The following is a 57,671-nucleotide window of genomic DNA, read 5'->3' on the forward strand; positions in this document are numbered from 1 at the left end:
GCGGTCGGCATCCAGTTGTAGTCGAGCACCCGCCCGGCCCCGCCGGCCTGGCCGCGCAGGTTCAGCGTGCCGCCCGGCTCCCCCGGAGCGGCGGCACCGCCCGGCGCCCGCTCCTCTTGCAATCCAAAGGCGATCGCGCCGGACACCGCGCTTCCCTTCCGCATGGGGTCCGCCAACCGTAGGGCAAGCGCGGACGCCCCCCGGGGCCGGCTCCGCCGCCAAGGCGCCCGGCTTGCGATCGTGATCCCCATGGCGGCCGCACCTCCCGGAATTGCCAGACGCCCGCGGCGCGGCTAAGCTCGGGCATGGCTGGCGGAACGGCCTCCAGCCCGAATGTCTGCTGTCTGGCCAATGCCCTATCTGTGGTTGAACGAAACAGGCTCTGCCCCCGAGATCTCGGGCGCGTCCTTCCTGGCGCGGGGCGAGCCGCCGCTGGCGCGGCTGGAACTCAAGGCGCATAGCTCGCTCTCCGCCCGCGGCTTCGTGCTGGTGATCGGCGCGATGTTCGCCTTCGCGCTGGTGCCGCTGCTGTCGGTGCTGGGCTCGCAGGTCTTCTGGGTGCTGCTGCCGTTCGTGATGGGGGCGCTGGGGCTCTTGTGGTGGGCGCTGAAGCATTCCTGGGCCGACAAGGATGTCCAGGAGGAGCTGTCGGTCTGGACCGACCGCATCCGGCTGCGCCACCGCCCGGCGCGCGGCCCCGAGAAAAGCTGGGAGGCCAATACCTACTGGGCGGCGGTCCACCTGCATCCCGCGCGCGGCGCGCACCGCAACTACATCACGCTGACCGGCGGCGAAGACGGGCGCGAGGTGGAGCTGGGCAGCTTCCTGACCGAGACCGAGCGCGCGCTGCTGCATCCCCAGCTGCGCCGCCTCCTCGACAGCGCCGCCGCCTCGAACCTGCCGCTCTGAGCCCGGCAAGGACATGGCGTCGCCGCGGCAGGTCCCGCTTTCCCGCCCGGCGAAAGCCCAGGCTACGGACTGCACAAATTGAGTTTCTTGAAAAACAGAGGCTTCCCGGCATGACATCGCGCCTTCTGCGACCCTCGCGGTTGCGGACCTGCCCCCCCTTGGAAGCGCCGCTCGCCATCAGCCTGCGAGCCAATTGGGAAACGGGACTTTCCGCCTGCGGATGGGCCCAGTACGACATGGTGCGGCTTTCCGACGAGGGCGGCACCCGCAGCGTGACCGATATCCGCGGCGGCGGCGCCTCCTGGATCGGAAGCCTCCCGGCATGCCACCATGTCCGGGACGGACTCACGTCATGGCTCGCCGCGATGCCCTCGGGATGGACCTGCTGCCCGGACAGCTACGCTACCATCCGGACCGGGCTGGACGTCACGATCCCGGCGGCCTCCTTCGATGCCGTCCCAAGGTCAGGACCCATTGAATTCCGTGGGTCCTCGTGATTGCGGACGTCCTCTCGAGGTGCATGATGAAAGGCCTGGTCCGGCTGAGCGAGGCCCAGATGGACCGGATGCGTCCGTTTGCCGGGCAAGCAGTCCCCGGATTGTTTGCTGGTCCTCGAAGCTCCGCAAGTCCCACGGACGGCCGGGAGCCGCTGGTCGGCGCGGGCTCAGCGGCATAACCTTCATCAATTGCAACGGCTTGCGCTGGCGCGGCGCGCCCGCTGAGCATGCTCCGCACAGGTGAAGGGCACCGTGGCGCCGCGATAGCCCCGGAAACCCTCTGCAACCGTTAGCTCCCCGGAGCCGGATTTGCCCGCATCATGGACGGGCTGGCCTGCGAAGGCAGGGACACGGGGACCGTCATGATCGATGCGACCTTCCCCAGGTCCCGCCGGACAGCGTCCGGCCTCAGGGTCAAAAGGGGGCGCGGACGGCTGATCGGGCTGGCCAGGGGCGGCATGGACTCGAAGCTGCATGCCGACACCGGTCCTTTGGGGCGTACGATCGGCCTTGTTGCACAAAGACGGTCCGGGATTCACATCGTGAATCCAATGTAGTCGCGGGCTGGCATGAGCAGACCGGCGAAACCGGCCCGCAAGACCGTCAACCGGCATGGCTGCGAGCCGCTGCGCGCCAGCGGTCCGGGCGCCACGGCGAGCGAGGCTCTGAAGCAGCGCGGATCGCTGACCGTCTGCTCCGATCCCTCGATGCAATGGGATGCGGCGCTGTCCGGGCGCCGCGGCCGCCAGCAAGCGTACAGCGACCCCGCGATCCAGGCCTGCCTCACCCTCAAGATCCTCCTCGGGCTCCCGCTCCGCCCTGGCGTGCCATTGGCCGCCATTTGTCCGAGTGAGTTGCCCATCGCGGCGCCCCCGGTCCGAGCCCGATGGGCGACCGCGCTCGGCTTCATGGCGAGCCGGCTGGAGCTGTCCGGGCTCTGCTGGGACGTTCCGGACTTCAGCATCCTGTCCCGTCGGCAGAGCAAGACGGGACCGTGGCGCCAGTGGCGCCGCGAAAGCGCGCAGCACGGCACAGGCGCAAGCATGGCGGCTCGAAGCGGCGCATTCGCGGTGCCGCTTGGACCCCGGCGGACGAGGAGATCTCCACCGTCACGGCCGGGTTGCCAGCGGATGCGCCGCCGGTTCGAGCACCGCTGGCGACGCCTGCGACACCCGCGCCTCCCACGACGCCGTCGCCGCACGTGGTGCGGCAGCGGGTCGTCGGGCAAAAGGTCCCCCGGACCTTTTGTTGAACCTCCTCGCTTCCGCCCCGCCGCAACGCGCGGCCATGGAAGCCGGACACGGCCGGAGCTAGGACGCGCAACGAGATCCTGCGCGCGTCAAGGCACCTCGGCCGGGCACTCTGGCGGAACTGGAGCGGGTACCACCGCCGGAGCCGAGTGGGAACGAAGATGAACTGCGTGAAGCTGCTCGGGCAGCGGCTGATGTCGCGCGACTTCGACCGCCAGGTGGCCGAGGTCCAGATCCGCGCTTTCGCGGCTACGCTTGAACCAATGGCGCTTGCCGCTCATTCATGAACCGCTTCACGGCCATCGGCATGCCGGTCACCGTGGCAATGGGAAAAGTCTGTCCGGGCAAAAGGGGAACTGCCGTCGGCAGCTGATTTGCGCAACAGCGCCCCATGGGCCCAGAGCCTAGCAGCCAGAGCCGGGCAAGCTTTCGCCATGCGGTCCACGGTGCCGGGCACGGCAACAGCGAACGGAGAGTACATGGACCGAGGGGACCACACCGGGTAGCGGTTCGAAGGCCGCGCCCGAGCCGCCCTCGCCAGCTACGGCTTTCCGCTTCCGCCCGAAGCCTTGCCCCCAGCGCCCGTTCCGCCGCCTGCAGCCCTGCCCGCCCCCGAAACGGAACCGGATTGCACCGAAATTGAACCGGACAGGGGCAGCCGCGCGTGCCAATACCCGTTTCAGCAACCCTGCCGCAATTTTCGGATGGAAAACATGAGCTTCATCAAGACATTTGCCTGCGCCGCGCTTGCGGCACTCGCCGCTTTCGGCCCCGCCGCCGCCGCCACCTTCACGGTGAGCTTCTCGGATTTCTGGATCACGGACCCGGCTGATCCCACATACGAATACAGCCTCCCGTCCTCGATGGAGTCCTTCGACGCCACCACCGAAGGCGCCTTTCCGCGCATCATCGGTTATGTCGACACGCCCTTCCCCGCCATCACGCTGACGCTGGACGACCTCGATTTCGAGCCCAGCGGCCGGTCCTACAGCTTGTCCGGCGGAACGCTGGAAAAGGCCGGCTTCCTGTTCTTCGGAGAGATGAACGAGGGCGGCAGCGTCTGGACCGAAGCCATTCTGAACCTGTCCTTCACGGCCGAGCAGATCGCCGCCATCAACGGCAGCGCCGCCGGAACCCGCATGGACCTGCCTGTCGAGGCCAACCTCTATGTCGAGGTCTGGGACCGCAGCACCTGGACCCGGGTCGAGCCGGATATCGCCTACAAGGGCCGCGCAAGCGCAAGCATCACCGTCCTGACCTCGGATGTCGCCGCGGTGCCGCTGCCCGCCGCGCTGCCGCTGCTGGGCGCAGGCCTGGCCGGGCTGGGGCTGATGCGCCTCGTCGACGCCCGGCGGGCAGGGGCGCCGGCAGTGCCGGGGGATGGGGCATGCCGCGCCCGGGCTGGCCTTGCGGATTGCTGACCCGGGCGGCGGGGTCGGCATGTTCCTGCTCGATGCTCTCGCAGCCGCAGCTCCGGGGATCGGTCAGGGGGCCTCCGGTCCCCCGGCGCATCGATGGTTCGCGCTGAACAAGTCTCATGGCATTGGTATCCTGCGGATTTCGTCCTGTTTCCTTTGCCATGGCCTGCACGGACCGGCATGATTCAGTCCGAACCCCCGCAATTTCGGCCCCCCGATGAAGCACCGGTCCCGCCCGCCAGAACAATTCGGGGGACCGTCGTGCCAGTGGCACGGCGCAAGCCCGCAGAATGACCTGCTGCGCCCGCGCCTGGTCGAGATGATCGATCTGCGCCACGAACTGGCGAAGCTCGCCGGCTGATCGACTGGGAGGTCTTCGAGCGCGCGTGATCCGGGTTCTTCCCGTCGAAGAGCGGCCGCGCCGCCGCGCCCGGTGGCGGGCTTGCTGTACCTGCAGCACGCCTATCACCCTTCGGACGAGGCCGTCGTGGCGCGCTGGGTGGAGAACCCGTACGACCAGCACTTCACCGGCGGGACGTTCGTCGGGAAAACAGTCCCCCGGACTGTTTTCTGATCCTCCTCACGCCAGCACCGCCCGCCGGTCGGCCCGTCCTCGCTGACACGCTGGCGCAAGCGGACCGGCGAGTGAGGCGGCTTGCGCCATTGGTCCGGGCACGCCGCCGAACGGCGTCGAGCGGATGCTGTCAATGGCAACTGAATTTTCCCCAGTTAGGGCAATTTGGAATTCCCCACTTGGCGGTTCCGGCGATCAGCCGGTTTCAGTGATCGGCAGCTCCATTCCGGATTTTCGGCGGCCGTCCTCGGCGCTTCGGCGGCGGTGGCGGGGTGATCGGGGCGTTGGCGCGGACATGTTCCGGTATCAGGTCGGCATGGGCGCGCAGCCGGTAGCTGGCGCCCTCGATCTGGACGACAACCGCGTGGTGCAGAAGCCTGTCGAGCAGCGCGGTGGCGACGACCGGATCGCCGAAGACCTCTCCCCACTCTGCAAATCCGCGGTTGGAGGTCATGATCATCGCGCCCTTCTCGTAGCGCGCATTCACGAGCTGGAAGAACAGGTTGGCCCCGCCCTGGGTGATCGGCAGGTAGCCGATCTCGTCGACGATCAGCAGCGAGGCCCGGGCATGGAACCGGATTTTTTCCGGCAGGCGGCCTGACCGCTCGGCCTGGGACAGAGCCTCGATCAGCTCGGCGAGCGTGGCGCGATAGACCGTGCGCCCGGCCTTCACCGCGGCCACGCCAAGCGCCGTCGCAAGGTGGCTCTTCCCGATGCCTGGCGGGCCAAGGAAATGGACCACCTCCGAACGGCGGATGAAGCCGAGTTGGGCAAGCGCTGCAATCCGCTCCCGGTCCAGCGACGGCTGGAACGAGAAGTCGAAGCTTTCCAGAGTCTTGATGGGCATCAGCTTGGCGGTGCGCAGGGCGACATCGACGCGGCGGCCTTCGCGTGTGACGTATTCTTCGCTCAGCAGGCTGTCGATCGCCTCGACGGCGGTGATCTCGCCCTTTTCCAGCTGCTGCAGGGTGTGGTCGAGCGCCTCCAGCGCGCGCGGCATCTTCAGCCCGACGAGGGCGCCGCGGATGCGGTCGAGCAGCGCGCTCATGGCTGGCTGCCCGCAGCCAGGCGGCGGCCGACGGCATCGTAGAAGTCCAGCGGGCGGCGCAGGCCCTGGACCGGCATCTGCTGGGGAGGGCGCGGCGGCGGGGCCTTGCGATGGGCGGGATCGACCCGGCGCAGCGCCTTGCCCTCGAGCACCGGGTGCCGGGCGATCAGCTGGCCGTCCTCGAAGATGCGGATCTCGGCAGTGTGGTGCTGGACCTCGAGCACGCGGCGCCGCGCGGTGTCGGGCACCGAGTAGAGATTGCCGCCGACCGAGACCATGCCCTCCTTGCTGACCCTTCGCTCAACGGTGAGGACGGCGTCATAGGCCAGGGCAGGCCGGACGACGCCGGGCTCGTCGGTGAATTCCGCCGTGAACTCGGCGAAATCCACCTGTGCCTGCTTGCCCGGGGGTGTCTCGAAGCGGCGTTCGAACTGCGTGCGACGGGACGGCCTGACCGATCTCAGAAAGGGCTTCAGGGTGGAGTAGCTGCCCTTGTAGCCCATCGCGCGGATCTCGCGCAGCAGGCGCCGTCCGGACAGGTCGGGAAACAGCCCGACCCGGTCCCGGAGATAGGCCTCGAAGGGCTCGAGCAGGTTCTGGACCGGCTCCCGGGTCTTGTGGACCGGGGCTTCGAGGCCCTGCTTCAGGTACTTGCGCACGGTCTTGCGGTCGCAGCCCAGCTTGAGCGCGATGGCGGTGACGCTCAGCCCCTGGCGTTTCAAATCGTGGATCAAGACGATCTCCCTCAAACACTTCACCTGACTGCCCCTGCATTCGCGCAGAAGCTCGGACCGGTGGCGCATCAGCGCTCATTTGTTGGGAGCATCAGGCCAGTGATCCGCGGCGCCGCCAATTTCCGGATCCATGAGGTCCGAAAATTGACGACCCCGCTCACGGTCGGGGATTTTTCAATTGCCCGTTTCGGGGAGATTACGACTGCCCCTTACACATGCTCGCGCAGAATGAGGAGGATCAGGAAAGGCCCCGGTGGGGCGTGTGCCCGACAAATGAGGCCGGGAAAGCCTCCGGGGCCATCGACCCGGCGGTAGCCATAGCCCTCGAACTCGTCTGTGATCGCCCGGATTTCTTCTATGATGGCTGCATCGCCGGGTTTGGGGCCGGGATCGGCGTAGAAGCTGGACCTCGCGACACCCATCAGTTCGCATTGTCAACGCCGAGTCAAAATTCCCCAGAAGTGCCGAAGTAAAATTCCCCACTTCGGCGGGTCCGGCGATCAGCCGGGGTCAGTGATCGGCAGCTCCGTTCTTCAGTTTCGGCGGACGCCCGCGGCGCTTCGGCGGCGGGGGCGGCATGATGGGCGCGTTGGCGCGGACGTGCTCGGGAATGAGATCGGCATGGGCGCGCAAACGGTAGCTGGCGCCCTCGATCTGGACGACGACCGCGTGGTGCAGCAGCCGGTCGAGCAGCGCCGTGGCGACGACCGGATCGCCGAACACGTCACCCCATTCGGCGAAGCCGCGGTTGGAGGTCAGGATCATTGCTCCCTTTTCGTAGCGGGCGTTTACCAGTTGAAAGAACAGGTTGGCACCGCCTCGGGTGATCGGCAGGTAGCCGATCTCGTCGACGATCAGCAGCGAGGCCCTCGAATAGAACCGGATCTTCTCCGGCAGGCGGCCTGACCGCTCGGCCTGGGACAGCGCCTCGATCAGCTCGGCAAGAGTGGCGCGGTAGACCGTGCGCCCGGCCTTCACCGCGGCCACGCCCAGGGCGGTGGCGAGATGCGATTTTCCCGTGCCCGGCGGGCCGAGAAAGTGGACCACCTCGGCGCGGCGGACGAAGTCGAGCTGGGCAAGCGCTGCAATCCGCTCCCGGTCGAGCGATGGCTGGAACGAGAAGTCGAAGCTTTCCAGCGTCTTGATCGGCATCAGCTTGGCGGTGCGCAGGGCGACCTCGATGCGGCGGCCCTCGCGCGTTGCGTATTCCTCGCCCAGCAGCGCGTCGATCGCCTCGACGGCGGTGATCTCGCCGCGCTCGAGCCTGGCCAGGATATGTTCCAGCGCTTCCAGGGCGCGCGGCATCCGAAGACCGATCAGGGCGCCGCGGATGCGCTCGAGCTGCCCGCTCATGGCTGTCCGCCCGCGGCCAGGCGGCGGCCGACGGCATCATAGAACTCGAGCGGGCGGCGCAGGCCCTGGACTGGCACCTGCTGGGGCGGACGCGGCGGCGGCGCCTTGCGATGGGCAGGATCGACCCGGCGCAGCCCCTTGCCCTCGAGCACCGGGTGGCGGGCGATCAGTTTGCCGTCCTCGAAGATCCGGACTTCGCTGGCGTGGTGCTGGACCTCCAGCATGCGCTTCTGCGCCGTATCCGGCACCGAGTAGAGATTGCCGCCGACCGAGACCATGCCTTCGCGACTGACCCGCCGCTCGATGGTCAGCACCGCGTCATAGGGGATCGCGGGGAGCGGCTTCAGGGCCGGCTTCTCCTCGGCGAAGGCCTGGTCGACGATCCGCCGGGTGGTGGCGTGGAGCCGCGGGTTCGCCACTTCGGCTCGCCAGGCATCGAACTGCGCGTTCAGGTCGTCGAGGTTGCGGAAGCTGCGGGCGAGGAAGAAATCCTGGCGGATGTAGCGGAACGGCCGCTCGATTTTCCCTTTCGTCTTCGCACGATACGGACGGCAGGCCCGGGGGATGGCGCCGTAGTGGTTCAGCAGCGCGACCAGCGACGCATTGTAGGTCACCACCCCCGCTTCATCCTCGCCGATCACCGCGGTCTTCATCCGGTCATAGAGGATTTCCTCCGGCGTCCCTCCGATCGCCTCGAAGGCGCCGATATGGCAGCGCAGGACGGATTGCTGGTTCTGGCTGGCCACGAAGCGTCCCCAGAACCACCTGCTGTGGCCGAGGACCATGCTGAACAGCCAGACTTTCCTCACGACGCCGGGCTCGTCGGTGAATTCCGCCGTGAACTCGGCGAAATCCCCCTGCGCCTGCCGCCCCGGCGGCGTCTCGAACCGCCGCTCGAACGGTTTCGGCACAGATGGACGGACGGTGCGCAGGAAATCGGTGACAGCGGTGTAGCCGCCTTCATAGCCCATGGCGCGGATCTCCCGCAGCAGCCGGGCGCCGCTGAGACCGGGGAAGGCCAGCACGCGATCACGCAGGTAGGTCTCATAGGGTTCGATGGCCCGTTCGCGCGGCGCGCGCGGGCCATAGACCGGTGCCACCAGGCCCTGATCGAGATGCCGCCACACGGTCTTGCGGTCGCAACCGACCTGCCGTGCGATGGCGCTGATGCTGAGCCCCTGTTTCTTCAGATCATGGATCAAGACGATTTCCCTCAGTCCTTTCACCTGCACGCCCCTGCCTTGTTGTTGGGAGCATCAGGCCAGTGATCCGCGGCGCCGCCAATTTCCGGATCCATGAGGTCCGCAAATTGCCGCCACCGCTTGCGGCCGGGGAATTTTCAAACGGCGCTTTTGGGGAGATTACGGGCGGCGGTTACAGCAGGCTCGCTGGATCGAGAGCTCGCGTGGCCGACAGTCCCGGATGTAGGCTCGTTTCTCGGCGAGCGTCCAGAGCGCTGAGCCCTTTTTAAAAACTCGATCTCGAGCGCCTGGTGCCCGGCAAGCCGTTCGAGCGCTGCGATCCGCGCTTCGTATTCGGCCATCAGCTCGGCTGCAGCTGCATCATCGTCCAGCGCTCCGGCCTCCGCCTTTTCGATCCAGATGCGGATCAGGTTGCGCGACAGATCATGGCGGCGGCCGAGCGCATGGAGCGTCTCGCCGCCATGGTACTTGGCGACTACCTGGCGCTTGAATTCGGTACTATGGCTTCGGTGGCGTCTTGGCATGGGCTTTCTTCCTCTGAAAGCCCGCAGGGGGTTAATTCAACCAATCCGTCTGGTCCACCCGCAGGGGCGCACTCCACCACGGGGTCAGAATTGGCGGTCCGACAACCGGGCCGGATTGGCCCGCTTCGCAAGATGATCATAGTAGGTGGAAGGGGCGATCGGCAGCACAGTGCAGATCGGCTCGACCCCATGCGCATCACGATGCGCCTCAATGAAATCCACCATCACTTCGACCGGCGGTCGAGCTCCGCCATCGCAAACTACGCCGACGCCTTCCGAAGTATCTCGTTGGCCTGACGCAGTTCGCGGTTCTCCCGCTCCAGCGCCTTCATTCTCTCGGCCATCTCGCTGGGAACGCCTGAACGCTTGCCGCTGTCGATCTCAGCCTTCTTTACCCAGTCGTTCAGCGTGTTCGCCGAGCAGCCGATCTTCGCTGCGATCGACGTAATCGCCTGCCAGCGAGATCCGTGCTGCCCCTCGTTGTCGAGAACCATCCGCACGGCGCGCTCACGCACTTCGGGGGAAAACTTGTTCGTGGTTTTGCTCATGATGCTCCATCCTACTCAAGAGTTGGAGCCTCCGGCAAACCCGGCGCGGTTCACCGGGCTGTTCATTGCCACGGAAAGCTGGCTGAATGCCAGCGCTCCGCCGCAGATGCGCGGAGGCGTCTTCGCCGTCTACATGGTGGCCACCTACGCCACGTTCGGCGCGGGCCAGTTCATGCTGGGCCTTGCCCCGGCGGATCATTTCGACCTCTACGCCATCGCCTCCGGCCTGCTTTGCCTGGCGCTGGTCCTCGTGTCGACCACCCGGTCTGCCACGCCGGTCCTGCCGGAGAGCCCGAAGCTGCGGCTGAGGGAGCTGCGCCATCTCGCGCCGGTATCGATCGGGGGATGCATCGTGGCGGGCGTCGTCAGCAGTGCCTTCTTCGCGCTGGTGCCGGCCATGGCCGCGAGTGCCGGATTTCCGACCGGTTCCATCAGCAAGATCGTCGCCGCCGCCATTTTCGGCGGGCTGGCCTTCCAGATCCCGGTCGGCTGGCTGTCGGACAGGCTGGACCGGCGCCTGGTTGCCGCAGGACTGTCCTTCGGCCTGGCGCTTTGCGCCGTCGCCTGCCTGTCCATCGATCCTGTGGGCAGCACGCTCTCCGTGGCCGAGTTCGCCAGGGTTTTCCTGCTGGGCGGATTCTTTTCCACGATCTACCCCGTCTGCGTCTCCCATGCCAATGACCGCGTTGACCGGGACCGGGTTGTCGCGGTCAGCGGCCAGCTCATCCTGATCTACGGCCTGGGGTCCTGCCTCGGGCCGATCGTCGGGGCGTGGGTTGTCGGCCGCGGCGGCATGGACGCGTTCTTCTGGTTCCTGGCGGCAAGTGCGGCCGTGTTCTGCATCGTTGCCATCATCCGCTGCCTTTCGAGGGAGCGGCCGCGGAACCGCAGGCCCGGACGGGTCCTCGCCGGTGCCAATGTGACGCCCGCCGGGCCGCAGGAGCCAACAACGTGACATCGGCTCTGCCCCGCCTTCTGCATTCAGGCAAGAGCCGGTGGTGCCGGACTGTTCCGAGCGCGCAACACCCGCCGGAGACACCGGCCCCGGTCCGGGATCCCGGACCGGAGACCTGCTATGCTGGCTTGGCCCGCCCGCATCATCCTGATGAGGCTATGGATGCAGGGTAGTGCGGGACAGCCGGACGGTGCAGGGCAGATGCGCCGGAAACCGGCCCGGGAGGGGACATGCTGCACCGGACAGGACAGACAGGGAGTTCTTCCGCCGCCATGGCCGGCGTTTCCCGGCGGGCAGCCTTGGCCGCCCTTCTTGCCGGGACGCTCGGAGCCTGCGCCGCGCCGAGGCACCTGATCGGGATCGAGCCGCCGACGTCCGGCCCGGTGCCTGCGGCCCGGACGCGCCGGATCTACATCGCGACGACGCGGGCGCCGTCTCCGGAACCGGGCGTCTTCTTTTCCGGCGCCCGGGGCAGGACGATCAGCTTCGCGACCGTCGATGTGGGCATCCCTCCGGATCATGTCACCGGCCATGTCGAACGGCCGCGGCATCTGCCGCCCAAAGCCAGCCGCGACTTCGTCCTCGCCAATCCCCGCCATCTCGGTCTGGACGCCTTCCGGGCCGAGGCGGAGGGAGGGATCGCCGGGCGCCATCCCTCGGACCGCAAGCTGCTGCTCTGGGTGCATGGCTACAACACGACGCTGACGGATGCGGTTCTGCGGCTGGCGCAGTTCGTCGAAGATACCGGCTATGACGGCGTGCCGATGCTGTTCTCCTGGGCGTCGGACGGCAAGCTGTCCAGCTATGTCTACGACATCAACAGCGCCCTGATCGCCCGCGACGCCATCACCGAGGTCGCATCAGCGCTTGGCCGCTCCAGGTTCGCGAGCATCGACATCGTTGCCCATTCGATGGGGAACTTCCTCGCGATGGAGGCGATCCGCGGGGCCGGGGAGCAGAACCTCTACGACTCGACCGGCAAGCTCGCCAACGTCATCCTCGCCGCGCCCGACATCGACTACGATCTCTTCGTGGCGCAGGTCAGCGCCATTCCGCCCCGGAGCCGCCGCTTCTTCGTGCTCATTTCCGATGACGACGAGGCGCTGCGGCTGTCGAGCTTCCTCTCCCGCCGCCCCCGCGTCGGCAACGCCCATGCCGACGACCTGACCCGGCTCGGCGTGAATGTCATTGATCTCAGCCAGGTCCGCGACGTGGGGTCGAACCATCACTCCAAGTTCGCGGATGCGCCCGAGGTCGTCCAGCTGCTCGGCACCCGCATCCTTGCCGGAGACGACTTCTCAGGACCGCGCGGAGGCATCGGAGCTGCGGTTATTATGGGCGCGGGCGGAGTTCTGGAGGTCATCGAGTGACGCCCGGCCAGGTTCAGGCACGGAGCGTCTCCAGGCGGATCCCCTTCCGGCTTCGGGACTGCCTTTGTTCCTGGCAAGCAGATGTCGACCAACCGACAGGGGAAACAAAAGCTGGACCGCTGCGCCGTAGGAACTCGTTCAGGATCGCCGTGAGTTCACGCAGCCCGCCCGACCAAGACAGCGGGACAAGCCACCGTTTTGGACGCCTGGATGGCGTTGTTGCAGAAGTCTGGGTTAGGACGTGATTCGGCAGCTCCCGCCCCATGCCCTGCGCGCTCCCGGGGCCGGCCCAGGCCCCGTCGGGATCACGCATCGTCGCGCTGGCCGGGCGCCCCTCCCGGCGCCTCCTGTCTCCGCCAATCCGGCCTCTGCACGCATCGAACAGGTCCGTCGGCCAACCATCCGCAAAGGAAAGACCGCGCCGAGACTGCAGTGCCGATGGGCCGCCCCAGGATCAGGCGGGGGTCCGCGGCGCCTAGGCCGCCAGAGCCAGGTCCTGATCCCGCAGGAAGACCTTGTAGTCGATGCGCGGCAGCAGATGCGGCGCGGCGGCGGCATCGCTCGGGCCGGGAATGGTGGTGAAGGCCAGCGGATGGCCGGCCGCCGCGCAGACCTGCGGCGGCCGCGTCCCGACATGGATTTCCGCACCGTAGGGATAGGCGAAGGGCAGCCCGGTCCAGCCGAATTCCGCCTCCAGCGCCCGGGCGGCATCGCCGATCTCGGCCGCCAGCGCATCCTCGGGCAGCATCGACAGGGTCCGGTGGCTCATCGTGTGCGAGCCGATCGTCCAGCCAAGGTCGCGCAGCGCCCGGATCTGGCCGGCCTCCATCGTCCGGTATTTCGCCGCCGAGGCCGCATGGCGCAGGATCTCGTCCCGCGGCACGCCGAGCGCGCCGAGCACCTCGGCATGGCACGCCGCCCGCTCCGCCTCGGGGCGCGTCTTGAGCAGCTTCTTCACCCGCTTCATCGCCGCGATCCGGCTGCGGATCTCCGTCAGGTCGAACGCGGCGTCCCAGAACGAGACCGACAGGCGGTCGCAGGCCGTCAGGCGGAAGGCGATCTCCAGCTCGAGGAAATGGAAGATGCGGTCCGGCGGATTGCCGATGAAGGGCGGGTTCACGAAAGCCACCGCATCGAGGCCGCGCTCGGCGAGCACCGGCGCCGCGTGGTCATGCACGCCGAGAAACCCGTCATCGAAGCTCAGCGCGACCGCCTCCGGGTCCGGCCTGCCCTCGAGCAGCATGGCCTGGTAGTCGCTGTAGCCGACCAGCCGGAACCGCGAGGCGACGCTGTCGAGGAAGCTCCCGAATTCCCTCACGGATATCCGCGAGCATTTCCCGTCGAATTCATCGGGTTGGCCGGCGATGACGTTGTGGAGGCAGACGAGGTGCATTGCTTGCTCTTTCGTGCTCGGAAACCTACTGCTACGCGGAAACCGCGTTCAGGATGGGGGTCATTCATACCGTCATGGGACACAAGCCCAAGATAGCGTTACTCGTCGAGGCTCCGGAGGTCGAGGGCGGAATCCAAGCCGCCGCGCACCGCCATGCAAGGCTGATGGCCGCGGATTTCGACATCATTCCGGTGGCCTTCCAGAAGTCGCGCCGCGAACGCGACTGGCCGGGCAGCACCGAGCGGATCACCACGCTCGGCCAGGATGCCTATCTGGTGACCGCCGCCGACCTGTCGAACGACAACCGCATCAGCGGCACCTCCGGGATCCAGAATGTCCGCCAGGACACCCGCTTCCGTTCCTGGGCCGACCACCTGATCGAGATCGTGCGCGACAACGGCATCGAAATGATCCATGCTTTCGGCGCCTTCCACCAGCGCGGGCTGATCGCGGCCTATGCGGCGGCGAAATGCGGGGTGCCGAACATCCTGTCGCTGCGCGGCGTCGACCTGGAGACCCGGCTGTTCGACACGATGCTGGCGCCGCTGTCGCAATCGATCGCGGCCGCCTCCTCGGTGGTCTGCGTCAGCGACGACTCGCGCCGCACCGTGGAGGGCGTCTTCGCGCCGCGCGGGCCGGTCCACGTGATCCGCAACCATTTCGATCCCTCGATCTTCCAGGACGCCGAGCCCGACATCCCGCTGCTGCGCGGCAGCAGCGTGCCGGTGATCGGCTGCTTCGGCAAGTTCCGGCGGATCATGGGGCTCGACGTGCTGCTCGACGCGTTCGAGATGATCTGCGAACGCCGCGACGCGGTGCTCATGCTCGGCGGCTCGATCCAGAAGCGCGAGGTCGAATACTACAACGCCCGGCTCGAAAGCTGCCGCGCGCTGCGCAACATCATCCGCCTCGGCAGCATTCCCCATGCCCAGATGCTGGGCTACCTGCGCCGCTGCTCGGTCGCGGCCTTCCCGTCGATCTCGGACGCCTCGCCCAACAAGATCCTCGAAGCGATGTATGCCGGGGTGCCGGTGGTCAGCACGACGGCAGGCGGGATCCCGGAACTGGTCGAGGACGGCGCCGAGGCTCTGCTGACCCGGCCGCGCTGCGCCGAGGCGCTGGCCGGCGCGATCGAGCGGCTGCTCGACGACCGCGACCTGGCGGCCCGGCTGACGGCGAATGCCTATCGCCGGGTGACGACCGAACACCGGATCGAGGACGAGCGGACCGCCTGGGCGGCGGTCTACCGCGAAGGGCTGTCGCTCAGGCCAGCTCTTCGATGACGATCTCGGCCGTCCGGCGCGCGCCGGACAGGTCGATCCCGGTCTCCGGCAGGGGCGCTGCCATCCGGTCGCGGATGGCGCGCTCCAGGAGATCGGGCTGCAGGTCGCCGTCATAGAGCAGCCCGACGAGGCCGCGCTCCGCGAGGAGGCTGGCCCGCATGTCCTGCTCGCGGTTGGCCATGTAGGGATGGACCAGCGCAGGCGTGCGGGTCGAGAGGATGTCCATCAGCGTGTTGTAGCCCGCGAGGCTGATCGACAGGCCCGCGCGCAGGAGCTCGCCGCGGAAATCGTCCGAGAAGCCGTGCACGCTCGCCCGCTCCAGATGGCCGGTCCGCGCCCGCAGCTCGCTGCGCAGCGCCCCGGAACTGTAGGGCCCGGTCAGGAAGCGGAACTCCCAGTCGGGAAAGCGCTCGGCAATCCCGGCCACGGCCAGGGCCAGATCGTCGCCGATCGCTCCGCCGCCGACGCTGACCAGCACCCGTTTCTCCCGCGGCGGCAGCACCTCGGGAAAGGCGGTGGAATCCGTCACGTAGCCGGTATGGATCACCCGCTCGCCGAGCAGCCCCGCCGATCCGAACGTGTCTCCGAGGGCGATCAGCGCCGGGTCGGAATGCACCAGCACCGCATCGAAATGCGCGTCGAGGATGCCGATGATCTTCGCCTCGCGCGCTTCCTGGTCGGGCTTCTGCACCATGATGTCGCGGTTCGAGCAATAGATCCGCGCCTGCGGATTGACCTGCCGCGCCGCCTCGATCAGCCCGATGATCTCGTGCTTGAGCTTGAAGCGGCCGAACGGGAACATCTCGACGATCACCGCCGCATAGTCCTGCGACTTCGCCCATTCCAGCGCCTCGTTGCGGGCGGCCAGGACCTCTTCGACCGGGCGGCCGGCGACCGGGTCGTAGAGCGAGGAGTCATGCTCGCGCATCAAGAGCGGCGGCAGCAGGACCCGCTCGAAGCCCGGCCGTTCCAGGCTGCGCCCGATATCCGGCCCGCCCTGGACGAAGACCACGTCGAACCGCTCGAGCAGCCCCTGGCAGATCGCGAGGCTCCGGCTGATATGCCCGACCCCCAGGAGATGCTGGCAGTAGAACAGGACTTTCCCGCGGCTCATGGCGCTCCACCCTCGGCTGCCCGCCGCCTCAATCCGGCGGGCTCAAATCTTCCACGGGGGCTAACTGCCTGTCGAACTCCGAAAAGTCCACTCCCCGCGCGGCTGCATATCTGCGGGACTCGCGGCCGCGCGCGGAGGACTCTTCGAGATTCGCCGCCACCTTGCGCAGCAGGCTGGAAGCCACGGTCACGTCGTTGTCGATGACGGTCAGCAGCTCCTCGGCGCCGATGCGCAGGAAGACCGAGTCTTCGAGCGCGTAGAGATCCGTGACCCGCTTGCCGCCGAGAATGACCACGAGATCGCCGACAAGGCGGCCGGGAAGGACCGTCGTGATCGGCGTGGCGGTCTGCGCTTCGCCGGGCCAGACCATCACGCCGCTGCCGCTGACGCACAGATAGGCCGCGTCCGCCGCCTCCCCGGCGAGGAAGATCTCCTTGCCCGCCGCCACCTTGTACCAGCGCGCGCTGAAGGCGAGCAGGTTGAGCTGCTTCTGGTCGAGATCGGCGAAGAGCGGCGCTTTCGCCAGCGCCTTCAGCTTCCGCTGCAGGCCGGCGCTCATCCGGTCTGCCTTCGCCTCCTGTCCGTCGATCCGGCCGTTCTCGATCTGGATGTAGAGGTCGTACTGCTCCGGCCGGTAGAACATGTTCTCGATGAATATCTTCGTGGACTCCGGCAGCAGGCCGCTGATCCGGTCGCGGGTCTCCTTGCGCGCATCGGGCGTGTAGCTGGCAAGCGCCTTGCCGAGGATCAGGATGTCGGGCTTTTTGATGCCCGCGCGGGTCAGCGCGATCCGTTCGCGGAAGATCGCGGACAGGTTCTCGCCGCCGCGGCTGACTTCGAGGTTCAGGAGGCTCAGCACCAGGTCGCGGATCAGGCCGCGCTCGGCGAGGACATCGAGGACGACCTTCTGGATATGGGCCTCGCGCACCCCGGCCATGTTGGAGATCCGCCCGAAGATCGCGTTGCCGAGCAGGCTCATGACCGGCAGGTAGCGGTCCGGCTCGATCGGCTCGAACAGGCCCTGGAGCTGCTCGACCATCTGCCTGGCATTGGCCTTGCGGATATTGAGGATCTTCTCCTTCAGGCTGTCGTCGAAGGCCGGCCCGATCTGCTCGGCCGAGAAGGCGAAGGGCACGGTCAGCATCAGCGCGAAATCCTCGGCCGGCAGCCCGGCATCCCCGACCTCCATCCGCCGGTCCGCGATCTCCACCAGGCGCAGGTAGAGATCCTCGTCGAGGTTCAGCAGGCGGAACAGCGGGTGCCCCGTCCCGTCCATGCCGAAGGCCGCCTTCAGGTCGCAGATCACGCTGGCGGACATGTCCGCGAGCTCGTCGATGATGCCCTGCTCGCGCAGGATCTTGAGGAAGTTCTTCTCCTGCGACAGCGAGACCTGGGTCAGCATCCGCCGCGGAAGCGCATAGAGCAGGTTGCTGGTCAGCGGCGAGACCGGGTTGAACCGGTCCGGGTCGAAGCGGCAGACGATGTCGTCGAGCCCGGCCTCCTTCAGGCGGCGGGCGATCTCCGGGCGCAGCTCGACGATGGCCCGGGCCAGCTCCGGCTGCTGCTCGAAGTCGATGCGCCGGGTCAGGGCCCGGCGGGCCATCAGGTCCTCGATGCCCATCGCCTTGCTGAGCTGGATCCACCAGTCATTGACTTCCTCCATCGACTGGAAGCCTGCATGGCGCGGGTTGATCCAGTTCAGGCCGGGCGGATCGATGCTGTTGCCGGCGCGCCCTGCCTCGATCTGCCATTGCCGCAGCTCCGCGGAAAGCTCCTCGTCGGCGACGGGACCGGTCTTGAACGGCATCATCAGGTTCTCGAGCAGCGTGCCCTGGAACACATGCGGATTCGACTGCGCATAGCCGATGCGGTGCGCAACCACGTCCTGGTGGAGATTGTTCAGCTCGAGGCCGTTGATCAGCACCTTGCCGCTTGCCGGGATCACCTCGCGCGTCAGCAGGTCGGCAAAGGCCAGCGCGGCGGTTTCGCTGTCGGCGCGGACCGCGACCTTGGAGCCGCCCGGAATGACGCAGCTGACATCCTGCAGGACCGGACGTCCCTCTTCGTCCAGGACCGTCACGTCGCGCAGCTCGATATCGCCGTTCAGGCGCGGAAGCTCCGCGGCGCGGCCTTCGAAGAGATCGTCCCGGACCAGCGTCTTGGGAATGAACTTCTCGGTCAGGACCTCCCAGCGGACCGCCATGTCCTGGGTCTGGTTGTAATAGGCCAGAAGCTCGTTCCAGGGCGAGGCGATGTCCTTGTAGGCCGCCAGGGCCGCGACCAGCGCACCGACGGTGATATCCCCCTTGATCGCCAGGTAGCCGCCGACCGAATAGAAGAAGAACGGCGTCAGCTGGTTCAGGAAGTTGTTGAGGAACTTCATGAAGTACTTCTTCTTGAAGATCTCGAGGCGGATGCCGAAGAGCAGGCCGAGCTGCCGGGAATACTGCGACAGCTGGTAGCGCATGCCGCCATTGGTCCGCAGGTCGCTGACCCCGCCGGCGGTCTCTCCGATCTCTGAGGCCAGGTGCCGGACCTCCTGGATGCGCTTCTTGTTGAGCTGGTTGATCTGGCGCTGCAGCTTCGGGATCAGCCAGGCCTGCACCGGGATCAGCGCGATCGCCGCCAGGCCGAACCACACGCTCTGGGCAAACAGGAAGGCCACGATGGTCAGCATCTGGCCGGCCTGGAACAGCGGCTGGGACAGCAGGTCGCCCATCAGGCCGCTCATCGGCTCGACCTCGGAGGTGATGATCGACACCAGCTCGCCCTGGCTGGTCCGGCGGAAATAGGGGCGCGGGAATCTCAGGATGCGGCTGAGCATCTGGAAGCGGAACCGCCGCAGCAGCCGCTCGGCGAGAATGCCCTTCATCGTGTTGAGCCGCATCTTGATCAGGCCGTTCGCCAGCACGACGGCAAGGAAGCCGAAGCACAGCAGCATCAGGAACTGGATCTGGCTCAGCGGCACGCCCAGCACGACGGTGTCTTCGCCGGTCCCGCCGATGGCATCGTTGATGATGCGTTTCGGCAGCTCAAGCGTCAGGAACAGGATCGGAAAGGTGACCGATGTCAGGAGAACCAGCCGGAGCTGGTCGTATTTCGAGTACCGCCAGATGTACCGGAAAAGGCTTGTATCCATGATGCGCCTACACTCCGTTCGAAATGCATCCGAAATTTTAGCCGTGCTCCATATTACGGAGGTAACGGGACTTGCCAGATGAATTCTGCATCGCCCTGAAAAAATATGCCCCCGGAATTGTGCGGCCGGACCGGTGTTCCAGCGGATTTCCGTCGAACAAGGGCACCGGCAGGTCCGCAGATCCTTCCGGAGCGCGCGGGCAAGCGGCGCTTCGACGGACACCGGCCGCGCTTGGGCGATGGGTGTTGCGCGAGCCGATCCCCGTACCGGGAGGACGAGCCAGGGAAGAGCACGCACCACCTTTTCCGGGCTCCACGCCGCGAAGGAGCGCCGGGCGGTGCCGAAGGTTCCGGAAGGGAACATGTGCCATTCCGGCGACACCGGCCGGGATGGCGCCTCCATCCGGCAGCCGGCGAAGACGCTGGCCAGACCGGCCGCGGCCCGGGCGCCCGATCGACAAGCTCGGACATCGCCGTGCCGTCCCCGCGCCGTCACATGTCCGCAGCGGTCCCGGAGATCGCGGCAAGACCTGCCGGCAGGACGCCGGGCGCTTGGCCGGAGTGCCGCGGCCGGGCAAGCTGACCGAGATCGGGATCCCGGATCCGGCACATGAGGCGATGCGCGACCTCAGGCGCCTGCGGAAATTCGCGGAGCGGGACCGAACCCGCAAGCGGCAGGCGATCCGCTCCGCCCTGCGGTGCCGCGGCGGATGCATCCCAGCGGCAAGGCCTGGGGGATGAAGAAAGCACCTCAAACGGCTGGCCGGGCTCGGCTTCGCCTTCCCGGCGCATGCCGCGGCGCTGCGGGAGCGGTCCGCGGCCGGGACGAAACGCCGGAACCGTTTGCAGCGCCCCTCGAGAAGGCAATCGAGGACGCCTGCGCGACTGGCCCCTGGCTCCGGCGGCAGGCTGGCGGCAGGCTGATCCGTGAGGGGCCTGGATTGCCGGGACCGTCGAGAGGCACAGTTCCGCAAATCCGCGCCAACTGATGGCCGGGCCCGCCGGGGCGTTCGACCGGCGACGGCACCCGCTGCGATGGCGCCCCCCGAACCGGCATTGCCGGGATCAGGCGCGCGTCGGCCGGAAGCGCCCGGACCGGCGCGGATGATGGGCTGGGCGATCCCTCCTGACGGCCCTTGTGCCACGGTCATCCACGCAGGATCAGGAGGTCTGGATGAAGCAGGACGTCTCCGTCATCGGCGTCGAACAGCCAAAGCACGTCTTCCGGCTGCGCGGAGCAACCGGAACCGGCAAAGTTGCCTTCCGCGAGGCCTGTCGCGCTTGGAGTTCGAGGAGTTCATGCAAACTCGGCCCGGGTACCTGGACGCAATGAGGCCTGCGGTGCGACGCATCATTGGGCCAGGTTGCAGCAGAAGTTCGGCCATGACGTCGGCAGCCACTTGGCCGCCCTATGCGAATCTTCCGTGAGGAGGCGCCCTTCGCCCTTCGCTCCGGAAGCGCCGTGGGACCCGCCTGTTCCGCGGAGGTCATTGCCATGGCGGCGACCGGAAACAGAACCTCAACAGCCCGAACTCGCCGCGATTGCCGCATCCCCGGAATTGGGCCGCTCACCCTGGCTGACGGCGGCCCGTGCAGCGCTTTCCGGCCCGGAAATGCCGCGGCACCAGATCCGGAACGGCGATGTGCCGGAGCTGATGATGCGCGCCGCGGAGCTGCAAGATGCTCTCCGGCACCGGACCGGCCAGACCGTCCCGGCGATCGCGATCCCGGTCGGGCCGACGGGACGGGGGCCGGAGATGCCGCGCATGGGCGGCATCGGGAAACGCGCGCCACGTGGCGGAGCCGGCCTTGATCGCGGTGCCCTGGCGGCAAGGGCGTCCCGGAATTGGTCCGGGGGATCAATTCGGCCCGGAACGGGCGGAGCCCCGGCCTGGGTCCCGGCCGTGTCCGAGCCAAGACCCGCGACCGGCTGCCGGGCACGGACATGTTGCGCAGGGCGATGGCCTTCGCCGGGCAGGGCTCCGCCCGTCCGGCCCCCAGGGGCTCCGCCCGGTCCCTCCTCAAGTTGTCCGCGGGGACAGTTTGCCTCCTGCGGAGGACCCAGCCGGTCGCGGGTCTTGGCTCGGACACGGCCGGCCTCCGGCCCGGGGCTCCGCCCGTTCCGGGCTGAATTGATCCCCCGGACCAATTCCGGGACGCCCTTCACCCCACACGGGCCCGCCGATGCCGGGGCCCGCGAACCAGCGGAACGGCAGGGTGCCGTCCAGCTGCTCCATCAGCTGCCGCTCGGAGCGGACCGGGCGGAGGATCTGCAGCAGGCTCGCCCGCCTTTCGGCAGATTGCTGCGCAATCGCCTATCGGTGACAGATCAGCCGCTCGGGGGCGATCGAGGGGCAGCCGGAATCGGCGTGGAGCCCCTCGGATTCGGCATCGAGTCTGGCGCGCGCGTTCGCCATCGGGCTCGGACCGGTGGCGCCGCCCTGGCTCGCTTCGCGACCCGCCGGACCGTGCGCAGCGGATGCTTCGCAGGAGCGCGCGCCTGCAGATCGACATGGCGGAACAGCGCTCCGCCCGTCCCGTCCCTGCCGCGCATGCCTGTCTCCGCCGTTGAACCGCGGCAGATGCATCATGTTCCGCCCCCCGCGCCGGGGCCCGGCCATTTTCGGCGCCCTGTTAAGGCCGGTTGCCAAGGTCTTCTGGCCGCAGCCTGATCGCCCGGGGCCCTGGCGGCAAAGCCCGTGAACGAAGCTGTCCGGGGGGGGGGCTGCTGCGGTCTTTTGGCTGCCGGGCGGGGCACGGTTCGCGGACCGGCTGAGGCGCGCGTCATCCCTTGGCCCGGGCACGGCTTCGGATCGGAAAGGACGATGGATGGCCGAGGGTGCCGGAGACCTCCGTTCCCGGGCCGGAGATCCTGTGCCGCTGGCAGGCGCGGGACCGGCGTGTGGTGCCGGAATGGTCCTGGCTTGGACGCTGCGCCGCCTCCGGGCGCCTCCGCTGCGGCCCGGTGGTGCCGATCGCGGCAGGCCTGGGCGAAGACGTCCTTGGGCAAGTTCCGGAGCGACGCCTGCAGGGGGCCTCCCGGCACTCCGCGCTGCCGAGGGGTGCCTCTGCGGCGCGCGGCATTGCACGGCGCGCGCGATCCGGTCTTGGGGAGCTCTGCCGGACTCCGGCCGTTCGGCGGTGCGCGCGCCACGCCCCTGGCCAACGGAGCTTTCACTTGCCCGGGAGAATCGCCGCCGACGATCCTGTGCCCGAATTCCGGTGGGCCGGCCTGGCGCCGATTCTGCCGCTGCGCCGGTTGCTGGCGGGGGCAATGCCGATGAAATGCGCTTGGAACGGGTCCGGCGGAAGGAGGCGGCGCTGCCTTCCGCGCGTCTTGCCATCCCGTCCGTCCGATGCGGTTGCGACGGGTCAGGTCGGGGCGGCCGGATGGTGCCGCCGCTGCCAGGCATCGAGCCGCGGATGCATCCGCGCCCGCCACAGGGGCGGCGCCATCGCCAGCACCGTCATCACCGGATAGCCATGCGGCAGGGCGGGCGCTTCGGCGCGATTGCGCAGCAGCGGATAGGGCCGCATCGGCGCGACATGGTGGTCGGAATGGCGCTGCAGGTTGATCAGCAGCCAGTTCGATGCCGTCTGCGCCGCGTTCCAGGAATGCTGCGGCCCGACCGGCTCGTAGCGCCCGCCGGGGCGGAGCGCGCGGGTCAGCCCGTAATGCTCGACATAGTTCACCAGCTCCAGCTGCCAGACCGCGACGAGCGCCTGCCAGAGGAAGAGCAGCAGGCCGCTCCAGCCGCCGAGCGCGAAGGCCGCCGCGAGGCAGCCGCCCTGAAGCGCGCCGTAGAGCCAGAACGGGTTGGAGAGATGCCGGGCGGAACGTCCGCGGCGCCGCTGGCGCCCGGCCTAGGCCCGGCGCTTGATGCCGTGAACCTCGTATCCCTTCTCGAGCAGGAATTCCGTCAGATAGGACCCGTCCTGGCCCGTGATACCGGTGATCAATGCACGCTTAGGCATAGCCGTACTCATTCTTTCTCTCACTCATGGCAGGTATTCCGGGAAATCCTGTTTCTAAACTTCCAAGAACAGCCCGTCGCACCCAACATTCACTCTTCACATCAGGTCTGAACCATTTCAGGCGGCGCTCATCCCGATTACACTTGTCACGCAAAGCGTGTGATAATTCTGGTCCTTTTCATATGCGTGGAGCTGCAACCCGATTCCGAAGACACTACCAAAGGAAAACAACAGCCGTCATACGTCGCGCTGTCGCAACGAGTGCATTTCTTAGTTTCCTCATGAAATGCCGCGCAATCAGTTCCATTTCGTTTGGAGTTATAGAAGGCTATCGTTTTCGAGAATTTCCATGATCAGTTCACGTAGTATTTACTTCCATAGGAAGCATAGGCACCATAGCGACTTCCATATCCGTATCCCCTCATCTTGACCGAATTGATTTGGTTCAAAACAAGGCCTGAGGGACGGCAATTGACCATTTCAAGCTGATGAATCGTGTCCAGAACTTGCTCGTGCTCAGTTGAATCCCACCCGACAACCACGAAGGTAGCATCGGCGTGCTGGGCAATTACGCGGGCATCTGGCACGACCAGAACCGGCGGCGTATCGATGACGATCGTATCGTAACGCTCCCGCAGGGCCTGGATGAGATCCCCGAATTTTTTTGACGAGAACAGATCCCCAGCATTGATCGCCGTTGCCTGTCCGGGAAGAACATCGACGCCAACATTTTCGTCATGCACAATGGCATCATCGATATTGGCCGATCCGTCCAAAACCGAGATGAGGCCTGGTGCTGAAGTTCCCCGTTCGCGGAGATACCTAGTGAAAACCAAGCGCCGGATATCTCCTTCAATGACCAGTACCTTTCGTCCCATACCCGCGAAGTTATTCGCCAGTGCTAAGGACAGGGTTGTCTTGCCTTCCCCAGGAACCGCCGAGGTCATCATGACTACGCGGGGCGGGCTATCGACATTCGACAGCAAAATGGATGTTCGGAAATTCCGCACAGCTTCGGCAGCCGCGGAATTCGGCTTTTCCTTAAGATAAGCAAGAACCCGGTTCCGCGCCTTAGTCGGGAAAAGCGGGACCTGCCCCAGCACGCTATAACCGCTCTGCAGCTCTAGGTCCTGTGCCGTACGGAAGGTCGTCTTCCGTGCTTCCCTAAGCACGACCAATCCACTGCCCAACAGGATCCCGAACAGTCCTGACATGGCCAGAATACGGGATTTCTTCGGAGAAGACGGCACGACGGGCACGACACCATAGGAGAGAACGCGGGCATCCGCTTTCTGGATGCCCTGCTGAACCGAGGTTTCCTTCAGGCGGCTGAGGAAATACTCGTAGAGCAGTCGGCTCGCCTCGGCTTCGCGGGTTAGTTGCTGAAGCCTGATCAGATCCTGGCTTTGCGCGTCATATTCCTCCAGCATCGTATCCCGCGAGTTTTCTAGGATCTGAATCTGGCTCCGGCTCCGGACAGCATCCGCTTGCGCGTTGCGCAAGACCGTGGCGGCACGGGAGTCGAAACGCTCCGCAATACTGGCATTGTCCGGAACCTGTTCCAATTGTCGGGCAAGTCTCGACAGCTCGGCATCCCCGGCAATGTCGGTGATGGCTTGTCGGTCGGTTGCATTCAGCAGGGCCGCAATCAACGCATCCTTCTGGGACACCGTTTCCGTAAGAGAAGCAATCCTGTCCCGAAGGTCCTTGATCTGGCGCTCCTTTAGAGCCAGGTCCTCTGGGCTGATCAGGGCCGTTCTGCTGCTGAAGTCGGAAAGCTGGGACTCCGCATCTTCCAGTTCTCCCTGCAGCACCGTAACGCGATCCGATAGCCAAGACGATGCCTGCTCCGTCGCTTCATATTTGGCATCGATTTGGTCAAGAATGTATTGATCCGCAACGGCGTCGGCTAGACGTGCAGATTTATTGGCACTCTCCGTCTCGGCAGTGATGCGTAAGACATATGTATCCGGAACGTTCTGGATCGTCACCTTGCTCAGAACCGCACTCACGGTACTTTCAAGAATTGCTCTTTCGCGTGCCTCGGTTCCTGCCCCCTCGGCAGTTTGCGACGGCATGGGCAGCATCGAGCGGATCGTCGATTTCACCTTTTCCGCAAAGCTCTGTTCGCGCAGGGACCCATTAAATTCAGGATCATCCAACAAACCGAGTTTGTCGACAACTCTCTTGGCCAGCTCCCGCGACTTTAGGACCTCAACTTCCGAATTCACCTCGGCATCGTCGCCGGACATGCCTGCAACCACGGATTCGAACGAAACGATCTGCTCTTGCTTGGGCTCTAGGATGATCACAGAAGCCGCGCGGTACAACGGGGTTGCCGTGACATAGGCGTAGTATCCACCCACGAAAACCATTATTATCGCGAACGCCGCAATGATCCACTTTCCACGCCAGACCGTGCGGATCAGTGATGATATGTCGATCAGATCATTCGTTTTCGAAGCTTCGGCCACACCGCTGACCCGCGTCTCGATCCGTTGCTGTTTCATCTGAGTGTTCACTTGTTACTCATGCCACCTCGGTTCTGGATTTCCGGGACCGAAACTCCGGCTTCCGCATTTCCAGACCAATACCCGTCCCCGGGCCTCTTATGAACGATATCTGAATTGAGCTATCGCAGCACGCGACCAAGCGTCCCATCGCTTGCGCAAAAGGCGAAGTTTCGCTTACCCAAAATTGACTGTCAGGCCACTACCGACCCTCTGCCGGACGCCCCAATGCCGCCGGACGAGTCAGGTCTTCGCTGACCAGTGTATGGAGCTCGTCCTGCAGGGCGTTGATTATCTGCTTCCCGTCCCACCGGCGCATGGCGCGGGCCCGGGCGGCCTTGCCGTAACGGTCACGCAGTTCCGGGTTGTCGAGCAGCAATGTGATCGACCGCGCCAGCGCGGCGGCATTCCCAGGGGCCACAGCGACGCCGCAATCCTCGATCTCTTCTGCCAGGACCGTGCCCGGATTGACCGTGGCGATCACCGGACGGCCCGAGGCCAGCATGTTGGTCAGCTTCGACGGCAGCACCAGAGTGGCCGCATCCGCGATCTGCGGCAGCAGGTGGATATCGGCGGCCCCCAGCAGATCACTGAGCTTGTCGAGCGGCTGCAGCGGGAAGAAGCGGACATTGTCCAGCCCGGTGGCGCGCCGCTTGATCTCGTCCAGGTAGGGGCCTTCGCCGCAGATCACCATGGTGAAATCGTCCCGCGCGGCAAGAAGTTTGGCCGCCTCAGGAAGGATCTCGATCCCTTGCTTGTTGGCGATGCTGCCGGAATAGAGAGCCATGTAAGGCGTGGTGATCCCCAGCTCGTCGCGCATCGGCGAGCGCCCCTCGACGGGTGTAATATGGGACAGGTTGGCCCAGTTGCGCAGCTCGTAGATGCGCTGCTCGGCGACCTTCTTGTCGCGCAGCTTCTGCAGCATGGCCGAAGAGATCGAGCTAACACGGCCGAAGGCCCGCAGCGCGCGGCTTTCGAACTTCTTGGCAAGCCAGCCGAGGGTCGAATTTTCCTTCAGGACGCCCGTCGCGAAGGCGGCCTCGACCTCGAAATCCTGAATGTGTAGCCAAGTCCGCGCGCCGGTCAAGCGCGCCACGATCCAGCCCACCGGCGCAGAAAGCAGCGAGGGCGCGACCACGAAGACTACGTCAGGACGGCTGCGCAGGCCGCGCCAGAGTGCCACAGGCAGCGCCGTCACGGAAAAGCTGAGATAATGCAGGATGCGGCGCAAACCGCTCGGGGTCTCGGGGACGTAATGCGGACAGCGGATAACCTTCGGCCCTCCTTCGCCGCCCTCGGCGGCATAGCCGTATTTCGAGAATCCCGGGAACACTTTCCAGCTAGGAAAATAGGGCTGGCCGCTGATGACCGTCACCTCATGGCCGTCACGCTGCAGCGCCTCGGCCATGCCCGAAGTATAGACGGCGATGCCTACCATCTCCGGAGCGTAGTTCAGTCCGACAATCATGATTTTCATTGGCTGCTACCCTGCCGTTACCCACACCCGAAACACCGCGGAGAGGCGGTGCCGCACATGTCACGCCGGAACCTCCGCTGCAAACAGAAGGCCCCATCCGGACGCGACGTTCAACCGGCGAACGCCGCGACATGTTGCCGATCCGGCAACGTTTCCACCGAGTTTCCCCGTTTTTAGCGGGCCAATACCTCGCCGGTGAAAGAATGCTACGCCATAGGCACTCTCATTTTCCGGAAAGAATATGGACCGCAACAACGCAAGCAGGACAGCGAGGATGCTTCGCACATAATTCAGGCAATCCATCCGAATGATGGGGGAAATCCGCCTGACTACGGAATGTCGTGCGGCCTGTTCCGCCGTGAATCATCTGCTGAAAACTCCCTGCTTCCGGAGGAACTCGTAGGGCGTTACGCCCGCAGCACCGGCAGCACGCTCGATCTCATAGAGCGCCGCATCGACATAGGTCCGGTACCAGTACCCCTGCAGGAAATGGAAAAAGAAACCGGCCTTTCCGTCCAGGAAGCCACGGCCGAGAATGTAGCGGTAGAAGAAGTAGAGGGTGCTGCGCAGGGCGCTCGGCATCCGGCCGTAGACCTTCTCCTTCAGCCAGCGCTTGCGCCGCGCCTGCCCCGAAAGAGAGGCCGTATCCTCAAGCTCCTGCCGCGCCCGGGCAGCCACGATCTCGTAGGCTTCGCGGCGGGCATAGTCGACATGCTTGGACGTCCACCAGGAAAGCGGGTTGAGGTTCTCGTCGACGAGATCCCCCTCGAGCGTGCGCTCGACCGGACGCTCGACGACGATGTGCTCGTCCATCCAGCGCTGCTCCATCCGTGCCTGCCCGGTGCGATACATCCGCAGGATCAGTCCCGGATAGAAGAATCCATGGGTGATGGGTCGACCGAGGAAGCAGATCTTGCGGCGCAGGTAGACGGCATTGACCTCCCCGGGATCGACAACAAGCGCGCGGACCGACGCCTGCAGCTTCGGCTCCAGATACTCGTCGGCATCGATGCGCAGCGTCCAGGCGGTGCCGATGCCGCCATTGTCGATCGCCCACTGGTATTGCTGGGCCTGGTTGACGAAAGGGTTCTGCAGGACCCGCGCCCCCAGCCCCTCGGCGATCTCCACCGTGCGGTCCTTGGAGAAGCTGTCGACGACCAGAACTTCCCGCGACACCGGCTGGACCGAGCGGATCGCCCGCTCGATATGCTGTTCCTCGTTATAGGTGAGGATGACGGTCGTCAGGTCAGGACGCATTGGCTGTCTCGGTCCCTTCGACCTGCCTTGTGCCGATCACCTTGCCCGGGGTTCCCGCGACGATGACCCAGGGCGCGACATCGCGCATGGCAACCGCTCGTGCCCTGACCACCGCCCCCTCGCCAACCGTCACCCCAGGACCGATGAAAGCCTCGGCACAGATCCAGGCATGCGGAGCGATCGCAATCGGCCTGGAAAAGAGCGGTCGTTCCAGCGTGTGGATCGAATGTGATGCCGTGCAGACAAAGGCCCGCTGGCTGACCGTGGAATAGTCACCCATGGTGATCTGTCCCTGCGTGTAGCAGTCGACCCCGTCCGCCAGGCAGGCATAGACCCCCATCTTCAGGTTCCAAGGCGCCCAGACGAAGCAGTCCGGCGCCACGCGGCAGCCCTTGCCGATCTCGGCTCCGAAAAGCCGCAAAAGCCGCAGCCGCCAGCCATTCATCGCAAAGCGCGGCGTCGGTCGGAAAAACAGTGCATATACGATCTGCCAGACGAGCCGCTTGAGCTTCAGCGACTGCGGCATCTCATCGATATAGAGACGTTCGGCCATGGATGCTTCAGAACCCTTCGACGATCTCGTTCTCGAGCGGTGCACGCCCGTCGATCAGCTCCTCGAGCTGGCGGATAAAGCGGATCATCTCGTCCGTGCCTTGGCCGCGGTTAACCAGGCAGTTCAGGGTCTTGTCCGAGAAAGGCTGCTTTTCGTAGTTGAAGTCGAAGCGCTCCAGAACGAGATCGTTCAGCCATTTGCGGTTCAATGGGCTTTCGCGGTGGAAGACTTTGTATTCGTAGCGGAACAGGTAGAACAATGCCGAGAACAGCTTGAACTTTTTGTCTCTGGCCGCCAACGCCCGGTAGGGCGAGCCCGAGAATATGCTGCCCAAATTCGGATACATGAAATCCTGATACTTGTGGCGCTTCGCGTGGAAGGTCTCCATCTCGTGGAAAATCTTCTGTGCGTCCCCGGGTTCGGCCCGGAAGGTGCACTGGGCCACGATGCCCGGGAATTCCCCCCGACGCAGCGCGGATGCGCGGTGCGTCAGGCCAAGCTCAGCTGCATCGACTTCTTCGACGCGGCCATCCGGGCGCACCGCAACAGCCGAGACCAGCCGGTCTTTCAGCTCGGTGCCATAGGCGCCCGCGTTCATGAAGATGCCGCCGCCGATCGTGCCCGGAATGCCCTCCAGCCCTTCGAACCCCGAGGCAGAGCTCCAAAGAGCCACGCGCGACAATTCCGGCATCATCACGCCGCATTCCGCAGTGATCGTAGCAGCCTGCGGATCATGGGCGATGCGGTCCAGCCCCATCGTCGATACGAGGACGGCATATTGCGCCTCGTCCCGGAACAACAGGTTGCTGGTGTTGCCGATAACCTTGAAGGCCTGCCCCGCACCGGCAAGAAGTTCCACTGTCTTGGCGAGTTCGCCGATCGATTTCGGCGAAACGATCAGGCCAGCCGTACCGCCGGTGCGCAGATAGCTGCGCTCGGCCAGGCGGACATTGTGTTCCAATGCGATTCCAGCTGCGCCAAGCGCAGCGGCCACATCCGTTTCGACCGGTTGCGACTCGATGTGCGTCTCAAGCATGGTGAGCCTCCTGCAAGACGGGATGATCTTCCTTAAGAGCCTGCAGTTCGCAGCGCAGGTACTCGCGCCCCGACGCCTGCAGCGCGGCAAGTCTGGGTTCAGCCGTCTCCCAGTCGACAGGCTCCCGGAGGCGGCGCCGGACCGTCGGCCGCAGGGGCGGAAGCGCGCAGCGCCCGTGCACCGGCGCCGCGGGCGCGTGCGGGAGCCGTGCCTGCCGCGTTGCACCCGTTGCACCCGCTCCCTGGTTTCGCCGTCATCGCTCGGGGCTTTACAGGCTGTTAACCATGTGCCAGCTAGCTCATCATTGTGCGGGCGTGGTGGAACGGTAGACACCGGGAACTTAAAATTCCCTGCCGCAAGGCGTGCGGGTTCGAGTCCCGCCGCCCGCACCAGCCGATCATGACGCGGCCCGCCTTCGTCGGAGCTGGCTGTCCGGGATGCCGCCGAAGTCCATGGGCTCCACCTCAGGGCAATGTTTCCTGTCGGCCGCTTCCGGCGAAACGGCGGCTCCGGTCCTGTGGCGGGTCAATTCCGGCCTTGGCCAGCCGGAAGCAGGCCGGTCTGCGCCCGCGTACATTGCCGACCTCAAGGCGCGGTCTCCGGCGCAGGTGTCTCTGCGATCGGAGCGGCAGGTCCCGGGATGCAGCCGGGCTGCGAGGCGCATCGTGTCGGCCGGACGGCCTTTCCTGCAATCGGATGGAGCGCTCTGCAGAGGCGGCAGGGTCATCGGGCAGGGAACGGCCGCCATTCCTTGGCGAGCGGCGCTCTCCGGGGCGCCGGGCGCAGCCTGGCATGGCTCCGGGTCCGGGCACACTGGCCTCGACTGGCGGATGTCCCCGCGAGGCCCGGACACGATCCGTCTTGTCATGCCGTCCGGGCGGGAAGGGCGCGCTTCGCGCTCATGCTGCACGGCCGATCCCATGGGCGCCGAGGCTCTGCGCGGTTTTCTTGATGGATGCAGGATCGCGGTGGCCTGCTGAGTGCCGCTTGGCTGCTGCCCTCGGCGGAAACGCTGCCGCTTCGCCTCCGGCACCGCGGTGCGCCGGTCTTCCGTCCGTCCGGGCAAGGGCGGCGCCCCGGGCTTGGCTGTTCGGGGCAGCGGGATGATGGCTGGGCCCGGGGCTGTCTCTGCGGGGGCGGTCCGGTTCGGTCTGCTTGGCGCGGCAGCAGCCGCATGGTGCGACGCGCAGGCGCGAATGGCGGAAGGTTCATCTGGCGCTGGACAGGGCCACGGGCGACATCCGCGCGGCCGAATTTGCCTCGGGCCGGCAGGGCGGCAGCCCGATCCTGCCGGAACGGCTGTCGCAGGTCCAGGCCGCAGAAAAGATCGACACCGTCACCGCCGATGGAGCCCATGACACCCTTCGCTGCCATGCGGCGATCCTCGCGCATGGAGCGGACCCGGTCATTCCGGTCCGCCGAAATGGGCGCGCCTGGAAGCCGGACTGCTCCGCCGCGATCTCACGAAACGAAATCCTGCGGGCGACGCGCTGTCCCGGGTGATCGATCTGGAAGAAATGGGCCGGCTGCCATGCGCGGCGTCGCGTCGAGGCCCGGGGGCGCCGCCTCAATCTCATCGGCGAACGGATCGTGTCACGGGACCCCGGCCGCCGGACCGCCGAAGCCCGGATCCGCATCATGCGCAGCTGCGCTCGGACCGGTGGCGCCTGCCGCTCATTCATGAACCGCTGCCCGGCCCTCGGACGAGCCGAGATCGAAGCCGCCGCCTGAAACCTGCGGGAAAAGGGACACTCGTTCTGTCGTCTGATTAACGCAACAAATCCCGCAGCGCAGGAACCGCGCGGGGGAGCGGAACGCCTGTCGCCAACCGGACCTCCCGGTCCTGCCCGGATCGTGATGACGCATGGGCCAGCCCGTCCCCGATGCCGATGGAAAGGTCCGATCCGGGGCAGCCAGGGCGGTATCTTCCCGCTGGCCTGGGAGACCATGTTCGCCGCGGCGCGGAAAGGCTCGCTTTCGGAAAAAGAGAAAAAAAAGGAAAATCATTGCTTGCGTCATAACGCGTTTTGACTATCCGTTGAGAGGAGCGGAGAGGGAGGCAGCCTTGGAGGAGACGCCCGGGACCGGAACGGTCGATCTTTTCGTGATCGGCGGCGGCATCAATGGCTGCGGGATCGCGCGCGACGCGGCCGGGCGCGGCCTGAGCGTGACGCTGGCCGAGATGGACGATCTCGCCTCGGCGACCTCCTCGGCCTCGACCAAGCTCTTCCATGGCGGGCTGCGCTATCTCGAGTTCTTCGAATTCCGCCTGGTCCGCGAGGCGCTGATCGAGCGCGAGGTTCTCTTGCGGGCCATGCCGCACATTTCCTGGCCGATGCGCTTCGTTCTGCCCTGGCATCCGGCGATGCGCTTCGACAGCCAGACGCCGACCTCGAAGCTGCTCTCGGCGGTGATGCCCTGGATGAAGGGGCGCCGTCCGTCCTGGCTGATCCGGCTCGGGCTGTTTCTCTACGACCATCTCGGCGGACGCAAGCTGCTGCCCGGGACGGCGACGCTGTCGCTCCTGGGCACGCCCGAGGGCGCGCCGCTGCAGGAGCGGTTCGAGCATGCCTATGAATATTCGGATTGCTGGATCGAGGATGCCCGGCTGGTCGCGCTGAACGCCCGCGACGCGGCGGCGCGCGGCGCGGCGGTGCTGACCCGGACCAAGGTGATCTCGGCCAGCCGGAGCGACGGGCTCTGGGAGGTGGAGACCGAGGACAGGGAGACCGGCGGGCGCCGGTCCCACAGCGCGCGGATGCTGGTCAATGCCGCCGGGCCCTGGGTCGGAGAGATCATCAAGGGCACGATCCGGCTGAACTCGTCCGACGGCGTCCGGCTGGTCCGCGGCAGCCATGTCGTCGTGCCGCGGCTGGCGGAACACGGCAAATGCTATTTCCTGCAGGGCGAGGACGGGCGGATCATCTTCGCCATTCCCTACGAGACCGATTTCACCCTGATCGGGACCACCGACAAGGACCATGCCGATCCCTCGCAGCGGCCGGTCTGCACCCCGGAGGAACAGGCCTACCTGCTGGACTTCGCCAACCGCTACTTCAAGCGCCAGCTGACCGATGCGGATGTCGTCTGGACCTATTCCGGCGTGCGGCCGCTCCATGACGACGGCGCGACAAGCGCGACGGCGACGACGCGGGACTACACGCTGAAGGTCGATGCCGGGGGCGGCGCGCCGGTGCTCAACGTCTTTGGCGGCAAGATCACCACCTATCGGCGGCTGGCGGAAAGCGCGCTGGAAAAGATCGGCGCGCATCTGCCGCTGGCCAAGGGCGCCTGGACCGCAGGGGTGCCGCTGCCGGGCGGCGATTTCCCCGTCGATGGCGTGCCGGATCTGGTGGCCGCGCTGAAGGCGGCGCATGGCTTCCTCGACGACCGCTGGGCGCTGCGGCTGGTGCGCGCCTATGGCACCGAGGCGGCGACAATCCTCGGGGACGCAACGTCATCGGAGGATCTGGGCCTGGATTTCGGCGCGAGCTTGACGGAAGCCGAAGTCCGGTGGCTGATGGAAAAGGAATACGCGCGCACCGCGGAGGATATCGCGTGGCGCCGGTCCAAGCTCGGGCTGCGTCTGACGGAAGAGCAGATGCAGGCGCTCGGGGCCTGGATGCAGGAGGAGCGCGCCGCCTGAGGGGGACGGCGCGGACATGGGAGGAGGACGGATGACGCTCGAACTTCGGGGCGTGTCCAGGATCGTGGAGGGACAGCTGCATGTCCATCCCACGGATCTGGTGCTTGAAAAAGGCACGATGAACGTGCTGCTGGGTCCGACCCTGTCGGGAAAGACCTCGCTGATGCGGCTGATGGCCGGGCTCGACGTGCCGAGCGTTGGACAGGTCATCTGGCAGGGCAAGGACGTCACCGGGATGCGGGTGCAGGACCGCGGCGTCGCCATGGTCTACCAGCAGTTCATCAACTACCCGTCGATGACCGTCTACGACAACATCGCTTCGCCGATGCGGCTTCTGGGGCTGTCGAAGCCCGAGATCGACCGCCGCGTGCGCGAGACTGCCGAGCTGATGAAGCTCGACGGGATGCTGGAGCGCCGCCCGCTGGAACTCTCGGGCGGGCAGCAGCAGCGCTGCGCGCTGGCGCGCGCGCTGGTCAAGGATGCCGGGCTGGTGCTGCTCGACGAGCCTCTGGCCAATCTCGACTACAAGCTGCGCGAGGAACTCAGGGTGGAGATACCGAAGATCTTCGAGGCGGCGGGCAGCATCTTCGTCTACGCCACCACCGAACCCGAGGAAGCGCTGCTGCTCGGCGGCAACGTTGCGACGCTCTGGGAGGGCCGCGTCACCCAGTTCGGGCCGACGCCGCGGGTCTACCGCTGCCCGGCCGATGCCACGACCGCGCGGGTCTTCTCCGATCCGCCGATGAATTTCCTGGCGGTGGCGAAGACGGGCGCCAGTCTCGCCTTTGGCGAGGGGCAGCAGCTGCCCGCCCCGGAGGCGCTGGCCGAGCTGCCCGACGGCCGCTACATGGCCGGGTTCCGCGCCAACCATCTGGAAATCCGGCAGCACCGGCCCGAGGCGCTGCGCTTCACCGCCGGGCTTGCGGTGACCGAGCTGACCGGGTCGGAGACCTTCGTGCATCTCGACCATCACGGCGACCGCTGGGTCGGGCTGATCCACGGCGTCCACGACCTGGAGATGGCTCGAGCCTCGATGTCTGGCTCGACCCGCGCCATGTCTACATCTTCGGCGAGGACGGGGCGCTGGTGGCGCCGGCCGCCTACGCGGCGGCCGCCTGAGGAGGACCGGACCATGGCACGCATCACGCTCGACAATCTCGCCCACAGCTACCAGTCAAACCCGCAAACCGAGGACGACTATGCCCTGAAGGAGCTGAACCATGTCTGGGAGGACGGCGCCGCCTATGCGCTGCTGGGCTCCTCGGGCTGCGGGAAATCCACGCTCCTGAACATCATCTCGGGGCTGCTGCAGCCGTCGCAGGGGCGGATCCTGTTCGACGACCGCGACGTGACCCATGCCGCCACGGCCGAGCGCAACATCGCGCAGGTCTTCCAGTTCCCGGTGGTCTACGACACGATGACGGTGCACGACAACCTGGCCTTCCCGCTGAGGAACCGCGGCCGCGACGAGGCCTATGTCGCCGAGCGCGTGGGCGAGATCGCCCGGATGATCGGCATGGAGCACATGCTGAAGCGCAAGGCGCGCGGCCTGACCGCCGATGCCAAGCAGAAGATCAGCCTCGGCCGCGGCATGGTCAGGAAGGACGTCAACGCACTGCTGTTCGACGAGCCGCTGACCGTGATCGACCCGCACATGAAATGGGAGCTCAGGACCCAGCTGAAGAAGCTGCACCACGAATTCGGCCACACGATGATCTATGTCACCCATGACCAGACCGAGGCGCTGACCTTCGCCGACAAGGTGGTGGTGATGTATGACGGCCGGGTGGTGCAGATCGGCACGCCCGAGGAGCTGTTCGAGCGGCCCGAGCATACCTTCGTCGGCTATTTCATCGGCTCGCCCGGCATGAACCTGCTGCCTGCCGAGGTCGAGGGCAATGTCGCCCATGTCCATGGCGCGGCGGTGCCGCTCGGCCGGGGCTATGGCCCGCTCTCCGGCAAGGTGGAGCTTGGCATCCGCCCGGAATTCGCCCGGCTCAGCCGCGACGAGGGCCTGCCGGTGCAGATCCGCCGGGTGGAGGATGTCGGCCGCCACAAGATCATCCGCACCGAGCTGTTCGGGCAGGAATTCAACGTGATCGCGGGCGAGGACGAGACGGTCGGCGCCGACATGGCGCGGGTCGCCTTCGATCCCGCGCATGTCAATGTCTATGCCGATGGTTGGCGGGTCGCCGGCGCGGCCTGAGCCGCGGCAAACGAGGTCCGGGGCGGGGAGGCTCCGGGGGAGGAAGAGATGAACAAGACGCTGAACAACAAGGCGTGGTTCCTTGTGCTGCCGGTGCTGGTGCTGGTCGCCTTCTCGGCGGTGATCCCGCTGATGACGGTGGTCAACTATTCGGTGCAGGACACGTTCGGGAACAACCAGTTCTTCTGGGCCGGTCTCGAATGGTTCGAGGAGATGCTGCACGAGGACCGGATGTGGAACGCGCTCAGGCGGCAGCTGATCTTCTCGGCGGTCATCCTGGCCATCGAGGTGCCTCTGGGCGTCTTCGTCGCGCTGAACATGCCGAAATCGGGCGCCTGGTCCAGCTTCTGCCTCGTGACCATGTCGCTGCCGCTCCTGATCCCGTGGAACGTGGTCGGCACGATCTGGCAGATCTTCGGGCGGGTCGATATCGGCCTGCTGGGCCACACGCTCGCCGCCATGGGCATCGACTACAACTACACGCAGGACACCATCGCCGCCTGGGTGACGATCATCGTCATGGATGTCTGGCACTGGACCTCGCTGGTGGCGCTCTTGGCCTTCGCCGGGCTGAAATCCATCCCCGATGCGTATTACCAGGCGGCACGGATCGACCAGGCCAGCCGCTGGAAGGTGTTCCGCTACATCGAGCTGCCGAAGATGGCCGGCGTGCTGATGATCGCTATCCTGCTGCGCTTCATGGACAGCTTCATGATCTATACCGAGCCCTTCGTGGTCACCGGCGGCGGGCCGGGCAACGCGACGACGCTGCTGTCCATCGACCTCGTGAAGATGGCGCTGGGGCAGTTCGATCTGGGTCCGGCGGCGGCCTTCTCGCTGATGTACTTCCTGGTGATCCTGGCGATCAGCTGGGTCTTCTACACGGTGATGACAAATCTCGACAAGAAGGGGATGTGAGATGCCCGACGCGACCGCCGCCCCCGCCCGCAAGGCGCCGCGCATCCGGGTGAACCGCAGCGCCCTCGTGATGGCGGCCTATCTGATCTTCCTGATGCTGCCGCTCTACTGGCTGCTGAACATGAGCCTGAAGACCAATGCCGAGATCCTCGGCGACTTCACGCTGTTCCCGCGCAACCTGACCTTCCAGAACTACGTGACGATCTTCACCGACCCGGCCTGGTACATGGGCTACGTGAATTCGCTGATCTACGTGGTGATGAACACGGTGATCTCGCTCGCCGTGGCGCTGCCGGCGGCCTATGCGTTCTCGCGCTATCACTTCATGGGCGACAAGCACCTGTTCTTCTGGCTGCTGACCAACCGGATGGCCCCGCCGGCGGTCTTCGCGCTGCCGTTCTTCCAGCTCTATTCCTCGGTCGGGCTCTTCGACACGCATATCGCCGTGGCGCTGGCGCATTGCCTGTTCAACGTGCCGCTGGCGGTCTGGATCCTCGAGGGCTTCATGCGCGGCGTGCCGAAGGAGATCGACGAGACGGCTTATATCGACGGCTACGGCTTCGGCGCGTTCTTCGTGAAGATCTTCATGCCCCTGATCGCGAGCGGAATCGGCGTCGCCGCGTTCTTCTGCTTCATGTTCTCCTGGGTGGAGCTGCTGCTGAGCCGCACCCTGACCACGGTCGATGCGAAGCCCATCGCAGCGATCATGACGAGGACGCAAGGCGCCTCGGGCATCGACTGGGGGCTGCTGGCCGCGGCAGGCATCCTGACGATCATTCCGGGCGCGCTGGTGATCTGGTTCGTCCGCAACTACATCGCCAAGGGCTTCGCCCTGGGGAGGGTGTGATGACCGCGACCGACCGCAGCCTCATCGCCGCCGCCCTGGCCGCGCGCCGGGCGGGCGAATTCCGCCTGCCCGAGCTTCTTGCCGACTGGGACGGGAGGCCCATCGGCGAGAAGGTCCGGCTCGGCAACGATTTCCTGCGCGAGGTGCGCAAGGGCGCCTTTGCCGGCATCCGCGACACCGGCCGCAAGACGGCGGGCGGGCATATCTACCGGAAGGAGGGCTGACATGGCCTGGATGGCATGGACCTGGCCGACGGCGATCTTCTTCCTGGTGATCGCGGGCCTGCTGGCGGTGTTCACGGTGCTGGCGATCAAGTTCCCCGAGACCCCGCGGGTCGGCATCCTGCGCACCGAGACGACGCGCGGCGACCGGCTCTTCATCACGCTCCTGGGCTCGGCCTTCATCAACCTCGCCTGGCTGGGGCTGATCGGCCCGGAGACCCAGCCCTGGGCGCTGGCGGTCTGCCTCGTCTACGCGGCGGCGGTGTTCCGCTGGGTCTGAACCGGGCGCAGACCCGGACGGCAGAAACAACCAAGAACAACGAAACTGGAAAGTACCAAAGGGAGGAAACCATGAACTTGAGGAACACGACAGCCCTCGCGCTGGCCCTCGGCCTGGCGGCCCCGGCCGCCTTCGCCGACATGGATGCGGCCAGGGCGTTTCTCGACGCCGAGATCGGCGATCTCAGCACGCTGAGCCGCGCCGACCAGGAGGCCGAGATGCAGTGGTTCATCGACGCTGCCAAGCCCTTCGCGGGCATGGACATCAAGGTAGTCTCGGAAACCATCACCACGCATGAATACGAGGCCCAGGTGCTGGCCAAGGCGTTCAGCGAGATCACCGGCATCAACCTGACCCATGACCTGATCGGCGAAGGCGATGTCGTCGAGAAGCTGCAGACCCAGATGCAGTCGGGCGAGAACATCTATGACGCCTATATCAACGACTCCGACCTGATCGGCACCCACTGGCGCTACCAGCAGGCGCGCAACCTGACCGACTGGATGGCGAACGAGGGCGCGGACGTGACCTCGCCGACGCTGGACCTCGCGGATTTCATCGGCACCCAGTTCACCACGGCGCCGGACGGCAAGCTCTACCAGCTCCCGGACCAGCAATTCGCCAACCTCTACTGGTTCCGCTACGACTGGTTCAACGACGAGAAGAACCGGGCCGATTTCAAGGAGAAATACGGCTACGATCTCGGCGTTCCGGTGAACTGGTCCGCCTACGAGGACATCGCCGAGTTCTTCACCGGCCGCGACATGTCGCATATGGGCGTGACCGGCGAAGTCTACGGCAACATGGATTACGGCAAGAAGGACCCGAGCCTCGGCTGGCGCTATACCGATGCCTGGCTGTCGATGGCGGGCGTCGGATCGAAGGGCGAGCCGAACGGCCTGCCGGTCGACGAATGGGGCATCCGGGTGAACGAGAACTCCCAGCCGGTCGGCTCCTGCGTCGCGCGCGGCGGCGCCACCAACGGCCCGGCGGCGGTCTATGCCGTGACCAAGGCGATCGACTGGCTGCAGAACTACGCTCCGCCCGCGGCGGCCGGCATGACCTTCTCCGAGGCTGGCCCGGTCCCGGCGCAGGGCAATGTCGCCCAGCAGATGTTCTGGTACACCGCCTTCACCGCCGACATGGTGGGCGACGGCGCCGATGCGGTGCTGGACGATGACGGCATGCCGAAATGGCGGATGGCCCCCTCGCCGCACGGCGTCTACTGGGAGGACGGCACCAAGATCGGCTATCAGGACGTGGGCTCCTGGACGCTGATGAAATCGACCCCCGAGGAGCGCGCCAAGGCGGCCTGGCTCTATGCCCAGTTCGTCACCTCGAAGACCGTGGACGTCAAGAAGGCGCATACCGGTCTGACCTTCATCCGCGAGTCCACCATCCAGCACGAGAGCTTCACCGAGCGCGCGCCGAAGCTGGGCGGCCTCGTCGAGTTCTACCGCTCGCCCGCCCGCGTGGCCTGGTCGCCCACCGGCACCAACGTGCCTGACTATCCGAAGCTGGCGCAGCTCTGGTGGCAGAACATCGGCGATGCCATGTCCGGCGCGAAGACGCCGCAGGAGGCGCTCGACGCGCTCTGCGCGGATCAGGAGCGGGTGATGGAGCGTCTCGAGCGCGCCGGCATCCAGGGCGATATCGGTCCGATGCTCAACGAGGAGCAGGATCCGGAAGTCTGGCTGGCCGAGGCCGGTTCTCCGAAGGCGAAGCTCGCCGACGAGGAGGAAGAGCCCAAGACCATCGCCTATGACGACCTGATCAAGTCCTGGCAGTAGGCGCGATGCGCGGCCCGGCGGCGCCGGGCCGGGTGGCCTTCGCGGCCGGGCCCTCCGCGGCGCATCCTCGGCGCGGTCGCGCACCACCGCATCGGCCAGCCGCAGCACGTCGTCGAGCGGTCCCGGCAGTTCGCCCGGCACGGCGGTCAGGTAGTCGCGGATCAGGCTTTCGCGCAGCCCGGCCGCCTTGGCGCGGGCGATCTCGTTCTCGATGCAATCCGCCGAGCCCGCCGCCATCGCACCGCGGATCCGCGCCAAATGGTAGGCCTCCGGCGGCACGTCCTGGTTCGGATCGACGAAATCGAGGAATTTCTTGTAGCGCAGCAGCAGCCGCGTCTTGGTCCCGGCAATCCGCCGGACATGGGGAAAGCCCACGCCGAGCCTCGCCTCGGCGCGGGCAATCACCGCACGGGTCAGGGCGCCGAACACGGCGCCCCTCCGCAAGCGATCACAGCGCGGTCCAGCCGCCATCCACCGAGATGGTGGTGCCGGTGATCTGCTCCGCCGCCGGCGAGCACAGGAAAAGCACCGTGCCGCCGAGCTGTTCGACGGTGGCGAATTCCTTGGAGGGCTGGCGTTCCAGCAGGACCTTCTCGATCACCTCCTCCTTGGACATGTTGTATTCCTTCATCGTGTCCGGGATCTGCGCCTCGACCAGCGGGGTCAGCACGTAGCCCGGGCAGATCGCGTTGGCGGTGATCGGCTCGCGCGCGGTTTCCAGCGCCACCACCTTGGTCATCCCGACCACGCCGTGCTTGGCGGCAACATAGGCGGATTTGTAGGGCGAGGCGGTCAGGCCGTGCGCCGAGGCGATGTTGACCACCCGGCCCCAGCCCGCCTTGCGCATCATCGGCAGCGCGGCCGCCGTGGTGTGGAAGGCCGAGTTCAGGTTGATCGCGATGATCGCGTTCCACTTGTCGACCGGGAACTGGTCGATCGGCGCGACGTTCTGGATGCCAGCATTGTTCACCAGGATGTCGCAGGCACCGGCCTTTTCGATCAGCGCGCGGCACTCGTCGCCATTGGACATGTCGGCCTTGATGTAGCGCGCCGTCACGCCGTGCTCGCTGCCGAGCTTCTCGGCCAGCGCATGATCCTCGTCGCGGTCGGTGAAGGAGTTCAGGACCACGTTGATCCCCGCCTTCGCCAGTTCCGTTGCAACCCCCAGCCCGATTCCGGAATTCGATCCGGTGACGACAGCTGTCTTGCCCGCCAGAGTCATGTCGGTACTCCCCTTGTGATGCCCCAGAACCTAAATGCTGCAGCCGCGAAGGCCAGACAAATCATGCGGCGCCGCGCGGTTTTCCCGAAAATGCCGCGCCCTGCGCTTGCGCCCCGGCCGGAGCCGGGCGGCGGGAGTGATTCTCGCGCAGGGGCAAGCGCGGCGGATCGGATAAATCACCGCACCCCGCGAGGGAATGTCGCTTTGGGCCTTGATTTCTTGGGGTCTGCGGACAAAAAAAGACGCCGGCACAAGGCCGACGTCAAGTCATTGAGGCAGGTTTCATACAGGCAAGAAACCTATCGAGCAGTGCCTTATATATAGTCCCAACAGGGCGCCTATCCAACCCCAAAGTTTCAGAATCCGTGCATATCTGCTACTCAGGGCCCAAACAAAACCAGAGCAGGAACAAGATTTTGACATATCGCGCAGGATGGACCGGCTGGCTGCTGGCCGCACTTCTGTCGGCAGGGCTCGCGCAGGCCGAGCCGCAGCATGGCATCGCCATGTACGGAGAGCCGGCGCTGCCGCCGGATTACGCCTCCCTGCCCTATGCCAATCCCGGGGCGCCGAAGGGCGGGCAGATCGTCTTCGCCGAACAGGGCGGCTTCGACAGCCTCAACCCGCATATCCTTAAGGGCCGCGCCCCTTGGGGCGTCTATTCCCATGTCTTCGAGTCGATGCTGGGCCGGTCCTATGACGAGCCGTTCACGCTCTACGGCCTCTTGGCCGAAACCGTGGAGACCGGGCCGGACCGCGAGTGGGTGGAATTCACCATCCGCCCGGAGGCGAAGTTTTCCGACGGCACCCCGGTGACGGTCGAGGACGCGATCTGGTCCTACGAGACGCTCGGCACCCAGGGCCATCCGCGGTTCCTCGGCAGCTGGCAGAAGGTCGACAAGATCGAACAGACCGGCGAGCGGTCGTTCCGCATCACCTTCAACACGCCCGACCGCGAGATGCCGCTGATCATGGGGCTGCGCCCGATCTTCAAGAAGGCGCAGTGGGAGGGCAAGGATTTCGCCGACAGCTCGCTGGTCCCGCCGATCGGCTCCTCGCCCTACCCGATCGCCGAATTCGAGCCCGGCCGCTTCATCAATTTCCGCCGCAATCCCGGCTACTGGGGCAAGGACCTGGCCTTCAATGCCGGGCGCAACAACCTCGACCTGATCCGCTACGAGTATTTCGCCGATGCCAGCGTGATCTTCGAAGCGTTCAAGGCAGGCGAGATCAGCGTCTACCGCGAGGGCAATGCCGCGCGCTGGGAGGACAGCTTCGATTTCCCGCTGGTGCGCGAGGGCGCGGTGTCCAAGGCCGAGATCCCGCATGAGCGGCCCTCGGGCATCACCGGCCTGGTGATGAACACCCGCCGCGGCATCTTCGCCGACTGGCGGGTGCGCGAGGCGATGCTGCTGGCCTTCAACTACGAATTCATCGCCCAGACCCAGAATGGCGGCCGCGACCCGCGGATCTGCTCGTATTTCTGCAACTCGGTGCTGGCCATGCAGCCCGGCCCGGCGGAAGGCCGGGTCAAGGAGCTCCTGGAGCCCTTCGCCGACCAGCTCCTGCCCGGCGCGCTCGACGGCTATGCCCTGCCCGAGGGCGACGGCACCGCCCGCAACCGCGCCAACCTGCGCAAGGCGGCGGCACTGCTCGACGAGGCCGGCTGGACCCCGCGCGACGGCCGGCTCCACAATGCCGACGGACAGCCCTTCGATTTCGAGATCCTGATCCGGCAGGGCTCGACCGAGTCGCAGGCGATCGTCAACATCTTCGCGCAGGCGCTGGACCGGCTGGGCATCCGCGTGCGCACCACCACGATCGACAGCGCCCAGTACAACGAGCGCACCAACAGCTACGATTTCGACATGACCTTCTACACGCGGGCCCTGTCGCTGTCCCCCGGCAACGAGCAGATGCTCTACTGGAGCGCCGAGGCCGCCGACACGCCCGGCTCGCGCAACTGGATGGGCATGAAGAGCCCCGCCGCCGAGGCGATGATCCGCACCATGCTGGAAACCGCCGATGCCGAGGAATTCCAGTCCGCCGTGCGCGCTCTCGACCGCGTGCTGACAACCGGGCGCTACGTGATCCCGCTGTGGTATTCGCAGGTCTCGCGCCTGGCCCACGATGCCACGCTGCATTACCCCGAAAAGCTGCCGCTCTACGGCGACTGGCCGGGCTGGCAGCCGGATGTCTGGTGGTCCGAATGACCTGACCCGGCCATCTTCCGCATCGCGTCCAGTCCGGCCCCGTGCCGCCTCCGGAAGCGGGCCGGGGGCCGGATGCACCGCCCGCAGCGGAGCCGGATGCCAGGGACCGCTCCCGGCACATGCGCACATGACGGCCAAGCTGTGCGCAGGCGACCGCGGCCACGGCGGCGGACAGTCCGCGGTCCCTCCTCGCGATGGGCTGCGCCAATCGTCCCCGCCCGAACGGCAGCCGCCCTGAACTGCTCTGCCGACAGGCGCCGTCAAGGATCTGCCGTGCCTCCGCTGCGCGTCACGAACCGACGCAACGGCATGGCGGCCCCCAGAAGGCGCTCCGCCTCACGCGCCGACGACCGCAGCGGCACGCGCTGCCATGCGAAGACCTGACCAAGAAAACCGCGCCAAGGCGCCTTGAAAGCTGCCTTCGACCATGTCCTTTCCGGTCATCCTGGCGCCGGACCGCGGCCGGCACGGCCTGCCATCGCGGCCGCGGGCGGGCCCGGCTTGCCTGCGGCGCCCTGCCGGGGTAGCCCCTGAACATGGAGTCGCTGATCGATCTGTCCCCGCCGCCGCCCTGTCCGCAGGCGTTCAACTTGGCCGGCCATGTGCTGGGCCGCGCCAAGGACGATCCCGACAAGATCGCGCTGGCGGTGCTGAAGCTCTCGGGCTCGGAACGCTGGAGCTACGGACGGCTCGAGGCCACCGTGCTGGGGCTGGCCGGAGCGCTGCGGGCGCAGGGCCTGTCCGAAGGCGACCGGGTGCTCATGCGGCTGGGCAACACCGTCGAATTCCCGCTGGCCTATCTGGCCGCGATCGCCGCCGGGCTGGTGCCGGTGCCGACCTCCCCGCAGCTGACCGGCCCCGAAATCACCCGGCTGGCCGCCGATCTGGAGCCCGCGCTGATCTTCGCGGGCGAGGGCATCGCCCTGCCCGATCCCTGCCCCTGCCCGGTCGTCACCGAGGCCGAGCTGCATGACATGGCCGGCCATGCCCCGGCCGAGCCGGTGACCGGCGATCCGGACCGGCCGGCCTATATCGTCTATACCTCCGGCACCTCCGGCAGCCCGCGCGGCGTGGTCCATGCCCATCGCGCGATCTGGGCGCGGCAGATGATGATGCAGGGCTGGTACGGGCTGACCGCGGCCGACCGGCTGCTCCATGCCGGGGCCTTCAACTGGACCTATACGCTCGGCACCGGGCTGATGGACCCTTGGACGATGGGCGCGACCGCGCTGATCCCGGCGGCGGGCATCGCGCCTGCGCAGCTGCCGCTGCTGCTGAAGCGCCATGACGCCACCATCTTCGCCGCCGCGCCGGGCGTGTTCCGCCAGATGCTGCGGTCCCAGCCCCGTCCGCCGGTCAGCACGTCACCGCCGTAGCCACCGGCAATCCGGTCGGCCCCGGTTCCGCCATCGACGGTGTCCGCGCCGATGCCGCCGCGGATCGCGTCCCGGCCGCCGCCGCCGAAGAGCATGTCGGCCCCCTTGCCGCCCTCGATGAGGTCATCGCCGTCCTGGCCGAGGATGGTGTCCTCGCCATCGGTTCCGGCCAGGATGTCGTCGCCGTCCGTGCCGGTCCGGACCTCCGGCGCGCTGCCTGCCGGGGTGCCGCCATGGAGCCGGACGACCTCGACATTGTCATAGGCCGTGTCCGGCGCGCCCCAGTTGTAGAGCCCGAAGGTCCCCGAGCCGATCGTGTGGATTTCCACCGGCGCGAAGACGCGGAACCCGTCCAGCCAGACCGAGATCTGGCCGCCGGCGATATCGAGGCGCAGGCTGTTGCTGCCCGAGACGTCGTAGTCGGGCGAGCCCTGCCATTCCATGTTCTCGATGCCGCCGACCACCGAGACCAGCTGCGAGGTGCCGCCCGTCCGGTCGAGCTCCAGCTTGTAGTAGTTCCCGGCATCCTGGTAGTGGAACAGGATGCCGACCGCGCCGCCCGAGGGCGCCGTGAAATCGAGGGCGACCGAGTAGTCTTCCCAGGCATAGGCCTCCGCCACGTCGTAGAGCGCATAGGTGCCCTTGCGCAGCGCATGGAAGCCGTCGCCCAGCGGCGACCAGTCCAGCGCCCACCAGCTCGACGGCGCGGTGTCGCCCGACCCCATCAGCTGGTAGCTGTAGCGGTTCGCCGACTGCACCAGCGCGCCGTCGATCACCTGCCAGCCGGCCGCCTGGCCGAGCTCGCCCTCGTCGACGAAGGCGAAGGCGCCCGCGCCATCCGAGAAATCCTCGGCCAGCAGGATGTCCTGCTGCGCGACCACCTCGATCACAGTCGTGTCGCTGTCGCTCTCGCCGCCTTCGGTGACGTCGAGCCGCATCAGGTGGCGGCCGATCCCGAGCGCGACCGTCGTGTCGCCCGAGCCGAAGCTCTCGCCGTTCTCCGACCAGGTGCCGGTTTCGGGCGCGTCCAGCGTCACCGTCACGGTCCCGTCCCCGTCGGTGTCGAGCACGCGCATCGACGGCCCGGCATCGGCGATCAGCGACCCCGCCTGTACCGAGACATAGTCGATATCGGCGCGGAAGGTGCCGTTGTGGAACACGCCGACCGAGCCTGCCAGCGCCTCGCCCTCGTCGATCACCGCGCCGCCGAACAGAACCTGTCCTCCGGCCGCGGCCATCAGAACGCCATTGTCGATGGACAGCTCGGCGACGAACTTCATGTCCCAGGCCGGAACGCTGTCCTGCTGCGCCAGCACGGAGGTTTCGCCGGCGGCGGTTTTCAGCAGCCGGATCCGGCTGTTGGCCACGTCGAATTCCAGCGCGTAGGCCGAGCCGTCGGCCTGCACGCCCGCCAGCAGCCCCATCGCCTGGTCGTTCTCGTTCTCGATCTCGGCCGAGACCGTGTAATTGTCCCAGGCTGCCATCCCGGCCCCCGTGTAGACGATGGCGCCCGCATTGCCCGAGGTGTTCGCCTGCAGGTGCCCGGCCTCGGTGCCGGTCCCGGAATTGGCCGCGCCGGCCGCCGCCCAGAGACCCGACTGCACCGTCCAGCCATCCAGGGTGCCGTCATCGAACCCGTCGAACAGCAGCGTGCCGCCGTCGATCCCGGCGACCAGCACCGTGTCGGTGCTGACGGTGCCCTCCGCATCCGCAAGGGTCAGCGTGTAGTGGCGGGCGCCGCCCTGCCCCGCGATCTCGGCCACGAGGCCCTCGGCCACCCTGTTGCCGTCCCGGTCGGTCCAGACCGCGCTGGCGACCTGCCCGAGATAGTCGACCGAGCCCGACCCGTCGAGCGTCACCGTGCCGCCCGCGCCGAGATCCACCGTCTGGTTGCCGCCCGCCGCCGCGTGGAACTGGATCTCGGGCGTCCCGATGCCGATGCCGTCCAGGGTCTCCTGGCCCTCGCGATAGGCACCCGTCAGGTCGAGATCGCTGCCCTGTCCGGCCGACAGGTCCTGGGTCATGGTTCCGGAGCCCAGGGCCGGCGTGAAATCGCCCTGCGCGAAATCGAACTGGACGCCGTTGACGCCCTCGGGCAGCGCCGCGAAGGGACCGGTTCCGCCGACGGTTCCGAGTGCCGCGACCTCTCCGGCGGTCAGGGAGGTCTCGACGAAGGCGAAGGCGGCCAGAGCCGAGCCCGAAGGGGTCTCGTTGCCGTTGTCGCCGAAGACGATGAAGCCGCCCTCCTGCACGATGTAGCTGTCGCCCGACAGGATCTGCGTGCCCATCTGGACGCCGTCGACGTATTTGTCGAGCCGGTAGGACGAGCCGTAGGCATCCGTCGCGGTGAAGACCGCCGTGACCCGCGCCCATTGGCCGGTCGCGAACGGCCCGTCATCCTGGCCTGCCGTGCCGATCAGGCCGCCGCCGCCGCCGCCCTGCAGCCAGAGATCGCTATCCGAGAGGTTGGTCCGGTCGACCTGGAGGATCGAGACCAGCCCCAGCTCCTCGGGCAGGTACATGTCCCAGACCATCGTGTAGTTGAGATATTTCGCGCCGCCGCCCGCGGGCGCGAAGCCCGGATCGACCAGCAGGCCGTTCGACGCGTCGAATTGCGGCGTGGCGATGATGCCGCCCGCCGCATCGCCGCCGGGCAGCGCCGGGAAGCCGAGGCTTTCCGCCGTGCCGGAGGCGACCTCCTGGATCTCGGCCTCGCTGCCGCCCTCGGAAGACCCGGCGCCTTCGCGGGACGGCTCGGCATCGCCGCGGGAACCGGACATGTAGCGGCCGAGCTGCTCGTAATAGGTCTCGGTATGGACCGCGCCGTTGTCGGGGTCGATCACGACGAGGCGCATCGCGCCGTTGCCGCCATTGCCGCCGATCGCGGTGTCGCCGTCGGTCTGGGTCTCGGTCGAGACGCCGTTCTGGTAGTTGACCAGCTGCTGGACCACCGCGTTGCCGCTCTCGCCGTAATGCACGATGGTCTCGGCGCCGTCGCCGAAGACATGGCCGGAGAAGACGAAGCTGACATTGGCGTGCTTCGAGACCAGCTCGCTCCACATGTCGCGTCCGTCATTGACCGACTCGGGGCTGTCGGACATGCCGTAGTTCTTGCCGGTTCCCTCGGCATAGATCGCCCCCGAGCGCGGCCCGGCGATGTCCGCCATGTTGGTGTAGTGGTGCGTCATCACGACGGCGCGGCGGTCGGCATGTTCGGCCAGCACTTCGCCGCCCCAGCGCAGCACGTCGTCACGCGCGCCGAATTCCAGCGACAGGACGACCCAGCCGGTGCCGTCGGGCGCGGTGAAGAGCTTGTAGTTGTTGGCCGTCGAGCTGCCGCCGTCATAGATGCCGCCCGCGTCCTGCGCGAAATAGCGGTCTTCGCCGAAATACGCATCCTGGTTGGTGGTGTGGTCGTTCGCGCTGCCGCCCGCGGCCTGGTCATGGTTGCCGGTGACCAGGGTGTAGGGAATGCCCGCCGCCTCGAGGATCCCGTAGGCTTCCGAGACATTTTCCCATTGCGCCAGCGTGTTCGAGCCGGTGACGTCGCCGACATGCAGCACGGCGGCGATGCCGAGCCCGCCGGCATTGTCGGCCACCCAGCGGTTCATCGCCGCGATGACGTTGTCCTGCTCCTGCCCGGAATAGTTCTGGGTGTCGGGATAGACGACCAGCGCATAGGCGTTCTCGCCCGCGACCCGCATCCGGAAGCTGTCCGAGGCGGCATTGCCATGGGCATCGGTCGCGGTGACGGTGACGTCGTCATAGCCGAGCGCGGTGCCGGTGACGGTCAGGACGCCGTCCGCGAGGCTCCAGCCGAGGCTGCCCTCGCCCGCCGTTTCGACCGCATAGCTCAGCCCCTCGCCCGCGAAGACCTCCGACAGGTCGATCTCGACGGCCTCGCCTTCGGCAAGCAGCCGGTGGGTGATCTCGGAGAGGACCTCGACCGCGGCATAGCTGCGGTCGGTCAGCGTCGCGCCGCCCGCCGTCGCGGCCACCCGGCCGTCCTGGCTGCCCCCGGCAAAGTCGAAGATCGCCGCCTCTGCCCCGCCGAAGGCCTCCGCCGGGATCGCCTCGGCGGTAGCGCCCCGGTGCGTCGCCGCCCCGTCGGTGAAGGCGTATTTATGGTGCCACGCCGGGAGTCGCAAGTGCTTTTTTCGGAAAACGTCGCATTTTCTTCACGAGCCCGGATTACGCTCGGAAATTCAGCTCCTTGCGCATTCCGCCTGTCCCAGCCTGGCGCCGGGCACCAGTCGCCGAGCTAGCGGCGCGCCGCCTTCTGCCGGTCCCGTGGAATCGTCCGCATGCCGATCAGCAAGGCTGCGAGCGCCAGATAGACCATCGGCTCCAGCTGCCACCCCTTGCGCAGCATCACGAAATGCACCGCGCCGAGCAGCACGGCAGGATAGACGAGCCGGTGCAGCCGCCGCCAGGCGGCGCCCCCCATCCGGCGGATCGCTCCGTTCCAAGAGGTCAGCGCAAGCGGCACCAGCAACAGCAGCCCCGCCATTCCGATGGTCACATAGGGCCGCTTGACGATATCCGCCCAGGCCGCCGCAAGCCCCTGCACATCCAGAACGGCCCAGGTCAGGACATGGCAGCACAGATAGAAGAACGCCGTCAGCCCGATCGCCCGGCGGAACCGCATCAGGTTGATGCCGGCAAAGCGGCGCAGAGGCGTCACCGCCAGGCCCGCCAGCAGCAGCCAGAGCGCCCAGAGGCCCAGCCTGTGCTCAACCGCCTCCACCGGCTCGATGCCGATCCGCCCGGTCGCGCCCTGCCAGAACAGCCAGGCAACCGGCAGGACAGAGAGCGGATAGAGCGGCCAGGCCGGGACCTGCGCCAGCGCCCGGTTCAGCCGGGCGCGCAGCGGCGCCCGCTCAGAAGTTCCGGGACAGGTCCATGCCATCATAGAGCCCCGCAACGTATTCCCCGTAGCCATTGAACATCCGCGTCGGAATCTTCGCCGCGAAGAAGCCGCCGCCGACCCGCCGCTCGCTGGCCTGGCTCCAGCGCGGATGGTCCACCTCCGGATTCACGTTCGAATAGAACCCGTATTCGCGCGGATTGACGATGTTCCAAGTCGCAGGCGGCTGCTCCTCGGTCAGGGTGATCCGCACGATCGACTTGATCGACTTGAAGCCGTATTTCCAGGGCACCACCAGCCGGATCGGCGCGCCGTTCGGCTTCGGCATCTCCTCGCCGTAAAGCCCGGTCGCGAGGATGGCCAGCGGGTTCATCGCCTCGTCGAGCCTGAGCCCCTCGACATAGGGCCAGGGGATCACAGGACGGCGGGTGCCGGGCATCTCCTCGGGCCGGTAGAGCGTCTCGAAGGCAACGTATTTCGCGGACGGCTTCACCCCGACCCGGGTCAGCAGCCCGGACAGTTCGAACCCGATCCACGGCACCACCATCGACCAGGCCTCGACGCAGCGCAGCCGGTAGATGCGCTCCTCCAGGCTCTGGCCTTTCACCAGATCGGCCAGGTCATAGCTGCCCGGCCTCTCGACCAGCCCGTCGATCTTCACCGACCAGGGATCCACGGTCATCTGCCCGGCATGGCGTGCCGGGTCCTCCTTGCCGGTGCCGAATTCGTAGAAATTGCAGTAGCCGGAGATCTGCTCCAGCGTGTTCGGCGCCTCATCCGTCGAATAGCGGCTCGGCGCCGCGTCAAGCGCCGCTGCCGGCAGGCCTGCGCCCAGCCCGGCAAGCGCCGCGGCGCCGCCGATCAATTGGCGGCGGTTCATGAAATCCGCGCGGGGCGTGACATCGGCCCAGCCCAGATCGGGTCGAAAGCGCATCTCGGTCTCCTCCGCAATCCGTCCTGCCACAACCTAGGCGACAGCCGCCGCCTTTCCAAAACATAAGCTGTCACGATCCCGTCGCCGCACCGAAACATTCGGCGGCAACCTGGCGGGGAGAGGGGGTCCGGGGGAGAGGTCCCCCTCTCCCCAGGCCTTGCTCAGGCGGCGCTGATCTGGGCGTCGGGCTCGGGGAAAAGCACGTCCATCCGCTGCGACCGGCCGTTCGGCTGCACGATCCGGACATGGCCCCGGGTCAGCTTGCGCGGATCGGACACGCCGCAGGAATGGGCGATGATCTCGACCTCATGGGTGATCACCCGCGCATAGGTCGCCACCCGCTCGATCTTGTTCTCCACCACCAGCCCGCGCTGCAGGTCCTTCTTGTGCGTGGTGATCCCGGTCGGGCAGGTGTTCTTGTTGCATTTCAGCGCCTGGATGCAGCCGAGCGCGAACATGAAGCCGCGCGCCGAAACCACGAAATCCGCCCCCGCGCAGAGCGCCCAGGCGACATCCGCGGGCGTGATCAGCTTGGCCCCCGCGATCAGCCGGATCCGGTTCTTCAGCCCGTATTCCGCGCGGATATCGGCGATCCGCGGCAGGGCCTCGCGGATCGGCATCCCCACCAGGTCCATCAGCGGCGCCGGCGCCGCGCCGGTGCCGCCCTCGCCGCCGTCGATGGTGATGAAATCCGGCGCGCTGTCCTGGCCGCGGCGCAGCACCGCATCGAAGAACGGCCGGATCCCGTCCGCCGTGCCGATGCACATCTTCACGCCGGTCGGCTTGCCGGTGACCTCGCGCACCCGCACGATCAGGTCCAGCATCTCGTCCCAGTTATGCACCTCGGCATGGCGGTTCGGCGAATAGCTGTCCTCGCCCATCGCGATGCCGCGGATCTCGGCGATCTCCGGGGTGATCTTGTCGCCGGGAAGGATGCCGCCCTTGCCGGGCTTGGCGCCCTGGCTCAGCTTGATCTCGAACATCTTGACCTGCTCATGCGCCGCGATCCGGCGCAGCTTGGCGTCGTCGAGCCCGCCCTTGGCATCGCGCACCCCGTATTTCGCCGTGCCGATCTGGTAGACGATGTCGCAACCGGCCTCGAGATGGTAGGGGCTCAAGCCCCCCTCGCCCGTGTTCATCCAGATCCCGGCCTTCTTGGCGCCCCCGGCCAGGGCGCGCACCGCCGGCTTCGAGATCGCGCCGTAGCTCATCCCCGAGATGTTGAAGATCGAGCGCGCGATATAGGGCTGGGCGGCGCCCGGCCCGATCACCAGCGGCGCGGCTGCCGAAGCTTCCTCGTCCAGCGGCGGGAAAGCCGAGTTGACGAAGATCGCCGTGCCCGATGCCTCGATGTTCCGGGTCGAACCGAAGGCGATCATGTTGGAGATCCGGTCATCGGAGGCGTGATAGACCCAGTCGCGCTGCGCCCGGTTGAACGGGAATTCCTCGCGGTCCATCGCGAAGAAGTACTGGCGGAAGAATTCGCCGAGCTTGGTGAAGAGCGTGCGGAACCGGCCGAGCACCGGATAGTTGCGGCGCACCGCATCGGGGCTCCTGTAGCGGTCTATGAAAAAGAAGGCCACGCCGAGCGCCACCACCGTGATCGCCGTCACGGCGAGAAGCAGCTGCAGGATGAAAAGCACTTCTTCGATCAGTTCCATGTCTGGCTTGTCCTTCCCTCGAAATTCCGGGCCATCTGAACAGAAAGCCTCCCGCGCTGGCAATCGTTCCGGCCAGCCCCGGACGGTTCTGCGCCGCCAAGGCGACGGGATGATGACATTTCGGACGCCCCGGCCCCGTGCCGCGCCGCCGCCCCGGCCTCACGATGGATCACGTCCTTTTGCTTGCCGCCGCAGAAGGCGCGGGCTTAGCGCGCGGAGTGCCGCCTTCAAGACCCGGCGGCGGCGGTTTTCGGGTGATCCGGCCCGGCGGCCGGCGCCGTAGCCCCTGCGACATCGGGCGACGATGTCGCGCACACCGAAAAGGAGACGACACATGATCCGCAGCACGATCCTTGCCGCCACCGCCACGGCCGCCTTTGCCCTGCCCGCCTTCGCCGATGCGCACATGGGCGCGAAAACCATCCCCGAAACCGCGGCGGCTGCCGGCGAGTTCGGCACGCTCCTTGCCGCCGTCGAGGCCGCGGGCCTCGCGGAAACGCTGTCCGGCGAGGGCCCCTTCACCGTCTTCGCCCCGACCGACGCCGCCTTTGCCGCCCTGCCCGAGGGCACGGTCGAAGAGCTGCTCCTGCCGGAGAACAAGGACAAGCTCGCGCAGATCCTCACCTATCACGTGCTTCCCGCCGCGGTGATGTCCTCGGAGATCAGCGGCGAGATGATGCCCGAGACCGTCGAGGGCTCGACCCTTGCCGTGATGGGCGGCGATGACGGCGTCACCGTCGACGGCGCCTCGGTGACCCAGGCCGATATCGAGGCCTCGAACGGGGTGATCCACGTGATCGACGCCGTGCTGATGCCCGAAGGCTGAGCCGCCCCCCCTCCCCGGCCCCGCGCCGGGGCTTGCGCATGGCGGCCGCGCCAGCCACGCTCCCGGAAAACCACGGAGCCGCCATGCGCATCTATCTCGCCGGACCAGACGTCTTCCACCCCGCCGCCGAGGCCCTGGGGGCGGAGAAAAAGGCGGTCTGCGCCTCTTTCGGCCTCGCCGGCGTCTTCCCGCTCGACGAACTGGTTCCGGGCGACGGGCTTTCCCCGCGCCGCCACGGTCTGGCCATCGCCGCCAAGGACATGCGGCTGATCCGCAGCTGCGGCGCCGCGCTGGTCAATCTCTCGCCCTATCTCGGCACCTCGATGGATGCCGGCACGGCGGTGGAACTCGGCCTGATCGCCGGACTCGGCATCCCGGCCTTCGGCTATTCCTGCGATCCGCGCCCCTTCGAGGCCCGCGCCGCGGACAATCTGCCCGGACCGGACTGGCGCGCCGAGCGCTTCGGCCTCTGCGACAACCTGATGGTCGAGGGCGCCATCGAAGCCACCGGCGGCCGGGTCCTGCTGCCGGAGGCTCCCTGCGCCTTCGAGGATCCCGGCCCCTTCCGCATGGCCGCGCAGGCGCTCGCCTTCCATCTGGCGTGACCCGGGGCGGCATGCACCGCCCTGCCCGCCAAGCTGCGGCCCGCGGCGAGCATGGAGATCCGATCCCGGACTCCTGCCCCGCGGAACGGCCCCGAACCCCTCGGTCTGCCGGGCTGCTCCTGCATCATCCACGAAGCTCTGCCGTCCGGAACAACCGAGCCTTCGCCTCCCGGCCGCCGAATCCGCCGCAGCCAAGGTGACCGGCGCCCCATCCGCGATCCCGCCGTGCTGCCGGCCAGAACGCCCGAGATGGTTTCCCGGCGGCGCCGCAAGCGGCCCAAGCCACATCAGCCGCCGCAGACCGGCCGGGCCGCTCTCAGCGCGGCCGGTCCCGCCTCGCATCCGGGCACGCCCGCGCCGGTGCCGATCGGCGCCCCCAGCAGGCCGCAGGTCGCAGAATGTGTCAAATCGGTTCCCCGTTTTCCTGTTTCGTGCAATCTGGAGCAGGAGGCTGTTCATTTGGCAGCGGCAAACTGGACAGAATATGAAAAAGAATGCGCAGAATGACGGCAATATTTGGCAACCTGGGAGGTTTCATGGCTGACCTGGCGGAGACCGACCGGCAGATCCTCGCGGCCCTGACCGAAAACGCGCGCCTGCCGGTCAAGGCGCTGGCCGAACGGCTGGGTCTGAGCCGGACGACGGTGGCGGCGCGGCTCGACCGGCTGGTGGCCGGCGGGGTGATCCGCAAGTTCACCATCGTCACCCGCAGCCAGGAGGCAGCGGCGGTGCGTGCGGTGATGATGGTGGAGCTGCAAGGCAGCCTGTCGCGCGCGGTGATCCGGCAGATGCGCGCCATCCCCGAGATCGCCACGCTGCATTCGACCAATGGCGCTTGGGATCTCGTGGCCGAGATCCGCGCCGAGGACCTGCGCGATTTCGACCGGGTGCTGCGGGTGATCCGCGAGATTCCGGGCGTTCTGAACAGCGAAACCAGCCTTCTTCTCGACTCGGTCCTCTGACTGATGGGCCGTCTGCTGGTGCCGCCGCGGCGGGATGGCTCCCAGGGCCTTGTTGCGCATATCATTTGACGGCCGAAGTTCCGCTTTCTCCGGCCGCACTGATCCTGTGGGCACCGGAGTGCTGACGTGGACCTGCCTGGCCATGGCGCAGGCTGTATGGCATCCGCCAAGGAGATTCAGTTTCCCGGATGTGCTTGGGTCATGGCCAGGCGGCTTTGGCGGCGATGCCGGGAATTGGGTGGATCCCCTCCTTGCCGATCCGGGCGCAGGCCCCGGCCATCATGCAGCGGCGCGCCGTCTGCCATTTGATGGCATGGACCACCTCGCCGCGATGCAGGCTGGCCCTTGCCGTCAACCAAGTGCCTGCCATGTCCGTCACGGCCATCGGTCCCGATCTCGACAAGTCGATTTTCCGGATCCGCCGGGCGGATGCCCGCGGAAATGCCGTTCCGGCGCGCCGTCTCCGCCGCGGCGGGCTGCCCGCCTTTTACGGAAGATGGCCAGCCTTGTTGGTAAACGTTGTGCCCGGCTCACTGGTTCTCAGGTTGACGGCTTGAAATGCCACGGCAGACGTTCGTCGATGCGCTTCTGCGGATGCCCGGCTGCGATCGCCTCGAGCGTGGCCTTGAGATAGGCGAAGGGCTCGGCGCCATTGATCTTCGCCGTCGCGATCAGCGACGCAATGCGCCCCCAGGCACGGCCGCCCTCGTCATGGCCCGCGAAGAGGGCATTCTCGCGGTTGAGGGCAATCGGGCGGATCAGGTTCTCTAGGATTTGTTGCGCAAAGGGGCGCTGTTGCGCAAATCAGCTGACGACCGCATTCCTCCAGCGCTTCGGCAGCACCGGCACCGAACTTGGCAGCGGCCCGGCGCAGGTCAACCAACACGTCGCGGGCGACCAGGCCGATCCGGAAATCGCCACCCTCGCCGATGGCCGCCTGGCGGTCACCTGGGTCTCGCAGGGCGAGGACGGCTCGGGCGCGGGCATCTACGCGCGGCTCCTCGGCGCGGACGGCACGCCTGCGGGCGATGCCTTCCGGGTCAACGACCACGTGCCCGGCACCCAGGACGATCCGGACGTGACGGCGCTGGCCGATGGCAGCTTCGTCATCGCCTGGCGCAGCAACAATGGCGGCGACGCCTGGGATGTCTGGGCGCAGCATTACGCCGCCGACGGGTCGCGGCTCGACGGCGCGCGGCGGCTCAATGACGCCACGGCGTCGAACCAGCTCGACGTGGCGCTGGCCGCGCTCGACGGCGATGCCTATGCCGTGGCCTTTGCCTCCTACGCGAACGGCGCGGATTACGATATCTACGCGCGGATCGTCGGCGGCAGCGCTTCGGACGGGGCCGATCCGCTGCTCGAGGGGCTGCCCTCGGCGGTGGCCTATGACGAGGCCCTCGTCAACACTGCGCCGCAGCTTCTCGACATCGACGGAGCGGCGGCGGTCTCCGATGCCGACAGCGCCGATTTCGGCGGCGGGCTGCTGAGCGTGGTCTCGGTCGACCTGGTCTCGGCCTACCAGTTCCAGATCAATGCGCCCGACAACGGCGCGCAGGACCAGTTCGGGCTGGCCGCGATCGGCGGCGTCACGGTCGCGGGCAGCGACGTGCTGGTCGGCGGCACCGTGATCGGCCAGGTGGAAAGCCCCGGCACCGGCGGCCGCGCGCTGGAAATCCGCTTCAACGCCCTGGCCGATGCCCAGGCGGTGGAGAAGGTGGTCGAGGCGCTCACCTACCGCAACATTTCCGACGATCCGATCGGCACCCGCACGGTGCGGGTCTCGCTGACCGACGGCGATGGCGGCATGGCCGATCCGGTGCTTGTCGAGGTTACGGTCAACCCGACCCAGGACGGCGCCACGCCGGTTCTCGGCGAACGGCAGGCCAACACCTTCGCGTCGAACAGCCAGTACGAGCCCGAAATGGCGGTGCTGGAAGACGGTTCCTTCGTCATGGCCTGGCATTCCTACACCCAGGACGGCTCGGGCTGGGGCATCTACGGCCAGCGCTTCTCGGCCGAGGGCGAGAAGATCGGCGGCGAGTTCCAAGTCTCCGAGGGCCAGACCGCCAGCGACCAGGTCTATCCGCGGCTCGCCGCGCTCGGCGGCATGAGCTTCGGCGTGGTCTGGGAGGACCGCTCGGGCACCACCGGCGGACCGCAGGACGACGTGTTCCTGCGCCGCTTCGAGGTGGTCACGACCGATCCGGGGCTGGAGACCGAGGCCGAGGCGGTGCAGCCCGTCGGCGCCGCGCCGGTGCAGGTCAACACGGTCAATTCCGGCAACGAGGACACGCCCGAGATTGTCGCGCTCGGCTCCGGCCGCTTCGCGGTGATCTGGAACGCCAGTTCCGATGCCTCCGACGGCAGCGGCTATTCCGTGCAGGCGCAGATCTACAATGCGGACGGCAGCACGGATGGCGGCCAGTTCCGGGTCAGCGGTCCGGTTGCGGGCGACCAGCGCAGCTGGAGTGCCGCAGCCCTGAAGGACGCGGATTTCGTGCCCACCGGCGACTTCGTGGTGGCCTTCGCCTCTGCCGACAGCGACAGCGGCGACGTCTATCTCCAGCGCGTCGCGGGCGACGGCACGCTGCTCGGCCAGGACGGCACGCCTGCGGCGGGCCCGTCCTCCTTCCGGGCGAACACGGAAACCGCCTCGGCCCAGAACGGCGCGGCAGTCACCGGGCTGAAGGGCGGCGGCTTCGTCGTCACCTGGCAGTCGCAGGCCCAGGACGGCAGCGGCACCGGCATCTATGCCCAGCTCTACGGCGCCGACGGAACGTCCGCGGGGGCCGAGTTCCGCGTCAACGACCAGCTTGCCGGAACCCAGGACCATGCCTTTGCCATGGCGCTCGACAGCGGCGGCTTCGTCATCGCCTGGCGCGACCTGCATCCCTATGCCGAAACCGGCAGCTACGATTATTCCGGCGTCTTCGCCCAGCAATACGACGCCACCGGCGCGCGGGTGGACGGCAATTT

36 protein-coding genes, 1 tRNA gene, 11 pseudogenes and 1 other annotated feature (1 of these 49 only partly in view) are annotated in these 57,671 nt (G+C 66.9%); of the genes and pseudogenes, 23 read left to right on the forward strand and 25 right to left on the reverse strand.

What is annotated here, in order from left to right:
- Positions 1–164, reverse strand: the beginning of a protein-coding gene (locus tag C7T91_RS14405; RefSeq protein WP_108259857.1) for a hypothetical protein. Its footprint begins 181 nt before the window's first position; only the first 164 of its 345 coding nucleotides appear in the window; the start codon lies at positions 162–164; its stop codon lies beyond the left edge, outside the window.
- 169 nt (positions 165–333) lie between these two features.
- Here C7T91_RS14405 and C7T91_RS14410 point away from each other — a divergent pair, with 169 nt between their 5' ends.
- The 5 genes and pseudogenes from C7T91_RS14410 to C7T91_RS14435 form a co-directional block, all read left to right on the forward strand.
- Positions 334–909 (forward strand): DUF2244 domain-containing protein, encoded by a 576-nt coding sequence (locus C7T91_RS14410; RefSeq protein ID WP_236638243.1) that lies wholly within the window; start codon positions 334–336, stop codon positions 907–909.
- Positions 910–1,145: 236 nt separating this feature from the next.
- Positions 1,146–1,406: a hypothetical protein gene (locus C7T91_RS14415; RefSeq protein ID WP_108259859.1), complete on the forward strand. Its 261-nt coding sequence runs from the start codon at positions 1,146–1,148 to the stop codon at positions 1,404–1,406.
- 569 nt (positions 1,407–1,975) lie between these two features.
- Positions 1,976–3,029: pseudogene (locus C7T91_RS14425) on the forward strand (transposase).
- A gap of 340 nt (positions 3,030–3,369) precedes the next feature.
- The gene (locus C7T91_RS14430; protein ID WP_108259861.1) at positions 3,370–4,077 is read left to right on the forward strand and encodes a hypothetical protein; all 708 of its coding nucleotides are present in this window, start codon (positions 3,370–3,372) and stop codon (positions 4,075–4,077) included.
- Positions 4,078–4,291: 214 nt separating this feature from the next.
- A pseudogene (locus tag C7T91_RS14435) lies at positions 4,292–4,720 on the forward strand (hypothetical protein); the annotation flags it as partial.
- Positions 4,721–4,853: 133 nt separating this feature from the next.
- Here C7T91_RS14435 and istB (C7T91_RS14440) read toward each other — a convergent pair.
- The 6 genes and pseudogenes from istB (C7T91_RS14440) to C7T91_RS14470 form a co-directional block, all read right to left on the reverse strand.
- On the reverse strand, positions 4,854–5,696 hold the full coding sequence (gene istB / locus C7T91_RS14440) for an IS21-like element helper ATPase IstB (RefSeq protein WP_108259862.1): 843 nt from the start codon (positions 5,694–5,696) through the stop codon (positions 4,854–4,856).
- The gene (locus tag C7T91_RS14445) at positions 5,693–6,454 is read right to left on the reverse strand and encodes a Mu transposase domain-containing protein (protein WP_108260090.1); all 762 of its coding nucleotides are present in this window, start codon (positions 6,452–6,454) and stop codon (positions 5,693–5,695) included. The genes istB (C7T91_RS14440) and C7T91_RS14445 overlap by 4 nt, the downstream gene beginning before the upstream one ends.
- A 486-nt stretch (positions 6,455–6,940) precedes the next feature.
- Complete coding sequence (istB, locus tag C7T91_RS14455; protein ID WP_108259864.1) at positions 6,941–7,783, reverse strand: IS21-like element helper ATPase IstB; 843 nt, start codon at positions 7,781–7,783, stop codon at positions 6,941–6,943.
- Complete coding sequence (gene istA / locus C7T91_RS14460) at positions 7,780–9,009, reverse strand: IS21 family transposase (protein WP_108260091.1); 1,230 nt, start codon at positions 9,007–9,009, stop codon at positions 7,780–7,782. The genes istB (C7T91_RS14455) and istA overlap by 4 nt, the downstream gene beginning before the upstream one ends.
- A 113-nt stretch (positions 9,010–9,122) precedes the next feature.
- Positions 9,123–9,509: a transposase gene (locus C7T91_RS14465; protein ID WP_108259865.1), complete on the reverse strand. Its 387-nt coding sequence runs from the start codon at positions 9,507–9,509 to the stop codon at positions 9,123–9,125.
- A gap of 93 nt (positions 9,510–9,602) precedes the next feature.
- Positions 9,603–10,057: pseudogene (locus tag C7T91_RS14470) on the reverse strand (transposase); the annotation flags it as partial.
- Positions 9,660–9,776 (reverse strand) — a sequence feature (AL1L pseudoknot). Its footprint overlaps the pseudogene before it by 117 nt.
- On the opposite strand from C7T91_RS14470, the gene C7T91_RS14475 reads away from it, so the two are divergent.
- Entirely contained in the window at positions 10,044–11,012 is a 969-nt protein-coding gene (locus C7T91_RS14475; protein ID WP_145962888.1) for an MFS transporter, read from the forward strand. The pseudogene C7T91_RS14470 and the gene C7T91_RS14475 overlap by 14 nt on opposite strands.
- Before the next feature lie 299 nt (positions 11,013–11,311).
- Positions 11,312–12,382: an alpha/beta hydrolase gene (locus tag C7T91_RS14480; protein ID WP_161555912.1), complete on the forward strand. Its 1,071-nt coding sequence runs from the start codon at positions 11,312–11,314 to the stop codon at positions 12,380–12,382.
- Between the two features lie 475 nt (positions 12,383–12,857).
- Here the strand turns inward: C7T91_RS14480 and C7T91_RS14485 are convergent, their stop codons facing one another.
- Positions 12,858–13,700 (reverse strand): polysaccharide deacetylase family protein, encoded by an 843-nt coding sequence (locus tag C7T91_RS14485; RefSeq protein WP_236638244.1) that lies wholly within the window; start codon positions 13,698–13,700, stop codon positions 12,858–12,860.
- A 128-nt stretch (positions 13,701–13,828) separates the two neighbouring features.
- On the opposite strand from C7T91_RS14485, the gene C7T91_RS14490 reads away from it, so the two are divergent.
- Positions 13,829–15,058 (forward strand): glycosyltransferase family 4 protein, encoded by a 1,230-nt coding sequence (locus tag C7T91_RS14490; RefSeq protein ID WP_108259869.1) that lies wholly within the window; start codon positions 13,829–13,831, stop codon positions 15,056–15,058.
- Here the strand turns inward: C7T91_RS14490 and C7T91_RS14495 are convergent.
- The 10 genes and pseudogenes from C7T91_RS14495 to C7T91_RS14540 all read right to left on the reverse strand — a co-directional run bounded on the left by C7T91_RS14495 (position 15,039) and on the right by C7T91_RS14540 (position 30,118).
- The gene (locus tag C7T91_RS14495) at positions 15,039–16,172 is read right to left on the reverse strand and encodes a glycosyltransferase family protein (RefSeq protein ID WP_108259870.1); all 1,134 of its coding nucleotides are present in this window, start codon (positions 16,170–16,172) and stop codon (positions 15,039–15,041) included. The genes C7T91_RS14490 and C7T91_RS14495 overlap by 20 nt on opposite strands.
- A 28-nt stretch (positions 16,173–16,200) precedes the next feature.
- Positions 16,201–19,311: an ABC transporter transmembrane domain-containing protein gene (locus C7T91_RS14500; RefSeq protein ID WP_108259871.1), complete on the reverse strand. Its 3,111-nt coding sequence runs from the start codon at positions 19,309–19,311 to the stop codon at positions 16,201–16,203.
- A gap of 2,167 nt (positions 19,312–21,478) precedes the next feature.
- Positions 21,479–21,864, reverse strand: a pseudogene (locus tag C7T91_RS35800) (transposase); the annotation flags it as partial.
- A gap of 818 nt (positions 21,865–22,682) precedes the next feature.
- Positions 22,683–23,159 (reverse strand): annotated as a pseudogene (locus C7T91_RS14510) (fatty acid desaturase); the annotation flags it as partial.
- An 18-nt stretch (positions 23,160–23,177) separates the two neighbouring features.
- A pseudogene (locus C7T91_RS14515) lies at positions 23,178–23,285 on the reverse strand (GDP-mannose 4,6-dehydratase); the annotation flags it as partial.
- A gap of 353 nt (positions 23,286–23,638) precedes the next feature.
- A complete protein-coding gene (locus C7T91_RS14520) occupies positions 23,639–25,807 on the reverse strand; it encodes a polysaccharide biosynthesis tyrosine autokinase (RefSeq protein ID WP_236638245.1) in 2,169 nt (722 codons plus the stop codon).
- 190 nt (positions 25,808–25,997) lie between these two features.
- Positions 25,998–27,272, reverse strand: coding sequence for a WcaI family glycosyltransferase (locus C7T91_RS14525; RefSeq protein ID WP_108259873.1), 1,275 nt, complete (start codon positions 27,270–27,272; stop codon positions 25,998–26,000).
- Between the two features lie 363 nt (positions 27,273–27,635).
- Entirely contained in the window at positions 27,636–28,529 is an 894-nt protein-coding gene (locus C7T91_RS14530; protein WP_108259874.1) for a glycosyltransferase family 2 protein, read from the reverse strand.
- Entirely contained in the window at positions 28,519–29,082 is a 564-nt protein-coding gene (locus tag C7T91_RS14535; protein WP_108259875.1) for an LbetaH domain-containing protein, read from the reverse strand. The genes C7T91_RS14530 and C7T91_RS14535 overlap by 11 nt, the downstream gene beginning before the upstream one ends.
- Positions 29,083–29,089: 7 nt before the next feature.
- On the reverse strand, positions 29,090–30,118 hold the full coding sequence (locus C7T91_RS14540; RefSeq protein ID WP_108259876.1) for an FAD-binding protein: 1,029 nt from the start codon (positions 30,116–30,118) through the stop codon (positions 29,090–29,092).
- A 308-nt stretch (positions 30,119–30,426) separates the two neighbouring features.
- Here C7T91_RS14540 and C7T91_RS14545 point away from each other — a divergent pair.
- The 10 genes and pseudogenes from C7T91_RS14545 (at position 30,427) to C7T91_RS14590 (ending at position 40,026) form a co-directional block, all read left to right on the forward strand.
- Positions 30,427–30,510, forward strand: a tRNA-Leu gene (locus tag C7T91_RS14545).
- 763 nt (positions 30,511–31,273) lie between these two features.
- Positions 31,274–31,849 (forward strand): annotated as a pseudogene (locus C7T91_RS35805) (transposase); the annotation flags it as partial.
- A 334-nt stretch (positions 31,850–32,183) separates the two neighbouring features.
- Positions 32,184–33,764, forward strand: coding sequence for a glycerol-3-phosphate dehydrogenase (gene glpD, locus C7T91_RS14555; protein WP_236638246.1), 1,581 nt, complete (start codon positions 32,184–32,186; stop codon positions 33,762–33,764).
- A 31-nt stretch (positions 33,765–33,795) separates the two neighbouring features.
- Positions 33,796–34,883, forward strand: a pseudogene (locus C7T91_RS14560) (ABC transporter ATP-binding protein).
- A 13-nt stretch (positions 34,884–34,896) separates the two neighbouring features.
- Positions 34,897–35,970, forward strand: a complete 1,074-nt coding sequence (locus C7T91_RS14565) for an ABC transporter ATP-binding protein (RefSeq protein WP_108259879.1) — start codon at positions 34,897–34,899, stop codon at positions 35,968–35,970.
- Positions 35,971–36,018: 48 nt separating this feature from the next.
- Entirely contained in the window at positions 36,019–36,888 is an 870-nt protein-coding gene (locus tag C7T91_RS14570) for a carbohydrate ABC transporter permease (protein ID WP_108259880.1), read from the forward strand.
- A 1-nt stretch (position 36,889) separates the two neighbouring features.
- Positions 36,890–37,735 carry a carbohydrate ABC transporter permease gene (locus tag C7T91_RS14575; protein ID WP_108259881.1) on the forward strand — a complete coding sequence of 282 codons (846 nt, stop codon included), beginning with the start codon at positions 36,890–36,892 and terminating at the stop codon, positions 37,733–37,735.
- Positions 37,735–37,959 carry a DUF1413 domain-containing protein gene (locus tag C7T91_RS14580; protein WP_108259882.1) on the forward strand — a complete coding sequence of 75 codons (225 nt, stop codon included), beginning with the start codon at positions 37,735–37,737 and terminating at the stop codon, positions 37,957–37,959. Before C7T91_RS14575 ends, C7T91_RS14580 begins: the two co-directional genes overlap by 1 nt.
- 1 nt (position 37,960) lies before the next feature.
- Complete coding sequence (locus C7T91_RS14585) at positions 37,961–38,236, forward strand: DUF2160 domain-containing protein (RefSeq protein WP_108259883.1); 276 nt, start codon at positions 37,961–37,963, stop codon at positions 38,234–38,236.
- A gap of 71 nt (positions 38,237–38,307) precedes the next feature.
- Positions 38,308–40,026 carry an ABC transporter substrate-binding protein gene (locus C7T91_RS14590; RefSeq protein ID WP_108259884.1) on the forward strand — a complete coding sequence of 573 codons (1,719 nt, stop codon included), beginning with the start codon at positions 38,308–38,310 and terminating at the stop codon, positions 40,024–40,026.
- 448 nt (positions 40,027–40,474) lie between these two features.
- Here the strand turns inward: C7T91_RS14590 and C7T91_RS14595 are convergent, their stop codons facing one another.
- Positions 40,475–41,248, reverse strand: coding sequence for a 3-hydroxybutyrate dehydrogenase (locus tag C7T91_RS14595; protein ID WP_108259885.1), 774 nt, complete (start codon positions 41,246–41,248; stop codon positions 40,475–40,477).
- 506 nt (positions 41,249–41,754) lie between these two features.
- On the opposite strand from C7T91_RS14595, the gene C7T91_RS14600 reads away from it, so the two are divergent.
- Together C7T91_RS14600 and C7T91_RS35810 are read left to right on the forward strand one after the other, a co-directional pair.
- Positions 41,755–43,461: an extracellular solute-binding protein gene (locus C7T91_RS14600; RefSeq protein WP_108260093.1), complete on the forward strand. Its 1,707-nt coding sequence runs from the start codon at positions 41,755–41,757 to the stop codon at positions 43,459–43,461.
- 536 nt (positions 43,462–43,997) lie between these two features.
- Positions 43,998–44,819: pseudogene (locus tag C7T91_RS35810) on the forward strand (AMP-binding protein); the annotation flags it as partial.
- Positions 44,820–44,857: 38 nt separating this feature from the next.
- On the opposite strand, the pseudogene C7T91_RS14610 reads toward C7T91_RS35810, so the two are convergent.
- From C7T91_RS14610 to C7T91_RS14625, 4 genes and pseudogenes are all read right to left on the reverse strand, one after another.
- Positions 44,858–48,541 (reverse strand): annotated as a pseudogene (locus C7T91_RS14610) (metallophosphoesterase); the annotation flags it as partial.
- Positions 48,542–49,098: 557 nt separating this feature from the next.
- On the reverse strand, positions 49,099–49,746 hold the full coding sequence (msrQ, locus tag C7T91_RS14615) for a protein-methionine-sulfoxide reductase heme-binding subunit MsrQ (protein ID WP_108259888.1): 648 nt from the start codon (positions 49,744–49,746) through the stop codon (positions 49,099–49,101).
- Positions 49,718–50,638 carry a protein-methionine-sulfoxide reductase catalytic subunit MsrP gene (msrP, locus tag C7T91_RS14620; protein ID WP_108259889.1) on the reverse strand — a complete coding sequence of 307 codons (921 nt, stop codon included), beginning with the start codon at positions 50,636–50,638 and terminating at the stop codon, positions 49,718–49,720. Before msrP ends, msrQ begins: the two co-directional genes overlap by 29 nt.
- 161 nt (positions 50,639–50,799) lie before the next feature.
- On the reverse strand, positions 50,800–52,299 hold the full coding sequence (locus tag C7T91_RS14625; protein WP_108259890.1) for an FMN-binding glutamate synthase family protein: 1,500 nt from the start codon (positions 52,297–52,299) through the stop codon (positions 50,800–50,802).
- Positions 52,300–52,633: 334 nt separating this feature from the next.
- Here C7T91_RS14625 and C7T91_RS14630 point away from each other — a divergent pair, with 334 nt between their 5' ends.
- The 3 genes from C7T91_RS14630 (at position 52,634) to C7T91_RS14640 (ending at position 54,692) form a co-directional block, all read left to right on the forward strand.
- Complete coding sequence (locus C7T91_RS14630) at positions 52,634–53,125, forward strand: fasciclin domain-containing protein (protein ID WP_108259891.1); 492 nt, start codon at positions 52,634–52,636, stop codon at positions 53,123–53,125.
- Between the two features lie 83 nt (positions 53,126–53,208).
- Complete coding sequence (locus C7T91_RS14635; RefSeq protein ID WP_161555915.1) at positions 53,209–53,730, forward strand: nucleoside 2-deoxyribosyltransferase; 522 nt, start codon at positions 53,209–53,211, stop codon at positions 53,728–53,730.
- A gap of 536 nt (positions 53,731–54,266) precedes the next feature.
- Positions 54,267–54,692, forward strand: coding sequence for an Lrp/AsnC family transcriptional regulator (locus C7T91_RS14640; protein WP_108259893.1), 426 nt, complete (start codon positions 54,267–54,269; stop codon positions 54,690–54,692).
- A 199-nt stretch (positions 54,693–54,891) separates the two neighbouring features.
- Here C7T91_RS14640 and C7T91_RS14645 read toward each other — a convergent pair whose 3' ends face one another.
- A complete protein-coding gene (locus tag C7T91_RS14645) occupies positions 54,892–55,095 on the reverse strand; it encodes a hypothetical protein (RefSeq protein ID WP_145962890.1) in 204 nt (67 codons plus the stop codon).
- A gap of 137 nt (positions 55,096–55,232) precedes the next feature.
- Positions 55,233–55,463: pseudogene (locus C7T91_RS14650) on the reverse strand (transposase domain-containing protein); the annotation flags it as partial.
- Positions 55,464–57,671 lie beyond the last annotated feature (2,208 nt).

The organism is Mangrovicoccus ximenensis (assembly GCF_003056725.1).
GTDB lineage: Bacteria > Pseudomonadota > Alphaproteobacteria > Rhodobacterales > Rhodobacteraceae > Mangrovicoccus > Mangrovicoccus ximenensis.

Bases quoted from the DNA above. Each gene is read 5' to 3' on its own strand.
- C7T91_RS14495 (WP_108259870.1), bottom strand. From the start codon at position 16,172: ATGAGCCGCGGGAAAGTCCTGTTCTACTGCCAGCATCTCCTGGGGGTC.
- C7T91_RS14500 (WP_108259871.1), bottom strand. From the start codon at position 19,311: ATGGATACAAGCCTTTTCCGGTACATCTGGCGGTACTCGAAATACGAC.
- C7T91_RS14590 (WP_108259884.1), top strand. From the start codon at position 38,308: ATGAACTTGAGGAACACGACAGCCCTCGCGCTGGCCCTCGGCCTGGCG.
- istB (WP_108259864.1), bottom strand. From the start codon at position 7,783: ATGAGCGGGCAGCTCGAGCGCATCCGCGGCGCCCTGATCGGTCTTCGG.
- C7T91_RS14630 (WP_108259891.1), top strand. From the start codon at position 52,634: ATGATCCGCAGCACGATCCTTGCCGCCACCGCCACGGCCGCCTTTGCC.
- C7T91_RS14535 (WP_108259875.1), bottom strand. From the start codon at position 29,082: ATGGCCGAACGTCTCTATATCGATGAGATGCCGCAGTCGCTGAAGCTC.
- C7T91_RS14540 (WP_108259876.1), bottom strand. From the start codon at position 30,118: ATGCTTGAGACGCACATCGAGTCGCAACCGGTCGAAACGGATGTGGCC.
- C7T91_RS14465 (WP_108259865.1), bottom strand. From the start codon at position 9,509: ATGCCAAGACGCCACCGAAGCCATAGTACCGAATTCAAGCGCCAGGTA.
- istB (WP_108259862.1), bottom strand. From the start codon at position 5,696: ATGAGCGCGCTGCTCGACCGCATCCGCGGCGCCCTCGTCGGGCTGAAG.
- C7T91_RS14595 (WP_108259885.1), bottom strand. From the start codon at position 41,248: ATGACTCTGGCGGGCAAGACAGCTGTCGTCACCGGATCGAATTCCGGA.
- C7T91_RS14640 (WP_108259893.1), top strand. From the start codon at position 54,267: ATGGCTGACCTGGCGGAGACCGACCGGCAGATCCTCGCGGCCCTGACC.
- C7T91_RS14625 (WP_108259890.1), bottom strand. From the start codon at position 52,299: ATGGAACTGATCGAAGAAGTGCTTTTCATCCTGCAGCTGCTTCTCGCC.
- msrQ (WP_108259888.1), bottom strand. From the start codon at position 49,746: ATGGCATGGACCTGTCCCGGAACTTCTGAGCGGGCGCCGCTGCGCGCC.
- C7T91_RS14635 (WP_161555915.1), top strand. From the start codon at position 53,209: ATGCGCATCTATCTCGCCGGACCAGACGTCTTCCACCCCGCCGCCGAG.
- C7T91_RS14415 (WP_108259859.1), top strand. From the start codon at position 1,146: ATGGTGCGGCTTTCCGACGAGGGCGGCACCCGCAGCGTGACCGATATC.
- C7T91_RS14580 (WP_108259882.1), top strand. From the start codon at position 37,735: ATGACCGCGACCGACCGCAGCCTCATCGCCGCCGCCCTGGCCGCGCGC.
- C7T91_RS14575 (WP_108259881.1), top strand. From the start codon at position 36,890: ATGCCCGACGCGACCGCCGCCCCCGCCCGCAAGGCGCCGCGCATCCGG.
- C7T91_RS14525 (WP_108259873.1), bottom strand. From the start codon at position 27,272: ATGAAAATCATGATTGTCGGACTGAACTACGCTCCGGAGATGGTAGGC.
- C7T91_RS14530 (WP_108259874.1), bottom strand. From the start codon at position 28,529: ATGCGTCCTGACCTGACGACCGTCATCCTCACCTATAACGAGGAACAG.
- C7T91_RS14410 (WP_236638243.1), top strand. From the start codon at position 334: ATGTCTGCTGTCTGGCCAATGCCCTATCTGTGGTTGAACGAAACAGGC.
- msrP (WP_108259889.1), bottom strand. From the start codon at position 50,638: ATGCGCTTTCGACCCGATCTGGGCTGGGCCGATGTCACGCCCCGCGCG.
- C7T91_RS14600 (WP_108260093.1), top strand. From the start codon at position 41,755: ATGTACGGAGAGCCGGCGCTGCCGCCGGATTACGCCTCCCTGCCCTAT.
- C7T91_RS14585 (WP_108259883.1), top strand. From the start codon at position 37,961: ATGGCCTGGATGGCATGGACCTGGCCGACGGCGATCTTCTTCCTGGTG.
- C7T91_RS14565 (WP_108259879.1), top strand. From the start codon at position 34,897: ATGGCACGCATCACGCTCGACAATCTCGCCCACAGCTACCAGTCAAAC.
- C7T91_RS14430 (WP_108259861.1), top strand. From the start codon at position 3,370: ATGAGCTTCATCAAGACATTTGCCTGCGCCGCGCTTGCGGCACTCGCC.
- C7T91_RS14570 (WP_108259880.1), top strand. From the start codon at position 36,019: ATGAACAAGACGCTGAACAACAAGGCGTGGTTCCTTGTGCTGCCGGTG.
- C7T91_RS14490 (WP_108259869.1), top strand. From the start codon at position 13,829: ATGGGGGTCATTCATACCGTCATGGGACACAAGCCCAAGATAGCGTTA.